This window comes from Pseudomonas sp. 2(2015) (assembly GCF_000955865.1).
Lineage (GTDB): Bacteria > Pseudomonadota > Gammaproteobacteria > Pseudomonadales > Pseudomonadaceae > Aquipseudomonas.
Genome location: NZ_JYOF01000011.1, coordinates 57,672 through 115,158 on the forward strand (window position 1 = coordinate 57,672; position 57,487 = coordinate 115,158).

47 protein-coding genes (2 of these 47 only partly in view) are annotated in these 57,487 nt (G+C 64.4%); 27 read left to right on the top strand and 20 right to left on the bottom strand.

Translation table 11 applies throughout. From position 1 onward, the window contains the following. Positions 1-123: the end of a DUF6543 domain-containing protein gene (locus UB48_RS15450; protein ID WP_045198570.1), read on the top strand. 5,076 nt of this gene lie to the left of the window's left edge; the window shows 123 of its 5,199 coding nt (coding positions 5,077-5,199); its start codon lies beyond the left edge, outside the window; it ends in the stop codon at positions 121-123. 74 nt (positions 124-197) lie between these two features. Here the strand turns inward: UB48_RS15450 and UB48_RS15455 are convergent, their stop codons facing one another. Then, positions 198-515 carry an SCP2 sterol-binding domain-containing protein gene (locus UB48_RS15455; protein ID WP_045198572.1) on the bottom strand — a complete coding sequence of 106 codons (318 nt, stop codon included), beginning with the start codon at positions 513-515 and terminating at the stop codon, positions 198-200. A gap of 56 nt (positions 516-571) precedes the next feature. Next, entirely contained in the window at positions 572-1,282 is a 711-nt protein-coding gene (locus UB48_RS15460; protein ID WP_045198574.1) for a histidine phosphatase family protein, read from the bottom strand. A gap of 196 nt (positions 1,283-1,478) precedes the next feature. Here UB48_RS15460 and sohB point away from each other — a divergent pair, with 196 nt between their 5' ends. The 3 genes from sohB (at position 1,479) to UB48_RS15475 (ending at position 8,673) form a co-directional block, all read left to right on the top strand. Next, positions 1,479-2,498 (top strand): protease SohB, encoded by a 1,020-nt coding sequence (gene sohB / locus UB48_RS15465; protein WP_045198575.1) that lies wholly within the window; start codon positions 1,479-1,481, stop codon positions 2,496-2,498. A gap of 92 nt (positions 2,499-2,590) precedes the next feature. After that, positions 2,591-7,486, top strand: coding sequence for an NEL-type E3 ubiquitin ligase domain-containing protein (locus UB48_RS15470; RefSeq protein ID WP_045198578.1), 4,896 nt, complete (start codon positions 2,591-2,593; stop codon positions 7,484-7,486). Between the two features lie 233 nt (positions 7,487-7,719). After that, a complete protein-coding gene (locus tag UB48_RS15475) occupies positions 7,720-8,673 on the top strand; it encodes a tRNA (adenine-N1)-methyltransferase (protein ID WP_275559899.1) in 954 nt (317 codons plus the stop codon). A gap of 39 nt (positions 8,674-8,712) precedes the next feature. Here the strand turns inward: UB48_RS15475 and UB48_RS15480 are convergent, their stop codons facing one another. Then, entirely contained in the window at positions 8,713-9,207 is a 495-nt protein-coding gene (locus tag UB48_RS15480) for a DUF934 domain-containing protein (protein ID WP_045198582.1), read from the bottom strand. After that, positions 9,191-10,843 (bottom strand): nitrite/sulfite reductase, encoded by a 1,653-nt coding sequence (locus tag UB48_RS15485; RefSeq protein ID WP_045198584.1) that lies wholly within the window; start codon positions 10,841-10,843, stop codon positions 9,191-9,193. Before UB48_RS15485 ends, UB48_RS15480 begins: the two co-directional genes overlap by 17 nt. A gap of 217 nt (positions 10,844-11,060) precedes the next feature. Between UB48_RS15485 and UB48_RS15490 the strand changes: the two genes are divergently transcribed. Then, on the top strand, positions 11,061-12,143 hold the full coding sequence (locus tag UB48_RS15490) for an ABC transporter substrate-binding protein (RefSeq protein WP_045198586.1): 1,083 nt from the start codon (positions 11,061-11,063) through the stop codon (positions 12,141-12,143). Positions 12,144-12,404: 261 nt separating this feature from the next. On the opposite strand, the gene UB48_RS15495 is transcribed toward UB48_RS15490, so the two are convergent. Both UB48_RS15495 and metH read right to left on the bottom strand, forming a co-directional pair. After that, entirely contained in the window at positions 12,405-12,623 is a 219-nt protein-coding gene (locus UB48_RS15495; protein WP_010223692.1) for a DUF2970 domain-containing protein, read from the bottom strand. Between the two features lie 119 nt (positions 12,624-12,742). After that, on the bottom strand, positions 12,743-16,450 hold the full coding sequence (metH, locus tag UB48_RS15500) for a methionine synthase (protein ID WP_045198589.1): 3,708 nt from the start codon (positions 16,448-16,450) through the stop codon (positions 12,743-12,745). Between the two features lie 156 nt (positions 16,451-16,606). On the opposite strand from metH, the gene UB48_RS15505 reads away from it, so the two are divergent. The 3 genes from UB48_RS15505 (at position 16,607) to nfuA (ending at position 20,696) form a co-directional block, all read left to right on the top strand. Next, a complete protein-coding gene (locus tag UB48_RS15505) occupies positions 16,607-18,907 on the top strand; it encodes a fatty acid cis/trans isomerase (protein ID WP_045198591.1) in 2,301 nt (766 codons plus the stop codon). Positions 18,908-19,019: 112 nt separating this feature from the next. Then, the gene (locus UB48_RS15510) at positions 19,020-20,042 is read left to right on the top strand and encodes an acyltransferase (protein ID WP_045198593.1); all 1,023 of its coding nucleotides are present in this window, start codon (positions 19,020-19,022) and stop codon (positions 20,040-20,042) included. 69 nt (positions 20,043-20,111) lie between these two features. Beyond that, on the top strand, positions 20,112-20,696 hold the full coding sequence (nfuA, locus tag UB48_RS15515) for a Fe-S biogenesis protein NfuA (protein WP_045198594.1): 585 nt from the start codon (positions 20,112-20,114) through the stop codon (positions 20,694-20,696). 65 nt (positions 20,697-20,761) lie between these two features. Here the strand turns inward: nfuA and UB48_RS15520 are convergent, their stop codons facing one another. From UB48_RS15520 to UB48_RS15555, 8 genes are all read right to left on the bottom strand, one after another. Further along, positions 20,762-23,221 carry a TonB-dependent siderophore receptor gene (locus UB48_RS15520; protein WP_045198595.1) on the bottom strand — a complete coding sequence of 820 codons (2,460 nt, stop codon included), beginning with the start codon at positions 23,219-23,221 and terminating at the stop codon, positions 20,762-20,764. Positions 23,222-23,258: 37 nt separating this feature from the next. After that, positions 23,259-25,502: a TonB-dependent receptor gene (locus tag UB48_RS15525; protein ID WP_045198596.1), complete on the bottom strand. Its 2,244-nt coding sequence runs from the start codon at positions 25,500-25,502 to the stop codon at positions 23,259-23,261. A 216-nt stretch (positions 25,503-25,718) separates the two neighbouring features. Then, positions 25,719-26,777, bottom strand: a complete 1,059-nt coding sequence (locus UB48_RS15530; protein ID WP_045198597.1) for an ABC transporter substrate-binding protein — start codon at positions 26,775-26,777, stop codon at positions 25,719-25,721. Positions 26,778-26,807: 30 nt separating this feature from the next. Continuing rightward, on the bottom strand, positions 26,808-27,848 hold the full coding sequence (locus tag UB48_RS15535) for an ABC transporter substrate-binding protein (protein ID WP_045198599.1): 1,041 nt from the start codon (positions 27,846-27,848) through the stop codon (positions 26,808-26,810). A 12-nt stretch (positions 27,849-27,860) separates the two neighbouring features. Then, a complete protein-coding gene (locus UB48_RS15540; RefSeq protein WP_045198601.1) occupies positions 27,861-29,015 on the bottom strand; it encodes an LLM class flavin-dependent oxidoreductase in 1,155 nt (384 codons plus the stop codon). Between the two features lie 237 nt (positions 29,016-29,252). Beyond that, positions 29,253-31,097 (bottom strand): ABC transporter ATP-binding protein, encoded by a 1,845-nt coding sequence (locus UB48_RS15545; RefSeq protein ID WP_045198603.1) that lies wholly within the window; start codon positions 31,095-31,097, stop codon positions 29,253-29,255. Continuing rightward, a complete protein-coding gene (locus tag UB48_RS15550; RefSeq protein WP_045198605.1) occupies positions 31,090-32,859 on the bottom strand; it encodes an ABC transporter ATP-binding protein in 1,770 nt (589 codons plus the stop codon). Before UB48_RS15550 ends, UB48_RS15545 begins: the two co-directional genes overlap by 8 nt. Positions 32,860-32,890: 31 nt before the next feature. Next, positions 32,891-34,108 carry an acyl-CoA dehydrogenase family protein gene (locus UB48_RS15555; RefSeq protein ID WP_156160214.1) on the bottom strand — a complete coding sequence of 406 codons (1,218 nt, stop codon included), beginning with the start codon at positions 34,106-34,108 and terminating at the stop codon, positions 32,891-32,893. A gap of 310 nt (positions 34,109-34,418) precedes the next feature. Between UB48_RS15555 and UB48_RS15560 the strand changes: the two genes are divergently transcribed. Genes UB48_RS15560 through UB48_RS15590 form a run of 7 tightly spaced genes read left to right on the top strand, consistent with a single transcriptional unit; the run spans position 34,419 to position 42,690 of the window. Next, the gene (locus UB48_RS15560; protein WP_045198606.1) at positions 34,419-35,477 is read left to right on the top strand and encodes an ABC transporter substrate-binding protein; all 1,059 of its coding nucleotides are present in this window, start codon (positions 34,419-34,421) and stop codon (positions 35,475-35,477) included. Positions 35,478-35,489: 12 nt separating this feature from the next. After that, entirely contained in the window at positions 35,490-36,224 is a 735-nt protein-coding gene (locus UB48_RS15565; protein WP_045198608.1) for a class II aldolase/adducin family protein, read from the top strand. Positions 36,225-36,233: 9 nt separating this feature from the next. After that, complete coding sequence (locus tag UB48_RS15570; RefSeq protein ID WP_045198610.1) at positions 36,234-37,409, top strand: LLM class flavin-dependent oxidoreductase; 1,176 nt, start codon at positions 36,234-36,236, stop codon at positions 37,407-37,409. 10 nt (positions 37,410-37,419) lie between these two features. Further along, on the top strand, positions 37,420-38,991 hold the full coding sequence (locus tag UB48_RS15575; protein WP_045198612.1) for an ABC transporter substrate-binding protein: 1,572 nt from the start codon (positions 37,420-37,422) through the stop codon (positions 38,989-38,991). Continuing rightward, positions 38,984-40,045, top strand: a complete 1,062-nt coding sequence (locus tag UB48_RS15580; RefSeq protein ID WP_045198614.1) for an ABC transporter permease — start codon at positions 38,984-38,986, stop codon at positions 40,043-40,045. Before UB48_RS15575 ends, UB48_RS15580 begins: the two co-directional genes overlap by 8 nt. A 12-nt stretch (positions 40,046-40,057) precedes the next feature. Beyond that, positions 40,058-40,876 (top strand): ABC transporter permease, encoded by an 819-nt coding sequence (locus tag UB48_RS15585; RefSeq protein WP_045198616.1) that lies wholly within the window; start codon positions 40,058-40,060, stop codon positions 40,874-40,876. Next, complete coding sequence (locus tag UB48_RS15590) at positions 40,873-42,690, top strand: ABC transporter ATP-binding protein (protein ID WP_045198618.1); 1,818 nt, start codon at positions 40,873-40,875, stop codon at positions 42,688-42,690. Before UB48_RS15585 ends, UB48_RS15590 begins: the two co-directional genes overlap by 4 nt. A 61-nt stretch (positions 42,691-42,751) precedes the next feature. Here UB48_RS15590 and UB48_RS15595 read toward each other — a convergent pair whose 3' ends face one another. The 4 genes from UB48_RS15595 to UB48_RS15610 form a co-directional block, all read right to left on the bottom strand. Next, on the bottom strand, positions 42,752-43,291 hold the full coding sequence (locus tag UB48_RS15595) for a hypothetical protein (RefSeq protein WP_045198620.1): 540 nt from the start codon (positions 43,289-43,291) through the stop codon (positions 42,752-42,754). A 143-nt stretch (positions 43,292-43,434) separates the two neighbouring features. Further along, complete coding sequence (locus UB48_RS15600) at positions 43,435-44,355, bottom strand: LysR family transcriptional regulator (protein WP_045198622.1); 921 nt, start codon at positions 44,353-44,355, stop codon at positions 43,435-43,437. Positions 44,356-44,373: 18 nt separating this feature from the next. Further along, positions 44,374-45,348: a quinone oxidoreductase gene (locus tag UB48_RS15605; protein ID WP_045198624.1), complete on the bottom strand. Its 975-nt coding sequence runs from the start codon at positions 45,346-45,348 to the stop codon at positions 44,374-44,376. A gap of 109 nt (positions 45,349-45,457) precedes the next feature. Continuing rightward, a complete protein-coding gene (locus tag UB48_RS15610) occupies positions 45,458-46,324 on the bottom strand; it encodes an alpha/beta fold hydrolase (RefSeq protein WP_045198626.1) in 867 nt (288 codons plus the stop codon). A gap of 187 nt (positions 46,325-46,511) precedes the next feature. Between UB48_RS15610 and UB48_RS15615 the strand changes: the two genes are divergently transcribed. The 9 genes from UB48_RS15615 to ureG all read left to right on the top strand — a co-directional run bounded on the left by UB48_RS15615 (position 46,512) and on the right by ureG (position 52,878). After that, the gene (locus UB48_RS15615) at positions 46,512-47,087 is read left to right on the top strand and encodes an ABATE domain-containing protein (protein ID WP_045198628.1); all 576 of its coding nucleotides are present in this window, start codon (positions 46,512-46,514) and stop codon (positions 47,085-47,087) included. A 253-nt stretch (positions 47,088-47,340) separates the two neighbouring features. Continuing rightward, the gene (locus UB48_RS15620) at positions 47,341-48,174 is read left to right on the top strand and encodes an urease accessory protein UreD (RefSeq protein WP_045198630.1); all 834 of its coding nucleotides are present in this window, start codon (positions 47,341-47,343) and stop codon (positions 48,172-48,174) included. Between the two features lie 9 nt (positions 48,175-48,183). Continuing rightward, on the top strand, positions 48,184-48,486 hold the full coding sequence (locus UB48_RS15625; RefSeq protein ID WP_045198632.1) for an urease subunit gamma: 303 nt from the start codon (positions 48,184-48,186) through the stop codon (positions 48,484-48,486). Between the two features lie 9 nt (positions 48,487-48,495). Beyond that, positions 48,496-48,813, top strand: coding sequence for an urease subunit beta (locus UB48_RS15630; RefSeq protein WP_045198635.1), 318 nt, complete (start codon positions 48,496-48,498; stop codon positions 48,811-48,813). Then, a complete protein-coding gene (ureC, locus tag UB48_RS15635) occupies positions 48,810-50,513 on the top strand; it encodes an urease subunit alpha (protein ID WP_045198637.1) in 1,704 nt (567 codons plus the stop codon). Before UB48_RS15630 ends, ureC begins: the two co-directional genes overlap by 4 nt. 9 nt (positions 50,514-50,522) lie before the next feature. Then, positions 50,523-51,002 (top strand): urease accessory protein UreE, encoded by a 480-nt coding sequence (gene ureE, locus UB48_RS15640; protein WP_045198639.1) that lies wholly within the window; start codon positions 50,523-50,525, stop codon positions 51,000-51,002. A gap of 22 nt (positions 51,003-51,024) precedes the next feature. Beyond that, positions 51,025-51,570: a HupE/UreJ family protein gene (locus UB48_RS15645; RefSeq protein ID WP_045198641.1), complete on the top strand. Its 546-nt coding sequence runs from the start codon at positions 51,025-51,027 to the stop codon at positions 51,568-51,570. Beyond that, the gene (locus tag UB48_RS15650) at positions 51,570-52,244 is read left to right on the top strand and encodes an urease accessory protein UreF (RefSeq protein ID WP_045198643.1); all 675 of its coding nucleotides are present in this window, start codon (positions 51,570-51,572) and stop codon (positions 52,242-52,244) included. The genes UB48_RS15645 and UB48_RS15650 overlap by 1 nt, the downstream gene beginning before the upstream one ends. A gap of 10 nt (positions 52,245-52,254) precedes the next feature. Then, on the top strand, positions 52,255-52,878 hold the full coding sequence (ureG, locus tag UB48_RS15655) for an urease accessory protein UreG (RefSeq protein WP_045198646.1): 624 nt from the start codon (positions 52,255-52,257) through the stop codon (positions 52,876-52,878). 72 nt (positions 52,879-52,950) lie between these two features. Here ureG and mddA read toward each other — a convergent pair whose 3' ends face one another. Further along, the gene (mddA, locus tag UB48_RS15660) at positions 52,951-53,700 is read right to left on the bottom strand and encodes a methanethiol S-methyltransferase (protein ID WP_045198648.1); all 750 of its coding nucleotides are present in this window, start codon (positions 53,698-53,700) and stop codon (positions 52,951-52,953) included. Positions 53,701-53,888: 188 nt separating this feature from the next. On the opposite strand from mddA, the gene UB48_RS15665 reads away from it, so the two are divergent. Beyond that, complete coding sequence (locus UB48_RS15665; RefSeq protein ID WP_045198650.1) at positions 53,889-54,374, top strand: DUF2199 domain-containing protein; 486 nt, start codon at positions 53,889-53,891, stop codon at positions 54,372-54,374. A gap of 5 nt (positions 54,375-54,379) precedes the next feature. Here UB48_RS15665 and UB48_RS15670 read toward each other — a convergent pair whose 3' ends face one another. Then, on the bottom strand, positions 54,380-55,432 hold the full coding sequence (locus UB48_RS15670; protein WP_045198652.1) for an NAD(P)-dependent alcohol dehydrogenase: 1,053 nt from the start codon (positions 55,430-55,432) through the stop codon (positions 54,380-54,382). A 176-nt stretch (positions 55,433-55,608) separates the two neighbouring features. Here UB48_RS15670 and UB48_RS15675 point away from each other — a divergent pair, with 176 nt between their 5' ends. Together UB48_RS15675 and UB48_RS15680 are read left to right on the top strand one after the other, a co-directional pair. Further along, positions 55,609-56,502: an AraC family transcriptional regulator gene (locus UB48_RS15675; RefSeq protein ID WP_045198654.1), complete on the top strand. Its 894-nt coding sequence runs from the start codon at positions 55,609-55,611 to the stop codon at positions 56,500-56,502. Between the two features lie 73 nt (positions 56,503-56,575). Beyond that, on the top strand, positions 56,576-57,487 hold the 5' end (the start) of the coding sequence (locus UB48_RS15680; RefSeq protein ID WP_045198655.1) for a M14 family metallopeptidase. The gene runs 993 nt beyond the window's last position; 912 of the gene's 1,905 nt are visible here — the first part of the coding sequence; it begins with the start codon at positions 56,576-56,578; its stop codon lies off the right edge, out of view.

A 57,487-nucleotide genomic window follows, 5' to 3' on the forward strand; every position in this document is an offset into this window, starting at 1 on the left:
TTGGCTTATGTCGAGGCCGAATGGAACCAGGCGTATGCAAACCTGCAGGATGCCCGGGAGGCAAGGGAAAATGAGCTTCCGGGGGTTCTGACAGAAGAGGAAATTGGTCGAAACGCCGGATAGCGACCTGCCGGTGATTGCAATCAAAAAAAACCGAAGCCTGGGCTTCGGTTTTTTTTGTTACCACTGCAAGCCGATCAGGCCGGGAACAGCTCGCTCAGTTTCATCGACAGCATCATGTCGCCTTCAACGCGCAGCTTGCCGCCCATGAAGGCCTGCATGCCGTCGGTTTCGCCGCTGACGATACCCTTGAGGGTGTCGCTGTCCAGCACCAGGGTGCAGTTGGCGTCGGCGTTTTCGCCTTCCTGGATTTCGCAGGTGCCATCCTTGACGATGAGGGCGTAGTGCTTGTCTTCGTCAGTGATGTTGAAACCGAATACCAGGTCCAGGCCAGCGGCGGCGGCTGGGTTGAACTTGGCTTTCATCGCTTCGACGGCTTTTGCTACATCGCTCATGGTGTGTTCCTTATTAAGTGATTTGCGTGACGGGTGAGGTCACAACGAGCCGGGGTTCATCGGTAGGTGATGAGCTCCGGCGCCTTCAACAGCTGCACATGGGCCTGGCTGTTGAAGGAAGCCAGGGCCACCTCGCGGCCGCGAAACTTCAGTTGGCTGAGCGAGGTGTTGATGATCTGCCAGTTCAGCTCGAAAGCCTGGCCGGCAGTGATACGGGTTACCAGGTGGAGCAGGGCGGCAATGGTGCCGCCCGAGGTGAAAATGGCAATGTTGTCGCCGTTGCCGGCCTGTTGCAGCACCCGCTGCAGGCCGCCATCGACCCGCTGGACAAAGCCCTGCCAGCTCTCGGCGCCTTCGCAGGCGTGTTCGCCGCCGTGCCAGCGCTGCACCAGCAAGGCGAACAGGCGCTGGAACTCGCTGCGGTTCTGAGTGCCGTTGCGCAGCACGTGCAAGGCTTCGGGCTCGTCCGGCAACAGGCCAGGCAGCAGGCCGCGGATCACGCCGTCGGCATCGAATTCGTTGAAGGCATTGTCGGTCTCCAGCGTGGGCACTTCGCAACCGGCGTTGTGCATCACAGCCATGGCCAGGCGCGCGGTGTCCTGCTGGCGGCGCAGGTCGCCAGCCAGGCAGCGGTCCAGGCGCAAGCCCAGTTGCGCCAGGTGCTCGCCCAGGGCCTCGCTCTGGCGCATGCCCACGGGCGAGAGGACGTCGTAGTCGTCTGCACCAAATGAAGCCTGGCCATGTCGAATCAGGTAGATACTGCCCACGTCGTCCGCCTGCGCTAAGGATGAGCCGAGGTTAGGTTGCCGCTGTCAGGCTGTCAACGAAAAAACATACAAGCGTTTGAAAAGAGCGTTTGAACTGCATTGCCGAAGATTTCCTGCGCTGGCAGGGGCAGGGCGGGCTCGGTATGCTTGACTATCGGTTCGCGCCGCACGGGCGCAGGCATGTTAAGGAGTTACTGTGGAGTTTCTTGCAGAGTACGCAAGCTTTCTCGCCAAGACCGCGACCCTGGTGATCGCGATTCTGATTGTCCTCTCGGCGATTGCCGGTTTGCGCGGCAAGGGCCGGCGTAAGGGCGGCGGCCAGTTGCAGGTCAACAAGCTCAATGAGTTCTACAAGGACTTGCGTGAGCGCCTGGAAAGCAGCTTGCTGGACAAGGCCCAGCTAAAAGCCCTGCGCAAGCAGCAGGCCAAGGCCGAAAAACAACTGAAGAAAAAGCCCGAGGAAAAAAGCCGGGTGTTCGTCCTCGACTTCGACGGCGACATCAAGGCCTCGGCCACCGAGAGCCTGCGCCATGAAATCAGCGCGGTGCTGAGCCTGGCCACGGCCCAGGACGAGGTGGTGCTGCGCCTTGAAAGCGGTGGTGGGATGGTCCATAGCTATGGCCTGGCGGCCTCGCAACTGGCGCGTATTCGCCAGGCTGGCGTGCCATTGACCGTGTGCATCGACAAGGTCGCCGCCAGCGGTGGCTACATGATGGCCTGCATCGGCGACAAGATCGTCAGCGCACCCTTTGCCATCCTTGGTTCGATCGGCGTGGTGGCGCAGTTGCCCAACGTCAACCGCCTGCTGAAAAAGCACGACGTCGACTTCGAGGTATTTACCGCCGGTGAATACAAACGCACCGTGACCGTGTTCGGCGAGAACACCGAAAAAGGCCGGGAGAAGTTCCAGGAAGACCTGGACATCACCCACCAGTTGTTCAAGGACTTCGTCTCGCGCTACCGCCCGCAGCTGCACATTGATGATGTTGCCACCGGTGAGGTCTGGCTCGGCGTTGCCGCGCTGAACAAGCAACTGGTCGACCAGTTGATGACCAGCGACGAGTACCTGAGCCAGCGCGCCCGCGAGGCCAACCTGTATCAGTTGCACTTTGCCGAGCGTAAAAGCCTGCAGGAGCGTGTGGGCCTGGCAGCCAGCGGTTCGCTCGAGCACCTGGCGGTCAAGCTCTGGAGCCGTCTCAGTGGCCGGCTGTGGTAACCGCCTAGCTTTGCAACGCCCAAGCATTAATTAGCACCCTGGCGGTGCTGCCGGCAGGTCTCCTAGGCATTCAAGCCAACAGGAGACTTGCCATGACCACCCCCTCTTCAGTATCCGTTCCCGGCCTGCATGGCCCGTTCGTTTCGCAACGCCTGCCCACCTGGGTCAGGCATGCCAGGCCCGACGACTTCGACCGGATGGGCGCCCACCTGCTAGCCGAGCAACACGGCCGTGAGCAGGAAGAATGGTTTGCCAGCGCCAGCACAGCGGAAAAGCAACAACTCGTCGATTATCAGTTGCGCAGTCGCCACTGCGGCCAGCGCCTGGCCCGTGAACTGAAAGACCTCAAAGGCATCGGCGCGTTTTGCGAACCCCTGCTCAAAGCCCGGCTCAAAGCCGACCTTGGGGCCGAGCCTGATATCGACTTCGATGAGTTCGTGCGCATCGAGCGTGAATCAGTGCTGCTGGGGTCAATGCTCAGGACTGTCCCGCGCCGCCAGAGCCTGATGCAGGCGGCATTGCAGAACTTTGCCGCCGACAGCGAGTTTGAAGCCGGCACTGCGCTGGCGCCCAAGGACGCTTTCTTTCTTGAACTGATACCGGGGACCGAGCAGGGCTACCCGCGTTTTCGCTATCGCTACACGCAAAAGCTCGAGATCGAACCCCAGGCGTTTGCCCGCGTATGCCATGACCTGGACCTGGGCGGGCAATACCAGCGGCACCTGAGCGAAGTGTTCGAGACACCGGCCAGCAGCGCCCTGCGTCGTAGCCTGGCAATCGAGCTGTACAAGGATCAGTTAAGGGTGAACCTGCAGGTCGCCTTCATGAAAAAACAGATCAGCGAGCGGGGACGTCAGGCCTTGCTCGATCTGTTGAGTGGCGTACGGGCGCCGCGCTGGAATGGTAAGCCCGTGCGTTGCAGCCAACTGAGCATGTTCGAAGCGCCGCTGTCCGATGTGTTGGTGATCGGGCCTGAGCGCAACGACAATCGCGTCGAGCCGGTGATCCTCTACCTGCCAGGGGCGCCGGGCGCGGTGCTCAAGGAGTACCCCTCGGTCAAGGCCGCCACCGATGACCTGAAGGTCCTGCTGCGCAAACCCGCGTACCAGTCGCTGTTGCGCGGCTATGTTGCCCACCAATCGCAGCAACATGTATTGAAGCGGCTGGAGGAGGCGCTGTATCACCTGGTCAATGATGGCGACGGCCTGCACTGGCGGCGGCCGAACCCGGACGCCAACCTGCATGTGCGCGAGACCTTCATCGACCAGGAACTGTTTGGCTACCTGCAGGACCGTCACCTGCAGAAGATCAAGGATGAGGCGCGGGCCCTGGCCGTGCCCAGCGCCGACGCCGATGACCAGGCCTGGCGCGAGCGCCTGGCTTATTGGGAGTCGATCGGTTTCAACCTGCTCAATGCCGCAGCGTTTTTTGTCCCCTCGCTCGGGGCGGTGATGGCCGCCGTGGCGGCGGCGCAACTGATCGGCGAGGTGGTCGAAGGTGCCCACGCCTGGGAGGCTGGCGAGCTGGCCGAGGCCTGGACGCACCTTGAATCGGTCGGCCTCAATGTTGCCTTCATCGCCGGGCTGGGCCTTGCCGGCAGGGCCCTCGAGCCGGTTGCGGCCAGCGAGGCGATCAATCGCCTGGTCAAGGTCAGGCTGCCCGATGGTCAATTGCGCTTGTGGCAGCCTGCGCTGGGTGACTACACCCAGGACATCGACCTGCAAGGGATCGAACCCGACAGTAACGGTCACTACCTGGTCGAGGGCAAGCGCTACATCCGCCTGGGTAACGATACTTTCGCCGTGGCGACAACCGAAACCGGGCAGTGGAGCATCCTCCACCCGGCAGACCCATCGGCTTACCGGCCTGTGCTTGAACACAATGGCCAGGGCAACTGGCGGGTGATCGGCGAGCAGCCACTGGGCTGGAGCCGCCTGCAGTTGTTGCAGCGACTGGGGCATGCCGCTGAGGGGCTCAGCGACGCCGAGCGGCTGCAGGCGGCCGATATCAGCGGGGTTAGCGATGATGTCTTGCGCGCCATTTACGCCACGCAGCAACCACTGCCGCCGTTGCTGGCCGATACCCTGCAGCGTTTGCGCCTGGACCGCCAGCTCGAAACCTGGGTCGGCAACCTGCGCAGCGGCTCGCCGGGCGGCGTGGGCCGGGACTTTGCCGTGGTACTGGCCACCGAACTGCCCAACTGGCTGAACCTGCCGATCGAAGTGTTTCGCGGCCCCGAGTTATGGGGCGACTCGACGGTGTACGGCCTGGCCCGCTGGCCTGATAGGCCAACGTTCAAGGTGCTGATGAGTGAGCTCTACGCCAACCAGTTGCCCGAAGCCATACTGCAGCGCTTCGATGAACAGTCCATTAAGCGTCTGCTAGGTGCCCATGTGCAACCTGCTGATCGCCTTCAGGCACTGCGTAACGCATTGGCAGCGCAGGCGCAGCTCAGGCGCTCGGCGATATTCGAAAGCATCTATGCGACGCCTGCCCAGCAGGCGCAGGCAGAGGTGCGTCTGCTGCAACGGGACTTTCCCTTGCTGCCCCTGCAGGCCGCTGAAGAACTGCTCAACCATGCCACCCCGGGCGAACTGGGCACGCTACAGCAAGCCGCTGCCCGGGTGCCCCTGCGCCTGGCCGAGGAGGCCCGGCTGTACCAGCGCCAGGTGCGCTTGAACCGTGCGCTCGAGGGTATCTACCAACCGCGTTTGGCCAGCCTGGACGGTGACCTGCTGATGCTGCGCCTGCTCGATCAACTGCCCGGCTGGAGCGCCCGGGTTCACCTGCAAGTGCGTGCCGAAACGTTCGATGGCGAGCTGCTGGCGTCGGTTGGCGAGCCGAGCGGCGAACTCAAGACCCTGCTGCGCAAAGACCAGCGTTACAGCGCCTTCGATGCGCACGGCAACGAACTGACCGTCAACGACGATATGGCCGGGGCGCTGCTGCGGGCACTGCCGGACAGTGAACGCCAGTCACTGGGGCTGCAGATTGGCGAGCGGGATCGCTTGCAGGCGACGCTGGCGGCGTTGGCCTCGGCAGACCGGCTTCGCGCTTCACGCTTGCTCGGCCAGCAGCCAGTACGCCCCTGGCTACGCACGCCGATGCGCCTGGCCGACGGGCGCCTGGGCTATCCGCTCAGCGGCCGTGGGGCGGTGGGCAACCGATTCGACGCTAGCCTGTTGAGCCAGGTCCGCAGCCTTTATCCGATCCTGGAGCCGCAAGAGGCAGAACGTTTGCTTCAGGAACTGGGCGCGACAGAGGTTGAGCGGGCCCAGGCGCTGGAGCGGCGTCGGGAGGAATACCAGCAGTTGACGCAAACCCTTAATCAATGGGTCGAGCAGATACACGACGTCGGGGATGATGGTTGGGTGCTCCCACCGAATGCCCGGCCGCTGCGCATGGTGGCTGAACAAATCAAAAAGGCCTGGCGCCGGGAAACGGCCCGTGCCCACGCCGGTGACGGACGCTTTATCGGCTACCGTCTGGACTTGAGCAACTGGCGTCTGGGCACCCTGCCAGCGTTGACGGCGGACTTCAGTCACATTGGCGACCTGGTTCTCTCGGCAATGGGCCTGCGATCAGTGCCGGCAAGCTTTCTGCAGGTTTTCACCAGGCTGCGCTGGCTCGATCTCAACGGCAACCGCCTGGCTGGGCTGGACGAGGCAATCGGCGAACTGCAGGGCCTGACCCGGCTAAAAGTACGCAACAACAACCTGGAGATGACCGAGGCGACCCAGGCGGTGCTTGGGCGGCTCACGCAACTGAAACTGCTGTTTCTGGATGACAACCCGCTGCGCGAGCCACCTGTTGTCGGAACAATGCCGGGGCTGCTCAACCTGTCATTGAGGAGTACCGGAATCAGCACCTGGCCTGAGGGCGTGTTCGGGCTTGAGCACCTGACCATGCTGGACCTGCGCAACAACGAGATTCGCCATATACCCGATGCGGTATTGCAGAGCTCGCCGCAGGTTGTGAGAATCAATCGCATCACCCACCTGCATGGCAATTTGCTGGATCAATTCAGCCTTGAGCGGCTGGAAACTTACCACCAGCGCACTGGCGTGAGTTTCCAGGTAGTGCAGAACCTGCGCGGGCCGCACCTTGTAACACCTGAATCACCTGTAGCGCGCTGGTTGATCGGCGTCGACGCGGCCAGAGCGGAGCAAATCAAAGGCCATTGGAGCGATCTGGCTGACATGGCGGGAAGTGGCGAGTTTTTCCGTGTGCTCAACGATTTACCCGAAACCGCTGATTATCGCGACGACTTCACCGGGTTGCGCGAGCGTGTGCTGAACGTGCTCGCTGCTGCCAAAAGCGATGAAAAGGTCCGCGCTTCGTTGTTCAACTTTGCCAATGGCCCGGATACCTGCGGCGACGGTGTCATTCTGGTGTTCAGCCAGTTTGAGGTGCTGGTGCTGGTGGGACAAGCGAAGCAAGCCGGGACAGTGGTCGGCGCCGAATACGCGCTGGTCGATCTGGCTCGTCGCTTGAGTCGACTTGACGCGGTGGAACGGATTGCCTTGCGTGATATTGATGCAAGACGGGCGCAAGGGCTTGAAGTTGACGATGTGGAGGTGCGTTTGGCGTATCGCATCGGTCTGGCCGAACACCTGGACCTGCCGGGGCAGCCGCAAAGCATGCTGTTCGGGCGCCTAGCCAATGTGACGCAGGCGCAGCTAGTCGCCGCCGAAAACGAGGTGCTTGAGAGGGAAACGCCAGAGTTCCTGAAGGCTGAGCTCTCGAGTCGGGACTTCTGGGTCGAGTTTCTCAATGAAAATTATAAATCCCGTTTCGATGAGGCCAAAAAACCGATTCATGAGCTGCAGGATCAGTTGGACCTAGACTCAGTCACGATTTCATCCCAGGAATATAATGAAAGAAGCAAAGCCTACCTTGAAAGGATAAAAGAGGTTGAGCGCAATCTGATCGAGACACTGACCACGGATATCTGGAACAGCGTGCCGGATCAGGTTACCCATCTCTAACTGCCGGCTCCCGTGCCTGGCCGGGTGCGGGAGCCGCTCTTACACATGCTATTACACAAGCGCTGGCGTGATACATGCCGGCTGCGTAACACTCTGCCCTGGTTCGACTCCAGTCCCGACACACGGATTTGTTCCAAGAGCCTGGAGGAGTACGCCTTTTGAATAGTATTTGCTCGCCATCGGCCCAAGCCGCACCTCAGGTAGCGGTAGGGTCGTCCCAGCGACGTGGCCCGTTGCGTGCAGGGGAGCGTGTCCAGCTCAGTGATGAGCGTGGGCGTCTGAATGTCATCTGCCTGGCGCCGGGTGGTCAATTTCACACCCATAAAGGCTATCTTGATCATGACCAGATCATCGGGTGTCCGGATGGCTTGCGGGTCACCGGCAGCCAAGGCCAGCAGTATCACGTCTTCAGGCCGCTGCTGAGCAACTTTGTCCAATCCATGCCCCGCGGTGCGGCGGTGGTCTACCCCAAGGACGCCGGCCAGATCGTGACCATGGCCGATATTTTTCCCGGTGCGCGGGTGGTTGAGGCTGGCGTGGGTTCGGGGGCGCTGTCTATTTCCTTGCTGCGTGCGGTGGGCGATCACGGCTACCTGCACTCGATCGAGCGTCGCGAGGAATTCGCCGATATCGCTCGCGGCAATGTCCAGAGCCTTTTCGGGCAGGCACACCCCGCCTGTCGGATTACCTTGGGTGATTTGCAGGAACAGGTGCTCAAGCACGAAGCACCGGGCAGTATCGATCGTGTGGTACTCGATATGCTGGCGCCCTGGGAGTGTCTTGATGCGGTCGCCCAGGTGCTGGTACCCGGTGGTGTATGGATCAGCTATGTCGCCACCGTGACCCAGCTGTCACGTACGGCTGAAGCGATTCGCGCAGACGGGCGCTTCACTGAGCCCCAAGCCTGGGAGTCGATGGTTCGTGAATGGCATCTTGAAGGGCTGGCGGTGCGTCCCGAGCACCGGATGATCGCCCACACCGGCTTTTTACTCATGACCCGGCGCTTTGCCGACGCGGCAGGGCCGTTGTCACCCCGGGTTCAGAAAAAAACCTTTGCCGATGAAGACCTGGATGCCTGGCTCGCCCTTGAGTCGACGAAGCGCCCCACGTCAGGCCGCAAGCTACGTCGGGCCGCGAGAAGTGCGGCAGAGGGCACGGCTTTGGCGCAGGATGATCCAGGTACTTGAGATTGACCGCGGGGCAAACCGGCTTGCCCCGCGATGCATTCAGCGACGACGGAACAGCGGTTGCGGTTCGTCAGTGGCGGCCTGGTAGGTCACCGAGAAGTCCTGCAGGCTCTTCAGCGCTTCGACCGGGTCCTTGTCGGCACGCAGGGCAAAAGCATCGAAGCCGCAACGCTTCATGTAGAACAACTGGTCGCGCAGCACGTCGCCAATGGCGCGCAGCTCGCCGGTGAACTTGTAGCGGTCACGCAGCAGGCGCGCGTTGGAGTAGTTGCGCCCGTCGGTGAAGGCCGGGAAGTTCAGGGCAATGACCTGGAACTGGTTGGCCACTTCGCCGATTTCTTCGGCTTCTTCGTCGGCGTCGAGCCAGACGCCCAGGCCGCCGTCGCGGGCCTTGAGCATATGGCCGTGTTCACGCCACAGCTGCAGCGGCACGATGTAGTCGTCGCAGTTGGTCACCTCGTCGATGTTGAAGTCCTTGGGCAGCAGGTGCCAGGTTTCGTCGACGATCTGGTTGTTCTTAATGATTCGCTGCATAGACGCGTTCCTTGAATGGGTCGATGCCAATACGTTGGTAGGTGTCGATGAAGCGCTCGTCTTCGGTGCGTTTTTCAACGTAGACGTCGATCAGCTTCTCGATCACATCCGGCATGTCGTCCTGGGCAAAGGAAGGGCCGAGGATCTTGCCCAGGCTGGCGTCGCGGCTGGCGCTGCCCCCCAGGGAGACCTGGTAGAACTCTTCGCCTTTCTTGTCCACCCCGAGGATGCCGATATGGCCGACGTGGTGGTGACCGCAGGCGTTCATGCAACCGGAGATGTTCAGGTCCAGCTCACCGATGTCGAACAGGTAGTCGAGGTCGTCGAAACGGCGCTGGATGGACTCGGCGATCGGGATCGACTTGGCGTTGGCCAGCGAGCAGAAGTCACCGCCCGGGCAGCAGATGATGTCGGTCAGCAGGCCGATGTTCGGCGTGGCCAAGCCGTTTTCGCGCAGCTCCAGCCACAGGGCATGCAACTGGCTCTGCTCGACGTCGGCAAGAATGATGTTCTGCTCGTGGGAGGTGCGCAGCTGGCCGAAGCTGTAGCGCTCGGCCAGGTCGGCCACGCTATCCAGTTGCTTGTCGGTGAGGTCGCCGGGGGCGACGCCGGTAGGCTTGAGCGACAGGGTCACGGCGACGTAGCCAGGGCGCTTGTGCGCCAGCACGTTGCGCGCGCGCCAGCGGGCAAAGCCTGGGTGCTGCTGTTCGAGCTCGCTGAAGTCGAGGTTGTCCAGCGCCTTGTAGTCCGGGTCGACAAAGTGCTTGGCCACGCGGTGCACTTCGGCTTCGGTCAGGGTGGTGCTGCCGCCGCGCAGGTGGGCCATTTCGGCCTCGACCTTTTCGGCGAACACTTCAGGGGTGAGCGCCTTGACCAGGATCTTGATCCGCGCCTTGTACTTGTTGTCGCGACGGCCGTAGCGGTTGTACACCCGCAGGATCGCGTCCAGGTAACTGAGCAGGTCCTGCCAGGGCAGGAACTCGTTGATGAAGGCGCCGACCACCGGGGTACGGCCCAGGCCGCCACCGACCAGTACGCGAAAGCCCAGCTCGCCGGCTGCGTTGTACACAGGCTCCAGGCCGATATCGTGCACTTCGATGGCCGCGCGGTCGCTGCTCGAGCCGTTGATGGCGATCTTGAACTTGCGCGGCAGGTAGGCGAATTCTGGGTGGAAGGTGGTCCACTGGCGGACGATCTCGCACCAGGGGCGCGGGTCGATCACTTCATCGGCAGCGACACCGGCGAACTGGTCGGTGGTGACGTTGCGCAGGCAGTTGCCGCTGGTCTGGATCGCGTGCATCTGCACGGTGGCAAGCTCGGCCAGAATCTCGGGGATGTCTTCCAGGGCTGGCCAGTTGTACTGCACGTTCTGCCGGGTGCTGATGTGGGCGTAGCCCTTGTCGTAGTCGCGCGCGATCTTCGCCAGCATCCGTGTCTGGCGCGAGGTCAGCTGGCCATAAGGCACGGCGACCCGCAACATCGGGGCAAAACGTTGGATATAGAGGCCATTTTGCAGGCGCAGGGGGCGGAACTCTTCTTCGCTCAGTTCACCGGCCAGGTAGCGGCGGGTCTGATCCCGGAACTGCTTGACGCGGTCCTCGATGATCCGCTGATCGTACTCGTCGTATACGTACATAGGGGTCCTGTTCTCAAGCTGCTTGCAGCTAATCGCGCGCACGGCCGCGCACTCCGATGCGGAGCCGAGGAAAGATAGCAGTTTGCGTTTATGCGCAAAAGTGAAGTTTTTGCATATGAAAAGAACCATTTGGACTAAGTGAGACTGACTGGCATTTGTCCAATGTGCCACTACGGACGGTTATAATTGGCGGTTTGAATAGCGGGAGCGTCAACGCATGCTCAAGGCCTTGTGCCAAAGCCTTTGCCTGAGCCTGCCACTGGTGGCCGGCGCGCAGGCGGCTTCAGTGGTGTTTCTCAATCCGGGCTATTCCAACGAGACTTTCTGGGTCAGTTATTCGCGTTTCATGCAGGCTGCCGCCGACGATCTTGGCCTGCAGTTGCGTATCCAGTACAGCGAGCGCCGGCCGGAGCTGGCGCTGACCCAGGCCCGTGAAGTGCTCGAAGGCCGCCAGCGTCCCGATTACCTGGTGCTGGTGAACGAGCAGTACATTGCTCCGGAGATCATCCGCCTGTCCCGCGACAGCGGGGTAAAGCTGTTCCTGGTCAATAACGGCCTGACACCGAATCAGGTCGAGCTGATTGCCAGCCACCCGGACAAATACCCGCCCTTGCTCGCCACCCTGGTCGGCAATGACGAGCAGGCCGGCTACCAGATGCTCAAAACCCTGATTGCCCTGCGTGCCCGCCCGGGGGTGACCCGGCCGCTGGAGCTGCTGGCGTTTTCCGGGCTCAAGACCACCCCGGCCTCGCAGTTGCGCGAGCAGGGCATGCGCCGCGCCCTGGCCGAGCACCCCGAGGTACGCCTGCGCCAGGTGGTGTATGGCGGCTGGGGCCGCGAGCGTGCCTACGAACAGGCCCGGCAGCTGTTGCAGCGCTACCCGAAGGTCGAGCTGGTGTGGTCGGCCAACGACGAAATGGCCTTTGGCGCCATGCAGGCGCTGGAGGAAGCCGGGCGCGTGCCGGGCAAGGATGTGCTGCTGAGCGCCGTCAACAGCTCGCCGGCGGCGTTGCAGGCGCGCATCGACGGGCGCCTGAGCGTGCTCATGGGCGGACACTTTTCCCTCGGCGGCTGGGCCATGGTGTTACTGCACGATGATGCGCTGAAACTGCCAATCGACCGAGATGGCCGGCGCGATTACCAGGTGCCGGTGCTGCAGATGATCGACCCGCAACGGGCCCGGCGCTGGCTGAACCTGCAGGATCAAGCCGACTACGGCCTGGATTTCAACCGTTTCAGCGCTCAGGGCCATGCGCCGGATTACCGCTACCCGTTTCTCAACGCCCCGGTCGAATATTGAAATACCCCTGCTTGAGCAATGGCCATTGCTGAACTTAACTGCTACGGGTGACATGCATTCCCATAAACACTACAAGAGGCGATGCAATGGGAAATTCGACCAAAGCGGGTAAGCCTGACAGCAGTGTCGATGCCTGGGCGATACTCTGTCTGATCATCCTCGTGGTAGTGACCGCCGTGTACTGGGTCAGCCACCAGTGACATCACCCGATGGGTAACAGTGAACCGCCCGCAGAATGGACATCTGCGGGCGGACTGCATTTCAGCGGGCGGTCAGGTGCATGGCCAGTTGCACCAGCCCGATCAATACCAGAATGAACAGCAAGGTGAACACGGTGCCCAGCGCGATGAAGTGGCTGGCCTTGCCGTGGTTGAAGTCGCGGGCGCGGTTCTTGCCGCTTTGCACCCCGAAGGCCGCTGCCAGGATGCTTTGCAGCATCTGCCAGAAGGTCGGGGGTTTGCCTTGGGCGGGTTCGTCCATGAGGGGCTCCTGGTTAAAAGGCATCCCCTCTCAGTGTAGACGGAAGCTGCAAGCTATGAGCCTCAAGCTACAAGAGGCTGATGCGCCTTCTTGCAGCTTGTAGCTTGAAGCTTGCAGCTTCAGTTGTCATAACCAAGGTTAGGCGCCAGCCAGCGCTCGCTCACGCTCAGTTCCTGGCCTTTGCGCGCGGTGTAGCTCTGCACCTGGTCCTTGTCGACCTTGCCGACGGCAAAGTACTGCGCCTGCGGGTGGGCGAAATACCAGCCGCTGACCGCCGCCGCCGGGAACATGGCGAAGTGCTCGGTGAGGAACACGCCGCTGGGCCCGGTTTCGCCGATGGCGGTGCCGTCGAGCAGGCGGAACAGGGTTTCCTTCTCGGTGTGGTCCGGGCAGGCCGGGTAGCCCGGGGCAGGGCGGATACCCGAGTACTGCTCCTTGATCAGCGCCTCGTTGTCCAGGTGCTCGTCCTTGGCGTAACCCCAGTAGTCCTTGCGCACCTGTTCGTGCAGCCATTCGGCGCAGGCCTCGGCCAGGCGGTCGGCGAGGGCTTTGACCATGATCGAGTTGTAGTCGTCGCCCTTGTCCTGGTACGCCTTGGCCACTTCCTCGGCGCCGATGCCAGCGGTGGTGATGAAACCGCCGACGTAATCGGTGATGCCGGTGTCTTTAGGTGCGACGAAGTCGGCCAGGGAGAAGTTCGGCTTGTTGTCCGGCTTGATGGTCTGCTGGCGCAGGTGGTGCAGCTGCGCCAGTGGCTGACCATCGGCGCCATAGACTTCGATGTCGTCATGGTTGACCTGGTTGGCCGGCCAGAAACCGAACACCGCGCGGGCGCTGATCAGCTTTTCGTCGATCAGCTTGGCGAGCATTTCCTGGGCATCCTTGAACAGCGCGGTCGCGGCTTCGCCGACCACTTCGTCAGTGAGGATGCGCGGGTACTTGCCGGCCAGGTCCCAGGAGATGAAGAACGGCGTCCAGTCGATGTACTCGGCCAGTACCTTGAGGTCGATGTTCTCCAGTACCTTGACGCCGGTGAAGCTCGGCACCACCGGCTGGTAACCGGCCCAGTCATACTTGGGCTTGGCGGCGATCGACTGCTCGTAGCTCAGGCGCTCGGTGCGGGCGCTGCGGTTGGCGGTGCGCTCGCGCACCTCGATGTAGTCCAGGCGGGTCTTCTCGACGAAGCCTGGCTTGAGTTCCTTGGACAGCAACTGGGTGGCGACGCCCACCGCGCGTGAGGCGTCGGTGACGTAGATCACCGCGTCGTTGCTGTACTTGGGCTCGATCTTCACCGCCGTGTGGGCCTTCGAGGTGGTCGCGCCGCCGATCATCAGCGGCAGGTGGAAGTCCTGGCGCTGCATTTCGCGGGCAACATGGACCATCTCGTCCAGCGACGGGGTGATCAAGCCCGACAGACCGATGATGTCGCACTTCTGCTCGCGGGCGGTCTGCAGGATCTTCTCGGCCGGGACCATGACGCCGAGGTCGACGATGTCATAGCCGTTGCAACCGAGCACCACGCCGACGATGTTCTTGCCGATGTCGTGCACGTCGCCCTTGACCGTGGCCATGAGGATCTTGCCCTTGGCTTCGGGCTTGTCGCCTTTTTCCAGTTCAATGAAGGGAATCAGGTGCGCTACCGCCTGCTTCATTACCCGCGCCGACTTGACCACCTGGGGCAGGAACATCTTGCCGGCGCCGAACAGGTCGCCGACCACGTTCATGCCGCTCATCAGCGGGCCTTCGATCACCTCGATCGGGCGCGCGCACTGCTGGCGGCACTCTTCGGTGTCTTCCACGATAAAGGCGGTGATGCCCTTGACCAGCGCATGTTCCAGGCGCTTGCCAACCGGCAGCGAGCGCCATTCCTCGTTCTCGACTTCCTTGACCGCGCCGCCGCCCTTGTAGTCGTCGGCGATCGCCAGCAGGGCGTCGGTGCCTTCCGGGGTGCGGTTGAGCACCACGTCCTCGACCCGCTCGCGCAGCGCCGGCGGGATCTCATCGTAGATCTCCAGCTGGCCGGCGTTGACGATACCCATGGTCAGGCCGTTCTGGATCGCGTGGTAGAGGAACACCGAGTGGATCGCCTCGCGCACCGGGTTGTTGCCACGGAACGAGAACGACACGTTGGAAACACCGCCCGAGCTCAGGGCGTAGGGCAGGTGGTCGCGGATATAGGCGCAGGCTTCGATGAAGTCGACGGCGTAGTTGTTGTGCTCCTCGATGCCGGTGGCAACGGCGAAGATGTTCGGGTCGAAGATGATGTCTTCGGCCGGAAAGCCCACTTCATTGACCAGGATGTCGTAGCTGCGCTGGCAGATCTCGCGCTTGCGCGCGGCGGTGTCGGCCTGGCCGACCTCGTCGAAGGCCATCACCACCACGGCGGCGCCGTAGCGCTTGCACAGCTTGGCGTGATGCTTGAAGGCCTCGACGCCTTCCTTCATCGAGATCGAGTTGACGATGCCCTTGCCCTGGATGCACTTGAGGCCGGCTTCGATCACTTCCCACTTGGAGGAGTCGATCATGATCGGTACGCGGGAAATGTCCGGCTCACCGGCGATCAGGTTGAGGAACTTGACCATGGCCGCCTGGGAGTCGAGCATCCCTTCGTCCATGTTGATGTCGATCACCTGGGCGCCGGCCTCGACCTGCTGCAGGGCGACTTCCAGCGCTTCGGTGTAGTTCTCTTCGCGGATCAGGCGGGCGAACTTGGCGGAACCGGTGATGTTGGTGCGCTCACCGACGTTGACGAACAACGAGTTGCGGTCGATGGTGAACGGCTCAAGGCCCGACAGCCGGCAGGCCTTGGGGATGTCGGGAATGGCCCGTGGCGGGTACTTGGCGACCGCCTCGGCAATCGCCTGGATATGCCCCGGGGTGGTACCGCAGCAGCCGCCGATGATGTTCAAGAAGCCGCTGGCGGCGAACTCTTCGACCACCACGGCCATTTCGGCCGGGGTTTCGTCGTACTCACCGAAGGCGTTCGGCAGGCCGGCGTTGGGGTGCGCCGAGACATGGGTGCCGGCTTTGCTCGACAGCTCTTCGAGGTAGGGGCGCAGGTCCTTGGCACCGAGGGCGCAGTTCAGGCCCACCGAGATCGGGTTGGCATGGCGCACCGAGTTCCAGAACGCTTCGGTGGTCTGCCCCGACAGGGTACGGCCGGAAGCATCGGTGATGGTCCCGGAGATCATGATCGGCAATTGGACGCCGTCTTCCTCGAACACCTGCTGCACGGCGAAGATCGCCGCCTTGGCGTTGAGGGTGTCGAAGATGGTCTCGATCAGGATCAGGTCGGCGCCGCCAGCGATCAGGCCGCGGGTCGCCTCAAGGTAGTTTTCTACCAGCAGGTCAAAGGTGACGTTGCGATAGCCCGGGTCGTTGACGTCGGGGGAAATCGAGCAGGTGCGGCTGGTGGGGCCGAGCACGCCGGCAACGAAGCGCGGTTTGTCCGGGGTCTCGAGGGTCTTGGCATCGGCGACCTGACGGGCGATGCGTGCGCCTTCGAGGTTAAGCTCATAGGCCAGCGACTCCATGCCGTAGTCGGCCTGGGAAATCTGCGTGGCGTTGAAGGTGTTGGTTTCGAGAATGTCGGCGCCGGCGTCCAGGTAGGCCTTCTCGATGGCGGCGATGACGTCGGGGCGCGACAGCAGCAACAGGTCGTTGTTGCCTTTGACATCGCTTGGCCAATCGGCGAAGCGCGTGCCACGATAGTCGTGTTCCTCGAGGCGGTAGCTTTGGATCATAGTACCCATGCCGCCATCGAGAATCAGGATGCGCTCTTTGAGTGCTTGCTGAAGTGCTTGGAAACGAGCGCTGCGGTCAGACATAGGACTACCTGGTCGGGCAAAAACAAAAGTTGCGGAATAATAACAAAGCTGCGCGGTTTTTAGACGTGTTGAAGATTTACATGAATTTCATTCATGTTGGCACGCCGCCAGCACCGGTAGAATCGTGAAGCTATCAATACCCAGGACATTCGGCACATGGTGCATCGCTTTCTTGCCGGCGCTTTCGCTCTGTTCATCAGCGGCGTGGCGTTGGGGCAAGCCCCTCAATCAAGCTCGGCTATTTCGTATACCCGGGACATCCAACCGATCTTCACCGAGAAATGCGTGGCCTGCCACGCCTGCAACGACGCGGCCTGCCAGCTCAACCTGGGCAGTGCCGAGGGCGCCTCGCGCGGTGCCTCCAAGGTGCCGGTGTACCAGGGCGAGCGCAGCAAGGCGGTCGCGCCGACGCGCTTGTTCTACGATGCCACCAGCACCGAAGGCTGGCAGCGCAAGGGCTTTTACTCGGTGCTCGACAACCAGGGCAGCCAGGCCGCGCTGATGGCGCGCATGCTCGAGCTTGGGCACAAGACCCCGCTGATGCCCAACGCCAAGTTGCCCGAGGAGATTGTCCTGGGCCTGAACCGCAACAACATGTGCCCATTGCCCGGTGAGTTCGACGCCTATGCCGGCGCGCACCCGAAAGAGGGCATGCCGCTGGCAGTTACCGGCCTCACCGATGCCCAGTACCAGACCTTGCAGCGCTGGCTGGCGGCCGGTGCGCCGGTGGAGCACGAGCCGATCCAGCCGAGCGCCAGGGAGGCCGCGCAAATTGCCGACTGGGAAGCGTTGCTCAACCGCCCCGGTTCGACCGAAGCGCTGGTCGGGCGCTGGCTGTACGAGCACCTGTTCCTTGCCCACATCCACTTTGTTGGCGGCGAGCAGGGGCATTTCTTCCAGTGGGTACGTTCGCGCACCCCAAGCGGCCAGCCGATCGACCTGATTGCCACGCGCCGGCCCAACGACCCGCCGGGCACCGACTTCTATTACCGGCTGATGCCGGTGCAGGGCGTGATCGTGCATAAAACCCACATCACCTACCCGATGGGCCCGCAGAAGCTCAAGCGCGTCAAGCAGCTGTTCTACAGCGGCGACTGGCACGCCAATGCGCTGCCTGGCTACGGCCCGCGTCACCGCGCCAACCCGTTCGAGACCTTCGAAGCGATCCCGGCGGTGGCGCGTTACCAGTTCATGCTGGATAACGCCGAGTACTTCGTGCGCACCTTCATCCGCGGCCCGGTGTGCCGAGGCCAGATTGCCACCGACGTGATCCGCGACAACTTCTGGACGCTGTTCCAGGAGCCGGCCCACGACCGTTACCTGACCGATGCCGAGTACCGCGGCCAGGCCACGCCGCTGCTGGCGATGCCCGGGCAGATCGACGACGTCGGCAGCATCCTGACCCTCTGGCATGCCTACCGCGACAAGCGCAACGAGTACGAAAAGCTGCGCCGCGAGGCTTATGCCGAAGTGCCGCCGCCGAGCTGGTCGACCCTCTGGGCCGGCAACGACAACGCGCTGCTTACCATCTTCCGTCACTTTGACAGCGCCTCGGTGAGCAAGGGCCTGATCGGCGACGTGCCGAAAACCATCTGGCTGTTCGACTACCCGCTGTTCGAACGCACCTACTACCAGCTGGCGGTCAACTTCGATGTCTATGGCAACGTCTCGCACCAGGCGCAGACGCGGCTGTACTTCGACCTGATCCGCAATGGCGCTGAGGTCAACTTCCTGCGCCTGATGCCGGCCGATGCCCGTGGCGCGATCCTCAGCGACTGGTACCAGAACGGCGGCAAGGTGAAGATGTGGATGGACTATGAGGACATCGACACCGACACCCCGAGCGCACTGAAACTCGACAAGCGCGACCCCAAGCGTGACTTCGGTCTCAAGCTGATCCAGCGCACCGGCAGCCTCAACGCCGCGCCCGACCCGATCAACCGCTGCCAGGGCGCCTATTGCTCGCGGCCGCAAATGAGCGAGGAGTTCCGTGATGTCGAGCAGTCGCTGAGCCGCCTGGTCTCGCGCCCGGCGGCGGGCCTTAAGGTGATCAATCAGTTGCCTGAAGCGACCATGCTGCGCATCGAAGGGCAGGGCGGCCAGCGCCAGGTCTACAGCCTGTTGCGCAACCGCGCGCACAGCAACGTCGCCTTCATGCTCGGCGAGGCCTACCGCTACCAGCCGGGCCTGGACACCCTGACCCTGGTGCCGGGCGTGCTCAGCAGCTACCCCAACTTCATGTTCAACGTTCCGGCCAGCGATGTGCCGGAGTTCGTCGAAGACCTGGAAGCGGCTCGCGACGACACCGCCAGGTTCGAGCGCATCGTCATGCGCTGGGGTGTGCGCCGCAGCCATCCGCAGTTCTGGCAGTACTTCCATGACCTCGACAGCTACATCAAGGAGACCGACGCGGTGGAGTCGGGGGTGCTCGACATGAACCGCTACGAGAACCTGTAGACATGACCGCCGGGAAGGTCGCCTGACCTTTCCCGGCAACCTGTGGTCCGAGCTCTCATGCGGCCCCGGTTCCGGCCGGGGCTTGAGTGGGACTTGAGACGCAGGTAACCGGATGCTGTATTCGCTTCAGGCTTTAAGGGCGCTTGCCGCCTGGGTGGTGGTTTGCCATCACTTCATGCAGATTTTCTTCGACTTCCATGCCAGTGGCCCGATTGGACAGTTCTTGACTGACCGCGGCGCCGTGGGCGTGGATGTGTTCTTCGTCATCAGCGGTCTGGTGATCTACCTCTCGACCCGCGACAAGGCCATGCCGGCCCGTCGCTTTCTGCTCAACCGGGCGCTGCGCATCGTGCCGGCCTACTGGTTCTACACCGCGCTGATGGCCTTGCTGCTGGTCGCCGCCAGCCAGTGGATGCCGCACCAGGCCATCGACCTTGGGCATTTTCTGCTGTCGTTGCTGTTCATTCCGGCCGAGAACCCCGGCGGTTATGGCCAGTACCCGACCCTCAATGTCGGCTGGACCCTGAACTACGAGATGTTCTTCTACCTGCTGTTCTCGCTGGTGTTCGTGGTCCGCCAGCAACACCGGCTATTGCTGGTGGCGTTAGCATTGCTGCTGGTCAGCGAGGTGCTAACCCGGGCCGGGCTGCTCAATCACTTCTACCGTAACAATATCGTCTATGAATTTTTGCTCGGTATCGGCATCGGCGTGCTCTACCGGCGCGGCTGGATCGCCCAGGGCCTGTGGCTGCCGCTGGCGATCCTGGCGGCGGCGGGGCTGGCGATCTATCACCTGGATGCCTCGATGCGCTTGCTGCACTGGGGCGTGCCGAGCGCGTTGATTGTTTTCGCCTGCATTGCCCTGGAGCCGTACTTCAAGGGCAACCGCCTGCTCAAGGCGCTGGGCGATTGCTCGTACTCGGTGTACCTGATCCACGTGCTGGTGCTGTATGCCGGCTGGTTTGCCAGCGAGCGCCTGAACCTCAGCCCCTATGCCGTGTTTGCCCTGTGCGTACCGTTGATCGCCGGGCTGTCGTGGGCCAGTTATCTGCTGCTGGAAAAGCGTTTGTACCGGCGCATGAGCGCCTGGTTCGAGGCCCGGCGCGGCACGCCGGTGGCGGTAACCCTTTCCTGACAGAATTACTAGGACTTTGTTCGGCGGCCAGGTTGGCGTAAACTGCCGGCAAGTCTGTGAGGAACTTCCATGAGCGCCATAACTATTACCGACGCCGCGCATGATTACCTGGCCGATCTGCTGGAAAAGCAGAACACCCCGGGTATTGGCATTCGCATTTTCATTACCCAACCGGGCACCACCTACGCTGAAACCTGCATTGCCTACTGCAAGCCGGGCGAGGAGAAGCCGGAAGACGAGGCGGTAGGTCTGAAGACCTTCACTGCCTACCTTGACGCGGTCAGCATTCCGTTTCTTGAGGATGCCGTGGTCGACTACGCTACCGACCGCATGGGCGGCCAGCTGACCATCAAGGCGCCGAACGCCAAGGTGCCGATGGTCAACGAAGACAGCCCGGTCAACGAGCGCATCAACTACTACCTGCAAACCGAGATCAACCCGGGGCTGGCCAGCCACGGCGGCCAGGTCAGCCTGATCGAAGTGGTCGAGGACGGCATCGCCGTGCTGCAGTTCGGTGGTGGTTGCCAGGGCTGCGGCCAGGCCGACGTGACCTTGAAGGAAGGCATCGAGCGGACCTTGCTCGAGCGCATTCCCGAGCTCAAGGGTGTGCGTGATGTGACTGACCACAGTCAGAAAGAAAACGCTTACTACTAAAGTCTGATCACGGGTCAAGCACGCTTCTTGTGGGAGCGGGCTTGACCCGCGATGGTTTTCAAGCCTCAAAAGTCATAACTGACACTCGCATAGTAAAACGCCCCCTGCGCCCCCTCCGGCGAGGTAATCGAATACTTCGGCACCCCATACAACTGTGGCCCATCGAGCTTGTCCGGATGGCTGTCGAACAGGTTGATCGCGCCCACCGATAATTTCAGCCCCTGGTCGAAGCTGTAGCTCAGGTCCAGGTCGGTGATCCACTGCGCGCTGAAGGTCTGGTCCAGGTCCGGGTTGCTGCTGTTCAGGCTCTGCCACTTGCCATAGCGGCGCTGGGTCAGGGTCACGCCCCAGTTCTCGTACAGCCAGTTGGCGCTCAAGGTCAGTTTGTCTTCCGGCGTGCCGTGTTCGATCAGGCCCTGGGTGGCGCGGCCGACGATCTGCTCACCGCTGATGCCGCCGACATCGCGCAGCTCGGTGATCCGCGTGCGGGTCTTGGCAAAGCCTGCGTTGAGGTTGAGCCGGCCAAACGGCTGCAAGTCCCACTGGTACTGTCCGGCCAGCTCGACGCCGTCGGTGCGGGTGTCGGCGATGTTGGTGTAGAACGCCGCGCTCTGGATGTTGGCGTAAGGCGTGCCGGCAAAGATCGGCCCGACCACGTTGCCCGGCAGCTGGTCGGAGAGGGTGATGCGGTTGTCGATATCGATGCGGTAAGCGTCGAGGGTCACTGAGGCATTGCTCAGTGGCCGCCAGACCAGCCCCAGCGACAGGTTGGTGGACTCTTCCGGCTTCAACGCCCGGCCACCCAGCAAGGCCGCTTCCGGGCTGTCGGCGCGCAGGGTGCGCTGCTGCACCTCGACCCAGTTGCCGCTGCCCGAAGGCTGCTCGACCACCTGCACACTGAACGACGAAAGGCCGCTCTGCACCAGCGACGGCGCGCGGTAGCCGGAGCTGATGCTGCCGCGCGCGGCAATCTGCGGGGTGAAGTCGTAGCGCAGCGACAGCTTGCCGTTGGTGGTGTCGCCAAAGTCCGAATAGTGCTCGGAACGCACCGCCACCCCGGCCTGGAACGTGTCGGTGATCTGCCCTTCGACATCGACATAGGCACCGAGCACCTTGCGCTCAAGCGAGGCGGCATCGACCTGGGTGATGCCGGCGTAGTAACCGGGAATGCGCCGGCCAGTGAGCGGGTCGAGGGTGTTGAACAGCGGCCCGTTCTGCCAGCCGGCCGCTTCGCCGGCACTCAGGCTGTAGTGCTCCTTGCGCCAGGCCAGGCCCGCCGACAGGGTCAGCGGCCTGGCCAGCAGGTCGGTGGGGAAGTCGCGGACCCAGTCCAGGGTCAGGTTGGTCTGCTCGTTCTCGCGCTCGCCGGTGTAGATTTTATCCGGGCTGGCGTTGCCCCAGCTGGGGTTGATGGCATTGCGATCGGTGGACTTGAGCGTGTCGTTGCCGTAGTTGGCGGCCAGGTCGAACTTGCCCAGGTGTTCGTCTTCGTAACGCAGGCCACCCGTCACGGCGTAGTCTTCGAGGTTGTAGCGGGTGATCGGCAGGCGCCCGTCCGGGTAGCGCTGCAGGGCCACGCTGGCGTAGTTGTTGCGCAGGGTGGTCGGCGGGTCGAAGAAGCCTTCGGCGTCGGTGTTCTTGTGCGCGTAGGTGGCAAAGCCGTAGGCGCTCAGGCCGTCGCCGATGCCCAGCTCGCTGTTGGCCACCAGGTTGTACTGGTCCGAGACATTGCCCGAGCCCCAGTTCCAGGTGCGGTAGCGGTTGTTCTGTTCGCGCTCGCTGTTGATGTTGGTCGAGCCTGGGTAAAAGATCCGGTTGTCCGCGCGGGTGTCGCTGGCCGGGTCCTGGCTGCCGGCATCGAAACTCAGGTTGAGAAAGCCATCGTTGGGCAGCGCCAGGCCTTTCCAGCCGCTGAGCTTGCGCTGCAGGCCGTCGCCCTTGGCGTAGCCGCCGAAGCGATAGCCGAGGTTGCCACCGGCGTCGTTCTCTTTGAGCACGATGTTGATCACCCCGGCGATGGCATCCGAGCCGTACTGGGCGGCGGCGCCGTCACGCAGGATCTCCACCCGTGAGATGGCGCTCAACGGGATCAGGCTCAAGTCCACCGCCGCCGCGCCGCGACCGTTGGCCAGGCCCTGGCGGGTGACGTTGGCGCTGCTGTGGCGGCGCTTGCCGTTGACCAGCACCAAGACCTGGTCGGAGGCCAGGCCGCGCAACGAGGCACCCTGGGCGATGGAGCCGGCAAAGGCGCCTTGCGGCGACTGCGGGAAGCTGAACGAAGGCGACAGCGCGGTGAGCGCCCCGGACAAATCCTGGGCGCCGGTTTCCTGCAACTGCTCGGCGCTGAGCACATCCACCGGGGCGGCGCTCTGCAGGGCGGTGACATCACTGCGGCGGGTGCCGACCACCACCACGGTGTCGAGCTTGCTGTCGCTGGCGCCCGGCGCCTGGGCGTAAACGCCGGGCGCGCCGAAGCCGCCGATGACCAGCGCGATGGCGCCAGCCAAGGGGGTAGGTCGGAACATGGGAACAGACTCCTGTAAGGCAGAAAGGATGCAGCGATCAGAACCGGCTGGTGACACTCAGGCCCACGGTGCGCGGGTCGCCATAGGTGATCACGTACTGGCCGGCGGTGCCGTTGGGGCGGCCGTGAACCTGGTAACGGCGGTCGGTGAGGTTATTGACGAAACCGGTGACGCTGAGCTTTTCATCCGGGCTGAACCAGGTCAGGCGGCTGTTGGCCAGGGTGTAGTGCGCCTGGTTGAGCGGCTGGTCGGCGCTGCTCTGGCGGTCGGCCAGAAAGTACTCGCGGTCACGGAAGCTGACATCGGCACCGGCCACCAGCTTGCCGCCGACTTCCAGCGGGATGGTGTAGTCGCCGCCCAGCGACACCACGTAGCGCGGCGAGCGCACGAAGCTGTTGCCGCTGTAGTCGGCGGTCACCGCGCCGGTGGTGGGGTTGGTGTTCTTGAAGTCGGTGTACTCGGTGTCGAGGAACGACAGCGCCGCGCGCAGGTGCAGGTAGTCGGTCGGCTGGCCTTCGAGCTCAAGCTCGGCGCCCTTGACCTTGCCCTTGGCGCCGTTGGTCAGCGCGGTGGTGAGGATGCCGTTGTTGACCGTCAGCAGGTTGACCTGGATGTCCTGGTAGTCGTAGTAGAACAGGTTGGCGTTGACTGTCAGGCGGTGGTCGAGCCATTCAGACTTCAGGCCCAGCTCGTAGGCGTCCAGCTCTTCCGGATCGACCGTGGTCAACTGCGCAAGGCTGGTGGATAGACCGGTGTTGAAACCGCCGGAACGAAAACCATGGGCATAGCGAAAAAACACCCGCAGGTTGTCGTTGATGCGGTACTCGGGGGTCAAGTCGTAAGTCCAGGCGTCCCAGCGCTTGGCCTCTTCCTGAGAGCCGTTGCTGCCGCTGGCGGTCAGCGGGATCAGCGGGCCGTTGGCGCTGGCGCGGGTCAGTTGCACCAGGTCCAGGTCGATGTCCTTTTTCTCGGTGGTCCAGCGCAGGCCACCGGTAACGGTCAGGTTGTCGCTCAGGTCGTAGGCGAGGTTGCCGAACAGCGCGTAGCTGTCGGTTTTGTGGGTGTAGCTCAGGTCACGAAAATCCACCGTGCCGCCGGTCTGGTTGGAGCCGGTGCCGTTGGGCGTAGGCCCCGGGGTGACGGTGCGCAAGGCGCTGCTGTCGAGGGTTTCGTGGAAGTAGTGGGCGCCGAGCATCCAGCGCAGGGTTTCCTGTTGCGGCGAGGCCAGGCGAAATTCCTGGGAGTACTGGTCGTAACGGTTGTCGCTGTCGGCGGCGCCGTTGACTTCATAGGGGGTGTAGTCGGCGTCGCTGAGTTGCTGGTTGCGGATGTAGTCGTAGGCGGTAATCGAGGTCAGCTTGTAGTCGCCGATGTCCCAGTTCAGGGTCAGCGAGGTGCCGTTGTGGTCGAGCTTGGCATCTTCATCGACGTTGAGCTCGGTGCGCCGGCCTTCCGGGCGCTGGTAGCCGACGTTGTAGTAGCGCCCCAGCGCCAGCGAACCGCTGCTGCCATCGCCCTTGAACTGGCGCCCGTGGATTTTCCACAGCGCTTCCAGGTCGGGGTTGAGCCTGGCCAGGAACTGCACGCGCACGGCCTTCTTGTTGACGTCGCCGTAGGTCTGGTCGTTGGTCAGGTTATGGGTGAAGCCATCGCGCTCTTCGGAGTACAGCGACACCCTTGCTGCCAGGCGCTCATCGACCAGGGCGCCGCCGATGGCGCCACTCAAGATGCGCTCGTTCTTGCTGCCAAAGCCGAGGGTGCCAAAGCCGTCGGTATCGAAGCCCGGCTTCTTGGAGATGATGTTCACCGCGCCTGCGGTGGTGTTCTTGCCGTACAGGGTGCCTTGCGGGCCGCGCAGGATCTCGATGCGCTCAAGGTCGAACAGCGGGCCGCCGCCGGCCACCGGCGCATTGAGGTAGACGTCGTCGGCGTAGATACCCACCGGGTAGACGGTGGCGGCGCCGGTGTCGCCGGTGCCCAGGCCGCGAATGTACCAGCGCGGGCGGCCATCGCCGTCGGGGTTCTTCGCCGAGGCGTTGGGGATGAAGGTGGTGATATCGCCCATGGCGCGCACGCCGTCGGCGGTGATGCTGCTGCCTTGCACTGCGGTGACTGCCACCGGCACTTCCTGCAGGGTTTCTTCGCGGTGCTGGGCGGTGACCGTAACGGTTTTCAGCGCCGGTGTAGTGCTGGTGTTGTCTTCGGCCCTGAGCAGTTCCGACTGGCTGGCCAGCAGGATGCTCAGGCCGATGCCTTTGGCGATTGGGTTAAGTGTGTGCATGCTGCTGGTCTCCCCGGATGTGCAGTTGCAGGGGATAGAGCAGGGTTTGTGCCATGTTTGTATCGTGTTGTATTTAAAGGGTTTTGTTGGGTTTTTTAGCGGTGACTGCTAGTTATTCAGCAGGGGGCTGTGGAATGCCTGCTGCTCCAGCAGCAATCACCAACCCTGTGGGAGCTGGCTTGCCAGCGATGGGCTGCAAAGCAGCCCCAAAAACCCTCAGGTCGCCACCCGCGATGTCGAGCCGATCACCGCCTCCAGCACACTGAAATCAATCCACTCACGCACATCGAAACGCCGCGGTATAAAGTCCCAGCGATGGAGAAAATCGGTGAAGTCCTGCAACGCCTCGATCGAGCGGCCATCGAGGGTGGTGCGCAAGCGCCGGTGGGCGTCCTCGCCATAGGCCGCTGCCACCCAGTACTCGCTGGTGTTCAGCTCGCGGGCAAGATAGCGCCGGGTTTCATCGGCATTGGCCCAGGCCCACTGCTCGGTACGCAGCAGCACATCAACGATGCGCTTGCAGGCACCGAAGTGCTGCTCCAGCAGGTTGATGTCCACGGTCAGGGTCCGCGGCGTGCCGTTGTTGGCGCGAATCAGCGGGTCGGGGTGGGAGCCGGTGTCGATCACTACCCGCAGGCCGAATTCGTGGGCCAGTTGCAGGGCCGTGGCGCCCTTTAAAAAGATCGCGTCGATATCGCCGCGCAGCAGGCCGATCAGCTCGTTGTTGCGGCGGCTGACGCGGTTGACGCCGAGGGTCACCGCCGCGCCATGCACATGGGTGACCTGTTCATCGCTGTGAGTGCCGCCGTAGGGGTAGTCGACCAGCTCGACATCGGCGACGTTCAGGCCTTCGAGCTTCAGCGCGTTCTCCAGCCCGCGCAGGGCCTGGGCGCGGGTGAAGTCGATCTGCACGTTGGCCCATTTCGGCAGGCCGAAGCGGCGGTTCTTGAGGTCGCGCACAGTGCGTACGCCGCTGTCTTCGGTGGTCAGGATCAACTGCACCTCATCGGCCCAGCTCAGGCCCAGCACACGGGTCTGCACGCCGCTGGCGTAGGCCCAGATCGCCGGGATGTTGCCGCCGTGGCGCACCGAGTTGCGCAGGTGGTGGTCGTAATGGGCTTCGCGCACTTCGCGCTCGCTCGATTCGCGCAGCGACTGGATCGAGGTGCCCAGCGGCTGGAAGGCTTCGGCCAGGCGCCCGCTTTGCACGGCGATGCCAAGGCCGGTGGGCACCGGGCTGTGGGTGTACCAGAGGGTATCGAGGGGTGTGCTCATTGTCGGTTCTAGTCCTTGTCAGGTGGCCGGTTAGCCGGCCAGTGCGGTATGCAGCCCGTCCATGGGGCGGCGGTCGATCCATTGGCGTACATCGAACGCCGTGCGGATAAAGCGCCAGCGCTGCAGGAAGGTCACGAAGTCTTGCAGGGCGGCGATGGCCTGTTCGTCGAGGGCGGTGCGCAAGCGCAGGTGCGCGTCTTCGCCGTAGGCGCGGCTGACCCAGTACTCGCTGCTGTTGGTTTCCAGCGCCAGGTAGCGGCGGGTCTGCTCTGGGTGCTGATGGGCCCAGGCTTCGGCGCGCAGGACGCTGTCGAGCACCTGGGTGGCCACCGGCAGGTGCTGGTCGAGCAGTGCCTGGTCGACCGTCAGGGTGCGCGGCGTGCCGTTGTTGCTGCGCATCAGCGGGTCGGGGTGGGCGCCGATGTCCAGTAATGTGCGCAGACCGAAATCATGGGCCTGCTGCACGGCGCTGGCGCCCTTGAGAAAGATCGCATCGACTTCGCCGCGCAGCAGGCCGATCAGCTCCAGGTTGCGCGCCTCGTCACTGCTGGCCACGCTGCTGCCGGCAACAACGCGCAGCGGGCTGTCACTGAAACCGCTGTCGTAGCGGTAGTTGACCAGCTGCAAGTCGCCGACCTGCAAGCCCTCGAGTTTCAGCGCGTTCTCCAGCCCGCGCAGGGCCTGGGCGCGGGTGAAGTCGATTTGCGCGCGGGCGCGGTCGGGCAGGCCGAAGCGCTTGCCGGCCAGTTGCCTGATGCTGTGAATGCCACTGTCGGCGCGGGTCAGGATCAACTGCGCCTCATCGGCCCAGGACAGCCCGATCAGGCGCGTCTCGCGGCCCTGGGCGCGAGCCCAGATTGCTGGAATGCTGCCGCCATGACGCACCGAATGGCGCAGGCTGTGATCGAAGTGCGACTCGCGCACCGCAGCATCGTCGGCCTCGCGAATCGACTGCACCTGGGTGCCAAGCGTGTGCAGGCTGTCCCGCAGCCAGCCTTGCTGAACGGCAATGCCCAGGCCCGTGGGGACCGGGCAGCGGGTGTACCAGAGGGTATCGAGGGGTGTGCTCATGTCGGGCTCCGGTCAGGCGCTGGCAGTCAGTGGCAGGCTGGCCAGCGGCGCCTGGCGCACCAGCGGCAGCACCTCCTGGCCGATGCGCAAGGCTTCTTCCAGGTGCGGATTGCCGGCCAGGATAAAGGTCGAGAAACCGGCGTCGCGGTATTCGGCCAGGCGTTCGGCGATGTTCTCGTGGCTGCCCACCAGGCCCACGGTCGGCCCAGGCTTGGCCTTGGCAAAACCGGCCCAGAGGTTGGCGCCGATGATCAGGTCGTCGAAGCGCTGGATGTTCTGGTGATAGGCGGTTTGCCGCGCGCCACCCACCGAGTCGCTGGCGCTGGTGAAGGCCGTGGAGACGGCGCTGGGCTTGCCTTCGAGCTTGTCGAACTGGCGGCGCAGGTCGCGCCAGGCGGCGTCTTCGGTTTCACGCGCGAACAGGTCGACGCGCAGGCCGAAGCGCACCGTGCGCCCTTGCTTGTCGGCAAGCTCGCGTACCCGCTCGATGTGCGGCTTGAGCTGCTCAACCGGCTCGGCCCAGTTCAGGTACACGTCGGCGTGGCGGGCGGCGACTTCCAGCGCCGGCTCGGAGAAGCCGGAGAAGTACACCCCCGGCTTGCGTTCGTTACCCAGGTGCGGCGGCAGCGCGCCGTTTTCCAGGCGATAGATGTCGCCGTCGTAAGAGAAGCGCTCGTTGCTCCACAAACCCTGGATGATGTCGAGGAACTCGCCGGTACGCTTGTAGCGCTGGTCGTGGTCGAGAAAGTCGCCCTGGGCGCGCTGGCTGGCCGGGTTGCCGCCGGTGATGATGTTCCAGTCCAGGCGCCCGTGGCTCAGGTGCTGGAGGATTGCCGCCTGCTGCGCGGCGTAGGCGGGCAGGGTCCAGGTGGCCTGGAAGGCGATCAGAAAGCGCAAGCGGCGGGTTTCCCGGGCCAGGGCCGCGGCGGCGATCCACGGCTCGGGGCCGGTGGGCAGCAGCGCGCCTTCAAAGCCTGCAAGTTCTGCGGCCTTGGCCACCTGGGCGATGTAGTCGATGTAGGTAAAACCATCGGCGCTGCCGTCCTGCAACAGGCCGGGAGCGATATGCCCGGGGCTGCGGCTGAAACTGCCGCGGTTGTGCTTGTCGGTGCTCAGTTGCGGGCCGTCGGTGCCCAGGGGCAGACGCCAGAAGAATTCGGTGCTCATGGCTGTTCCTCGATGAAGGTAGAGACAGCGGTGCAACGCCCATGCCACGCCGCGCGGGCCCGTAATCATTGGGGGTTGGCGGCAGGGGTGTTGCCAGGGCAGCAACCGGTCAGCAGCGGCTGCGGCGGTTGCAGCACCACAGCATCGCTGGCAAGCCAGCTCCCACAGGTTTGGTGTACACAGATCCACTGTGGGAGCCGGTCTTGCCGGCGATGGAAGGCAAAGCCTTCCTGCTTGTCAGCAAGCTTCCCCCTGTAACTCGGCACCGTGCTGATAGCGCCGATACAACGCCGCATAATCGCCACCCTTGGCCAGCAACTGCTGATGCGGCCCTTGCTCGACCAGCTTGCCCTCGCGAATCAGCACGATGCGGTCGGCATCGCGAATGGTCGCCAGGCGGTGGGCGATGATGATCGCCGTGCGCCCCTCGCACAGGCGCCGAAGCGCCCGCTGGATGCGCCGCTCGGTGTGCACATCGACCGCCGAGGTGGCCTCGTCGAGCACCAGCACCGCCGGGTCCGCCAGGTAGGCGCGCACCAGGCACACCAGCTGGCGCTGGCCCTGGCTGAGGTGGCTGCCCAGCGGCCCGACCTGGGTGTCATAGCGATGCGCCAGGCGCTCCAGCACCTCGTCGGCGCCCAGCTCGCGCACCGCGTCAATCAGCGTGTCGTCATCGGCATGCGGCGCGGCCAGGCGCAGGTTGTCGAGGATGCTGCCGTTGAACAGCACGTTGTCCTGCAGTACCACGCCAACGTGGCGGCGCAGCTGTTGCTGGCTGAGCTGGCGAATATCGACGCCATCGAGGGTCACCGCGCCGTGATCAACTTCGTAGAAGCGTGTGAGCAACTGCACCAGGGTGCTCTTGCCATGCCCGGACGGGCCGACAATCGCCAGCACCTCGCCGGCATTGATGCGCAGGTCGAGGCCGTCGATCACCGGCCGGGTGGGTTGCGGCAAATAGGCAAAGCGCACCTGCTGAAAATGCACCTCGCCGCGCGCCGTGGGCAAGTCCACCGGCGCCACCGGGTCGACAATCTGCGGCGCGGTGTCGAGCAACAGGAAGATCCGCTGGGCCGAGGCGGAGCCGGTGGCATAGCGTTCGAACAGGTCGGTCAGCTCTTGCAATGGCCCAAGGAACAGCATCACGTAGAACAGGCTTTCGCCGACCTGGCCGACCGTGACCGTGCCCTTGGCCAGGCTGTAGCCGCCGACCAGCACCAGCACCGCCATGCCGGCGGCGCTGAGCAGCGCGGTAAAGGGCGCGAACCAGCCCGAGCGCAGGCTGCCGATGATCAGCGCTTCGTTGAAGTCGTGCAGCAGTTGTTTGTAACGCTTAAGGTTCGGCGCCTGCTGGCCGGTCTGCTGTAGCAGGCGCACGCCGCTGACGCTCTCGACCAGGTGCGCGGTGAAGCGGCTGCGCTGTTCGGCGACCTTGGCCCAGTTGCGCTGGGCGATGCGCTTGAACGCCCAGGTCGCCGCCAGCAGCAGCGGCACGCTGCCGATCAGGCTGAAGAAGAACAGCGGCTCGATCAGCCACAGCATCACCGCCGCCAGGCTGCAGCGCAGCAGGGCGCCGAGCAGTTCCGGCGGGCCCTGGATCAGCAGCGGCTCCAGGGCATCGACATCGCGGTCGGCGCGGGAAATGATACGCCCGGCGCGGGTGCGGTCGAAGTAACCGACGCTCAAGGCCTGGACATGGGCAAACACCCGCACCCGCAACTGGTTGAGCACCTGGATCGCCGCGCTGCCGGCGATGTACTGCGATACCCCGGCCAGCACAAAGCGCCCCAGCCAACTGGCCGCCAGGCCCAGCCCCAGCCACAGCACCAGCGGCTGGTCGAGCAGCCAGCGATTGCCGTCGTGGATCAGCCCGCGGTCGAGCAGTTCACGAACGAACCAGGGTCGCAGGAACACGGTAAACACCAGCAGCAGCTCCAGGCCGATGACCCAGGCGATCTGTTTGCGCACCGGCCGCAACAACGGCAGCAGGCGCTGGAACATGCTGCGGTCGAGGGCTTTTTTTGCCAGCAGCTCTTCGATTTCGATATCGCTCAGGGCGTTGCCCGGCAGTGGCTTAGCCATGGTCGATCCCCAGCAGGTCACGGTAGGTCGGGTTGCGCTGCAGCAGTTGCGCGTGGGTGCCGCTGTCGGCGATGGCGCCGTGGTCGAGCAGCAGCACGCGGTCGGCGCGTTGCACGGTGGAAACTTTGCTGGCGATCAGCAGCAGGGTGGTGGCGCTTGCCTGCTGGCGCAGGTTGTCCAGCACCCGGCCTTCGCTCAGCGCATCCAGGGCGCTGGTGGCATCGTCCAGGCAGAGAATGGCCGGCGCCGCGAGCAGGGCCCGGGCCAGGCACAAGCGCTGGCGCTGGCCGCCCGAGAGGTTTACGCCGCGATCGCCGAGCGGGCTGTCGAGGCCTGCGGGCAGGCGTTCGAGGATATCGTCGGCAGCAGCCTGGTGCAGGGCCTGGAGCAGTTGCGGGTCGCTGGCGTCGGGCGCACTCAGGCGCAGGTTGGCGGCCAGGCTGTCGGCAAACAGAAAACTCTCCTGGGGCAGCACATGCACGCGCCGGCGCAGGTCACTCAGGTCCAGGTCGCGAATGTCCTGCCAACCGGACTGCGCGTTGCCGAGCAGCACACGGCCCTGGGCAACATCGCTCAGGCGTGGCAACAGGCTGGCCAGCAGGCTCTTGCCGGTGCCGGTGGCGCCGACCAGGGCGACGGTTTCACCGGGGGCCAGCTCGAACGAGCAGTGACGCAGGATCGCCTGGCCACCGCCAGGGGCGGCAACGCTGACGTCTTCAAGCCTCAGCCCCAGCGGCCCCTCGGGCAGGCGCTGACTGCCGCCGACAATCGCCGCCGGCGCATCCAGCAACTGCCAGATCCGCCCGGCCGAGGCGCGGGCGTCGGCGAAGGTCTGCATCACCCGGCCGATGCCTTCGATGCGAAACACCAGGGTGGTGGCGATCAGCAGCGACGTCACCAGTTCGCCAATGCCGATCTGGCCGGCGGCGACCAATTGCGCGCCCACCACCAGTATCCACACATGCCCCAGCGCCACCACCGCCTGCGGCAGTGGAATCCGCGAACTGGCGTAGGCCAGGGCCTGGCGTGCCAGGCTGCTGAACTGCAGGACCTGACGCTCGAAGCCGTCGATGCGCTGGGCCTGCAGGCCGAACGACTTGATCACCCGCACCGCGCCAATGCCCTCGGCGAGGTCCTGATTGACCCGGTCGTAGGCGGCGCCGACCGCGCGGTCGAGGCTGACCAGGCGCTCGGTCTGCACTACGAATATCCACACGCCGATCACCGTCAGCAGCAGCGGCCCGAACGCAAGCCACGGGTGGTACCAGGCCAGCAGGCCGACGGTGGCGAGTATCACCAGCGGCGTTTCGACCAGCTGGCGCCAGAAGCTCACCAGTGCATCGCGGACCTTGTCGGCATCGCGGGTGGTGCGGGTGACCATCTCGCCCATGCCGTGCTGCCAGTGATAACCCAGGTGCAGGCGCAGCACCTGCTCCAGCAGGCGCTCGCGCAGGCGCGTGAGCAGCGCCTGGCCAAGGATCAGCGAGCCGATGGCGGCGGCGTACTGCAGCAGCGCGCGGCCCAGGGCCACGCCGAGGATCAGCCAGAACCAGCCCCAGGCGCGCTGACCGTCGAGGCTGCCATCGGCCAGGCGCTGCACCGCCGTGCCGGCGCTGACCTCGTTGAGGGCGTGGCCGATCAGCCATTGCTGCCAGACCAGGCCAAGGTTGATGGAAACGAACAGCCCGGCGACCAGGGCGAAACGCCAGGGCATTTCACCGTAGATCGCCAGGCTGCGCAGCAGCGGGTGTCGAGGGCTCATGAAGGACTCGCGGCAGGAGGAAAGTGTGTGCTCAGCGGCTGGCGCCGGCCTTTTGCTTGGCATTGAGGATGGCGGTGTATTCGCCGGGGTCGATGCCGTTGAGGTAGTAGTTGCCGACGTGGTGCAGGCGCCAGCGGATCGGGTCGTGGGTGGTGTGCACCCGGGCGTTGCGCCAGAAACGGTCGAGGTTCCACTTGCTCAAGGATGAGCTGGCGCCGAGCAGCGAGAAGATGTCGCTGGAGATCTTCAGCGCAGCGCCATCGGAATGGGCGCGGGCGCTGGCCACCGAAAGGATCAGCTCGTCTTGCAGGGCCTTGTTGTCCGGGTCCTGCTCGTGGGCGTCGAAGGTTCGCGCGGCGTCGCGCAGCAGTGATTCGGCGGCGCGCAGGGCCACCGCGTACTCGCCGATCTGGCGAATGATGTGCGGCTCGTCGCTGGCCCGTTCCACCTCGCTCTCGACCCACGGCCGGGCGTGCTGGTTGAGGTAGTCGATGCCGGCCTGCAGGGCGCCGGCGGCGATACCGGTGTCGATGGCGGCGTGAAGGATCTGCGGGAAGGTCAGGCCGGTGCGCTTCATCGGGCCCTGGCGGCGCAGCACGTAGCGCTCGTCCAGCTCGATGTTGTCGAAGATTACCGTGCCGCTGACCGAGTTGTTCTGGCCGAAGGCGTCCCAGTCATCGACCAGGGTCAGGCCGGGCGTGTCGCGCTGCAGCAGCACGCCGGCGCCGCCGTCATCGCTGGCGGCGGTCAGCGAGATCCACTCGGCCAGGTAGGCGCCGGTGGAGTAGAACTTGCTGCCGTTGAGGATCAGCTTGCCATCGGCGCGGCGCTCGACCCGGGTCTTGAGGGCGAACTTGTTCTTGCCGCCGACCTCGGCCAGGGCATTGCCCAGGCGCTTGCCGGCCAGTACATCGGCCATCAGCCGGTCGCGCACGGCATCCGGGTAACCGCTGAGCACGCCGCGCAGCATCACGTTGTGAATCTGCAGCAACTGGCCGACGCCGCCGTCGGCGCGGGAGATGATCCGCACGGTCTCGACGATGGTCTCGACCGACGCGCCCAGGCCGCCGAGCGCTGTCGGTACGCCGATGGCGGTGATGCCGCTGTCGGACAGCAACTGCGCCTGGCGCCGGGGCAGTTCGCGGTTGAGCAACGGGTCGGCGGCGAGGGCGGCGATTTGCTCGGCAATTTCATGGGCCGCGGCGATGGCCTGGGCGGGGCTGTGCAGACGACGGGGCAGGGTACTCACGATAGGGCTTCCTTGAATGAACAGGTACCCAGGGCCTTGAGCAGGTTCTGTGCCAGTGGCGGCAAAGCCCCGTGGGGCAGGGCTTGCGGCGTTTTTGCCGGTGCCGGGTGTTGCTGGGGCAGCAGTAAGCCGGTGATTGTTGCTCTGGCAGCAGCAGGCTTGCGGCCCGACTGCTGGCAGATCAGCAGTCGCGCCTTGCGGCAAGGGGCAAAGCCCAATGAAATCAGGGCTTTGCCGAGTTGGCACGGGCGCTGCAATAGCTCAGGCACAGGCCACCTGGCCGATTCGATCCGCTTGATGGAGCATGCCCATGACAATCGCCGCCACCTTGCCACTGCCCAGCGCAACCACGCTTGAGCAACTCTGGTTCACCCGCTGCCCGGTGCCAACCGCTTCCGGCATCGCCTACACCCTGGGCTGGCTCGCCGAAGAATTCGCCGCCGACGGCCTGCCGGTAGAAACCCTGCAGGAAGCCCGGCAACTGGGTCATCACCACTACGATCACCAACTGCCCGGGCTGTTTCGCGAGGGCGGTAACGTGCCGGCGTTGGCCGCCCGCGCCGCCGGTGCACCGAGCCGGCTGATCGGCCTGACCTGGATCGAGGAATGGCAGACCATCCTGGTGCGCCCGGATTCGGGCATTCGCAGCGCCGCCGACCTCAAGGGCAAGCGCCTGGCGCTACCGGCCTGGGGCGCCAACCGACCCGGCAGCATCGCCCGGGCCATGAGCCTGCACGGCTACAAGGGCGCGCTGAGCCTGGCCGGGCTGAGCTTCGATGATGTCCATCTGGTGGAGGTGGCGCTGCAGTCCCAGGACGATGCACCGACCCCGCAGCAGGGCCTGCAACGCCTGTGGTCGGGCCTGGATTACCTGGTACGCGGCGAGGTCGATGCGGTCTACGTCAAGGGCGCTGCCGCCGCCGATGCCGCCCGGCGCCTGGGCCTGGTGGTGGGCATTGACCTGGACCAGATCACAGACCCACGCTATCGCATCAACAACGGCACGCCACGGCCGATCACCGTGCACCAGAGCCTGCTCGACGATCACTTCGAGCTGGTGGTGCGCTTTCTTGCCCAGACCCTGCGCGCCGCCGACTGGGCCCGCGACAACCGCGACGGCCTGCTGCGCATCCTTCAGGACGAAACCCGCGCCGGTGCCGAAGGCGTCGATCAAGCCTACCGCGGCGACTTTCATACCACCCTGGCCCCGGACCTTTCGGCCGAACGCCTGGCGTACCTCGACATCCAGAAAACCTTCCTCAACCTGCACGGCTTTCTCGAAGCCGATTTTGCCCTGGCCGACTGGGTCGACCCGCGTCCACTGCAAGCCGCCCAGCAACTGCTGGCTGAACGCCGCGCCCGCGCTTAAAGGAGCATTGCCATGACCGTACTGACCACCGAGCACCTGATCGACGCCGAGCTGCAAACCTTCATCGAGCAGGTGCTCGACGAGGCCGGGCAGGCCTTCACCGTGTTCCGCGAAACCAACACCATCACCGCCAACGGCACCGTCGGCTTTATCGAACGGGTGCCGGGGCGCGAGCTGCTGGTGTCGGTCAACTACCCGGGGCCGTGGGAGTACCGCAAACCGCTGCAGGCCACGGTCAGCGACCTGGCCGGCAACCTGGTGCATGGCCAGGGCAAGGGTGGCCTGGGCCGTTACGCCAAACTGTTCCGCGAGCAGGCGCAGATCACCACGGTGTCGCATGTGCACTCGCCGTACCTCGGCGCCTGGGCCCAGACCCAGCGCACCTTGCCGTTCAACTACGTGCCGGTGCAGCGCTTCCAGCTGGCCCGCGAGCTGCCGACCTACATCGACCGGCGCCAGGACGAGGTCGATTTCATCCTCGAACGCCTGGCCGAGAACCCTTTCACCCCGGCCATCCTTGAAGCCAACGGTGGCGCCACGGTGTGGGGCCAGCAGGGCCTGCGCGCCACTGCCGAGTTCATCGTGCTGCTGGAGGAGGGCGCGCAACTGCAACTGCTGGCCGAAGCCATCGGCGGCTCGCGGCCCTTCGGCCCGGGCGTGCTCACCCAGCAATGGAAGATGAGCAGGCTGATCGACAAGGCCAGCGAGCTGGGCCTGATTCCCGCCACCGACCGCATTCGCGCCTGAGGAAAGACCATGGCAGTGAAAATTCTCTGGTACCTGACCAGCCCCGATGGCCCCTATCCGTGGGAAGCCCAGGGGCGCTGGAAAACCGATTTCGCCCACCTCAAGCAACTGGCGGTGGCCAGCGATCGCCTGGGTTACTACGGCTCGCTGCTGGGTTCAAGCCCCAACGAAAGCCTGGCAGTGGCCGCCGCGCTGATCGACGCCACCGAGCGCCTGCGTTTTCTGGTGGCCCAGCATCCGGGCGAGCTGTCGCCGGCGGTGCTGGCCAAGTGGGCGCTGACTTTTGACGAGTTCTCCAACGGCCGCCTGTTGTTCAACGTGGTCAACGGCAGCGACGCCGGCCTGGCCACCCTCGGCGTGCATTACCCGCACGACGAGCGCTACCAGTTCAGCCTGGAATACTGGCGCGCGTTCCAGAGTATTTATGCCGGCGAAACCGCAGGCTTTGACGGTCAGTACGTCAAGCTGGCGCCGCGCCCGGCTGCGGCGGCACGTCACCCGCTGGGCGGCTGGCACCCGCCAAAACGCGCCAGCGTACCGCTGTGGGGCGCCGGCACCTCGGGCCCGGGCGTGGCTCATTCGGTGCAACTGCTGGACGTTTACTTGAGTTTTGCCGACACCCCGCCAAAGCTTGGCGACAAGTTCCGCCGGGTAGCGGCAGAGGCGGCGAAGATCGGCCGCGAACTGACCTTTGGCACGCGCCTGCAGATCATCGTGCGCGAAACCGAGGAAGAGGCCTGGGCCCACGCCGAAAAACTGCTGCAGCAGACTTCGCTGGCCACCGCCCGCGCCGCCATCGAACGCCAGTTGCCGCCCGATCAGAGCCTGGAGACCTTCAGCAGTGACAACCCGCAGATCCAGCGCAATGTGCAGAGCATTCGCGACGGCCGCCTGCCCACCGCGCGGGAGCTTGAGATCTATCCCAACGTCTGGACCGGCCCGAGCCTGTTCGGTTTCAACATTCTCGGCCCGGCGGCCGGTACCTACCTGGTCGGCAGCGCCGAGCAGGTGGCCGAACGGATTCGCGAGTACGAGGCCCAGGGCACCTCGGCGTTCATCCTCTCGGGCTTCCCGCTGATTGATGAAGCCCACCGGGTCGCCGACCTGCTGTTCCCCTTGCTCGACCTGGACCACGGTTTCGACATTGCGCACCTGAGTGTGCGCACGGTTGCCGAACCGGCTTAAGGAGTTGCCCATGCCAAACGAATTTTCCCGCCGGGTGTTTCTCGGCAACAGCCTGGCCGTCGGTGGCGGCCTGTTGCTCGGCTCCAGTTTGCTCACAGGTTGCGGCGCCGGTGAGCCGGCGGTGGTCGGCGCCATCAGCCGGCCCACCCAGCCGGTGCGTGGCGGGCGCTTGCGGGTTGGCATCATCGACGGCGACCAGGCCGGCAATCTTGATGCCCACAAGCCGTCTGGCGGCGGGATCATTCGCGGCTGGGCGTTGTACAGCAAGTTCTGGGAGTGGAACGACGACGTCAGCACGCGCCTGGGCCTGGCCGAGTTCGCCGAGCCCAACGCCGATGCCAGCGCCTGGACCATCCGCATCAAGCCGGGCCTGGAGTTCCACCATGGCAAGAGCATCACTGCCGACGACATGCTGTTTTCGATCCTGCGCCTGACCGACCCGAAACTGGCCTCGCCGTTTGCCGGGCTGGTCGGTGCCATCGACCGCCAGGCCTTGCGCAAGCTCGATGAGCGTACCATCGAGATCCGCTTCAAGCAGGGCCGCAGCTTCTTCCCGCTGGACGAAACCCTGATTGCCTTCGGCGCTATCGTGCCGACCGATTACGATCCGCTAAGCAACCCGGTGGGGGCGGGGCCGTACCGGCTGAAAAGCTTCGTGCCAGGCCAGCGCGCGCTGTTCACCCGCTTCGAGAATTACTACAAACCCAACCAGCCCTACGCCGACGAGCTGGAGATCATCGAATTCAAGGACCAGGTGTCGCGGGTCGCCGCCCTGCGCGCCGGGCAGATCGACGTCGCCAGCGGTGTGCAGGCCGAGCACAGCGCCCTGATCAAGGCCGACCCACGCTTGCAACTGGTGGTCTCGCCCACCACCTCGTTCAGCGGCTTCAACCTCAACACCGCCAAGGCGCCGTTCCAGGACGAGCGGGTGCGTCAGGCCTTTCGCCTGCTGGCCGATCGGCAGGAGCTGATCGGCCGTGGCCTGAATGGTTTCGGGCGCATCGCCAACGACCTGTATTCGCCGCAAGACCCGACCTACAACCACGCCATCGCCCAGCGCGGCTATGACCTCGACCAGGCCCGCTCGTTGCTGCGCCAGGCTGGCGCAACCGACCTGCGGGTCGAGCTGACCACCACCGCCAACGAAGTCAACGCCGCACTGGTGTTCGCTCAACAGGCGAAGAAGGCCGGGGTCCAGGTCAAGGTCACACCCGTGGACAGCTCGGTGTTCAACGGCCCGCAGAAAGAGCAGTGGCTGATGTCGCCAGGCTCCACGCCTGCCCGTGGCTTCCTGGCCACCGGCCTGCACAACGATGCGCCGCTGGCGATCTACAACCGCAGCAATTTTCGCGATGGGCGTTTCTCCGAGCTGTTCACCCAGGCCCTCGGCCAGCCCGACCTTGAGCGGCGCAAGCAACTGGTGCACGAGGCCCAGAGCATCCAGCACCAACGCGGCGGCTTGCTGATCTGGGGCTTTACCGACGTGCTCGATGCCGCCTCCAGCAAGGTCGGCGGCTTGCACGGCGAACAGACCACCTTCGCCTCCTGGCGCTTTGACAGCCTGTGGTTGAACCATGCCTGAACCGTGCGCACGAACTTCCCGACTGCCTGCCTGGCTGCCCTGGTTCATCGGCCGCCTGGGCTACGGCCTGCTTACCGCCTGGGTTATCAGCCTGGTGGTGTTCATCGCCACCCAGGCATTGCCGTCGGACCCGGCGCGGGTCATCCTCGGCCCCGAGGCGCCGCTGCAAAGCGTGCTGACCCTGCGCGAGCAACTGGGCCTGAACCGGCCGATCCTGGTGCAGTATTACAGCTGGCTTGGCCAGGTGCTGCGCGGTGACCTGGGCATCTCGCTGGACTCCAGCCAGCCGGTGGCCTCGATCATTTTCAGCCGCTTCGGCAATACCCTGGCGCTGCTGGCCGGCGTGCTGGTACTGGTGGTGCCGCTGGCCCTGGGCATCGGCGTCTGCCTGGCTTTGCGCCGCGACAGCCGCCTGGACCGTTTTGGCCTGTCGGCGCTGATCTTCCTTAAAGCCACGCCGGGGTTCTTGCTGGCCATCGGCCTGGTGCTGCTGTTCTCCATGCCCCAGGTCAACCTGCTGCCGGCGGTGTCGATCCTTGATCCGGACAAGGCCCTGTGGCAGCAGCTTGAGTACCTGCTGCTGCCGATCTTCGCGTTGAGCCTGTCGTCGCTGCCGTACCTGGCGCGCATGGTCCGCGCCTCGATGATCGAAGCGCTGGAGTCGGACTACGTCAGCGCGGCGCGCCTGCGCGGCATCGCCGAATGGCGCATCGTCTGGCGCCACACCTTGCCCAATGCCCTGGTGCCGGCGATCCAGGGCGTGGCCCTGACCCTGCGCACCTTGATCGGCGGCGCCTTGCTTGCCGAGGTGATCTTCAGCTACCCGGGCATCGGCACCCAGCTCAACAGCGCGATCCAGATGCGCGACTTGCCGCTGGTGCAGGGCGTGGTGCTGGTGATCACCCTCGGGGTGGTGCTGATCAACCTGGTGGCCGACCTGCTCACCGTGCTGCTGACCCCAAAACTGCGCACCGCCCGCCGTGCCACCCTGATCCAGCGCAACCGCCGCGGTATCCAGAGCTGGTGGCGGCGCCCGGCAGCCAAAGCCCCTTGAGAGGAATCGCCCATGTTCAATTCACGCTGGTGGCGTGAGCCGCAGATTCGCCGCGGCGCCCTGGTGACCCTGGCCATTGTCCTCCTGGCCCTGCTCGGGCCGTGGCTGGCGCCCCATGCGCCCACCGACATGGTCGGCGGGGTGTACGGCGCGCCGGCAACGGATGCGCCGCTGGGCCATGATTTTCTTGGCCATGACGTGCTGTCGCGGTTGCTCAATGGCGGCCTGTCGATTTTGTGGATGTCGCTGGCGGCAGCTGCGATTGCTTTGGTCGTCGGCACCGTACTGGGTCTGCTGGCCGGTCTGTCGCGCCAGCGCCTGGACCAGGCGATCACCTGGCTTGCGGATGTCTGGCTGGCGTTCCCCGACCTGATCCTGGTGCTGTTGATCGTCTCGATGCTCGGCCGCGCGCCGTGGCTGATCGTGCTTACCGTGGCCATTGCCTTCACCCCCGGGGTGATCCGACTGGCCCGGGGTAGCGCGGTAGCGGTGGCCAGCCAGGAGTTCGTCGAGGCGGCGCAGATGATGGGCTTTTCGCGCACGCGCATCCTTGTGCGCGAGATCCTGCCCAACGTGCTCACGCCGTTGCTGGTGCACTTTGGCAACATGCTCACCTGGGGCATCGGCATGCTCTCGGGCCTCAGTTACCTGGGGTACGGCGTGGCGCCGCCGGCTGCCGACTGGGGCCTGATGATCAATGAAAACCAGGCTGGCCTGCTGGTTCAGCCCTGGGCGGTATTGGCCCCGGCGCTGCTGATCGGGGTGTTCGCCTACGGCACCAACATATTCGCCGAAGGCATTGCCCGGCACAGCGCGGGAGAGCGCCGATGAATTCCTATGCGCCATCGCGGGTCAAGCCCGCTCCCACAGTGGCACGAGCGAGCTTGACCCGCGAAAAGCCGGCCCTGCGGGTGCAAAACCTGCGGGTTGAACTCAACACAAGCGCCGACATCATCGACCACATCAACTTCAGCCTGGCCCCCGGTGAAATCCTCGGCCTGGTCGGTGAGTCCGGCTCGGGCAAGACCACCCTGGCCACCGCCTTGCTGGCCCACGCCCGGCGCGGTGCACGGATTGCCACCGGGCAGATCGCGGTCGCCGACGTCAGCCTCCTTGAGCTGCGCGGCGAAGCCCTGCGCCAGGCCCGTGGCGGGCTGATCGGCTACGTCGCCCAGGACCCGGCGCAAGCCCTCAACCCGGCGCTGCGCATCGGCCGCTTGTTGCTGGAAACCCTGCACGCCCACGAACCGCAACTGGCAAAGCCGGCGCAGCAACAGCGCCTGCAGCAGACCCTGATAGACGTCGGCCTGCCGGGCGACGCCGAGTTCCTGCGGCGCTTCCCTCATCAGTTGTCTGGCGGCCAGCAACAGCGGGTGATGCTCGCCCTGGCCTTCGTGTTGCGTCCACGGCTGATCGTCCTCGACGAGCCGACCACGGCGCTGGACGTCAGCACCCAGGCGCACATCCTGCAAACCCTGCGCCGGCTGTGCAAGGAGCAGGGTGTGGCGGCGGTGTACGTGTCCCACGACCTGGCGGTGATCAAGGACCTGGTCGACCGGGTGATGGTCATGTACGCCGGGCGCATCGTCGAAGTCGCCAGCCGCCAACGGCTGTTCGCCCGCCCCAGCCACCCTTACACCCTGGGCTTGCTGGCGGCGATTCCAGACGTTGCCCGCCAGCACCCGCTGCAAGCAATTCCCGGCCATGCCCCGGCGCCGGGCCAGCGTGCCCATGGCTGCGCGTTTGCGCCGCGCTGCCCACGGCGAACGGCTGCCTGTGAACAGGCCGAGCCGGGCTTGCAAGCCCTCGAGGCGCAGCAACAGGTCGCTTGCCTGCATCCGCAGCTTGAGGCACCAGCACCGATCGCGGCGCTACAGGTTCGGGCGATTCGCGCCGATCAGGCACCGCTGCTGGCGATCAGCAATCTGAACCTCAGCTACGACCGCCAGGTGCTGTTCGACCTGGCCCTCGACGTGCAGGCAGGCGAATGCCTGGCGGTGGTCGGCGAGTCTGGCTCGGGCAAGACCAGCCTGGCCCGCACCCTGGCAGGCCTTGGCGACAACGCCAGCGGTGAGCTGCGTTTCGACGGCCAGCCGTTGAGCCTGCTGGCCCGGCAGCGGCCCAGCGCCAGCCGACATCGCATCCAGTATGTTTTTCAGAACCCGTACCGCGCCCTGAATCCCCGGCAGACCGTGGCCCAGTGCCTGCAGGCGCCGCTGGAGCACTTCTTCAAACTCAAGGGCCAGGCCTGCCGGGCGCGTATCGAGGCGGCGCTGCAGCGGGTGGCCTTACCCGCCTCGGTGGCTGACAAGTACCCCCATCACCTCTCCGGTGGCGAGCGCCAGCGGGTGGCGATTGCCCGCGCGCTAGTGTGCGAACCCAGCGTGCTGATCTGCGATGAAGTGACCTCGGCGCTGGACGTTTCGGTGCAGGCGGCGATCCTGGCGTTGCTCAAGCAATTGCAAGGTGAGGGCATGACCCTGGTGTTCGTCACCCACGACCTGGGGGTGGTGCGGGCGATTGCCGATCGGGTGGTGGTGATCAAGGAAGGGCAGATTGTCGAGCAGGGTGATGTAGAAGAAGTGCTGGAGCGCCCCGCGAACAGCTACACCAAAAATTTAGTGTTTCATACTCCGAGGCTGTAAGAGGTCATGGGCTGCTACGGGTGAGCCAATGAGCAGCCCATGCTGTAAGTTTTGCACGTATCTAAATCCGCTTGGTTATAGTGAGGTAGAATTCAATCTGCGCCCAGCCATCGCAATCTGTAATGTAATTCCATTGGTTTGGGTACTCATAATGATGGCCTTTGAACATCTGCAATGCGCCGCCGTTGTTGTTCAGAATTTTGATGCGCTCGGTTGTCGTGCCAAGCGACTCACCAAGGACGCGTTGGCCATTGAGCTGTAGTTCAAAAAAAACGTAATCGCCGCCCGGGTTATTGTACGCACCTACGTAACCCGATTTACTGATGCTCATCGTTCTGTCTTTGTAAGTGCCGGTGTTTACTTTAATTTTATATTTATTGTTACTGGTCTGGTATTCAAAAATGAGCTCGACGGGTTGCGGATCTCTGGGGTTAAGCGTGAGCCAGTCTTGATCAATCAGGCTGTACCCCGCTTGCATTGCAAAGTTTTTGCCCGGGGTGGAGGTTTCAACCTCGTCGAATCGGTTCAACGTTACGGGAACACGACTCAGTTTGTTGTCGTCAATTTTTCCGTAGAGTGTTGCAATAAATGAATTGGACATGTGTGTTGCTCCCTGGGTGACGTCCCAGAAGCATGCAGCGCTCGCCGGTCTGAGGGAACTGACAAAAATGATAGGTATTGATATCGTTTTAGAATTTGTTGCTTATTTTTTTGTTATAAGTCAATGAAAGTTAGTCTGGTTACTTACGCTCTCCACGGCGCTCCATCATTGAAGCGCGCCTCGATCCACTGCTTGAAGGCGAGGGTCGCGGCGCTGTTGTAGCGGGCGCCGGGGCGCACCAGGTAAATGCCGGCGTCGGCATCCAGCTGCCAGTCGGGCAGCACCCGCAGCAGGCGGCCGCTGTCGAGGTCGTGCTGCATCAGCCAGTCACCGCCGGCAAGGATGCCAACCCCGGCCCGGGCGGCGGTCAGCAGCGCTTCGTTGTCGTTGCTGACCAGCGAGCCGCGCACTTTTACCGTCTGCTGCTGACCAAAGCCTGTCAGTCGCCACTCCGGGTACGAACGCAGGCCGGTAAAACCCAGGCAGTTATGCCCGGCGAGGTCGGCCGGGGTTTGCGGCTGGCCGTGCTGTTGCAGGTAGGCTGGCGCTGCGCAGAGGATACGCCGGTGCTCACAGAGCTTGCGCGCCACCAGGCGGCTGTCGGCCAGCTCGCCAATGCGGATCGCCGCATCGAAGCCTTCGGCGACGATATCGACAAAACGTTCGGCGTATTCGGTCTCAAGCTGCACCTGGGGAAACGCCAGGGCAAACTCGGCAAGCATCGGGCTCAGCCACAGCCGGCCCATGGACGAGGGCAGGGCGATACGCAGGCGCCCGCGCACCAGGGTCGCACCTTCGGCGGCTTCGCGCTCGGCCTCGCTGATCAGGCTGGCGGCCTGGCGCAGGCGCTCGACCAGGCGTGCGCCTTCGTCGGTGAAGCGCAACTGGCGGGTGGTGCGCTCGACCAGGCGAATGCCTAAGCGCTGTTCCAGGGCCCCCAGGCGTTTGGACAGCACCGACGGGTGGCGCTGCAGCGTGCGCCCGGCAGCGGCAAACGAGCCGTGCTCGAACAGCGCCAGGAGGGTGGCAAGCTCATCGGCCTGGCGACTGTCGAACGGGTCCATCGCGGTTACCTCGGTAGGTCAGGGCGTGAGGATGATTGCGCCCTGTGAGCGTCCTTGTTGCAGGTCGTCATGGGCCAGTGCGGCGTCGGCCAGGGCATAACGCTGCCAGATCTGCGCGCGAATGATACCTGCCGCCAGCGCTGCCAGCACCTCCCCGGCGCGCTGCTGGTACTCGCCAGCGCTTGCCGTGTGCGCCGCCAGCGACGGCCGGGTGATGAACAACGAGCCCTTGGCGTTGAGTGTGCTCAGCTCGATGGCTGGCGGCGCTCCCGAGGCCATGCCGCAGGACACCAGCAAGCCGCGCGGGCGCAGGCTGTCCAGTGAGGCCTCGAACGACAGCCGGCCAATCGGGTCGTAGACCACGTCGAGTTTGCGCCCTTGAGTGATATCCAGCACCTGCGCAGCGAGGGTCGCGGCGTCGAACACCAGCACCTGATCACAGCCGGCGGCACGGGCGCGGGCGACACTTTCCGGCTTGGAGACCACGCCAATCACAAATGCGCCCAGGTGCTTGGCCCAGGGCACCAGCAATTGCCCCAGGGCCCCGGCGGCGCCGTAGATCATCAGCCGCGTGCCGGGCCCGACCGGGTACGTGCTGTGAAGCAGGTAATGGGCGGTGATGCCCTTGAACAGCACGGCGGCGGCCTGTTCCAGGCCAAGATCATCGGGCAGTTTCACCAGCCGCTCGGCGGGGTACAGTCGGGCGCTGGCATAGGCGCCCAGGGGGCCGGTGGCGTAGCCGACGCGCTCGCCGACAGCCAAGCCGCTGACGCCGGCGCCGATTGCCGCTACCGTTCCGGCGCCCTCAAGGCCCAGCCCGCAGGGCAGGGCGATGGGCACATCGCCTTTGCGCTGGCTGACGTCCAGCGGGTTGACGCCGATCGCCGCCTGTTCAAGCCAGACCTCGCCGGGGCCGGGTGCTTGCGCGGTGCTTTGTACGAGCTGCAGGACGGCGGGGGCGCCGGTTTGCGTAAGGCGGATTTGCATGACCATGATCGGGTTCCTGGAGCACAGTGGGTGTGCTCAAGGGTATTGATCGGGTCATGACGCAGCAATCGGACTGATTGCAGATCATTGCTGCACAAGAGGCACGGGTTGATGCTCAGCCCAACACCTCGATAATCCGCCGGGCTATGTGCGGCGCATGGGTCTCCAGGGCAAAGTGGCCGGTGTCCAGCAACTCCACCACGGCATTGGGGTTGTCACGTTTATAGGCTTCGGCCCCCGGTGGAATGAAGAACGGGTCGTGCTTGCCCCAGATGATCAGCGACGGTACCTGGTACTCGCGCAAAAACGCCTGGAACTGCGGGTAGCGCTCAAGGTTGTTGGCGTAGTCGAGGAACAGGTCGAGCTGTAGCTCCTTGTTGCCCGCACGCTCCAGCAACAGCGCATCGAGGCTGAAGGACTCGGGTGCGACCAGGCTCGGATCCGCCACGCCATGCAGGTACTGCCAGCGAGTGCCTTCCAGATGCAGAACCGCATCGCCAACGGTCTTGCGGTTGGCCGCCGACGGGTCAGCCCAGTACTGGCGAATCGGCGCCCAGGCATCGCCCAGCCCTTCCAGATAGGCATTGCCATTTTGCGAGACGAAGCCGGTAACCCGTTCAGGGTGCGCCACGGCCAGGCGCAGGCCGGTGGGCGCGCCATAGTCGAACACATACATTGCATAGCGCTTGAGGTTCAGCACATCGACAAAGGCGCCCAGGGTCTGCGCCAGGGCATCGAAGCTGTAACGGTACTCGCGCTCGGCCGGTACTTCAGTGAAGCCGAAACCCGGTAGGTCCGGGGCGATCAGATGAAAGTGCGCGGCCAGCAGCGGGATCAGGTCGCGAAACTGATGGGATGAACTGGGGAAGCCATGCAGCAGGAGCAACACCGGGGCACCGGGCTCGCCGGCTTCACGGTAGAACACGCGAACGCCGTCGGCGTCGACGAACTGGTAGCGCACGGTTGGGGCAGGAGTGCTCATCGGACTGATCCTCTGTAACCGGGTAAATTGATTTATTAGGTTACTGCGCAAACAAATCTTGCATGGAGTTTGTAACCTGTCAAATACAATTTAAGAGGTTGCCAAGGTGCAGTGATGATCGGCCGTGTAACTTGAAATGCTGAGAATAAGGGTTACCATGGAGCAACGCCCGCTGCCGAGAACGGCCATGACCGACGCCATCACCGAACCCTATGTCCTTGCCGACCACCCGGTGCTGGACATGCTCAACACCGTCGCCATCGTCGACGGCCAGCGCACCGATTTCTGGCGCAGCGATGCCGACGTGCTGGCGTGGCTGCAGCGCCTGGGCTTGCACCCGCAGGCGATGCCGCGCCTGGTAAAGGGCGCTTTGCTGGCGGCGGCAGTCACCTTGCGTGAAGCGCTGCGCGACCTGGTCGAGCAGCGCAAGGCGGGCGAGCGCGGCGATCCGGCGATCCTCAACCGCTTCCTGGCCCAGGGCGCCAGCCACGGGCAACTCGTGTGGGACCAGGACGCCAACCCGAAACTGCTGCGGGTGGCCGAGCGGCGTTCGCCCGAGCAACTGCTGGCGCCGCTTGCCGAGCAAGCGGCCGAGCTGCTGGCCGGTGGCGACTTCAGCCTGGTCAGGACCTGCGAACACCCGGACTGCATCCTCTGGTTCTACGACCGCACCAAGTCGCACCGACGGCGCTGGTGCAGCATGGCGGTGTGCGGCAACCGGCATAAAGTTGCCGAGCACCGCAAGCGGCTGCGTCAGGAATAGCCGCCGTTGTAGGCATGGTCTGATGCCCGGGTTTAAACACGCGGCAAGCACACAGCGCTAAACCGGTGCATGCCGGCTGTTTAATCAAACCCCTCCAGCGCGCCATCTTGGCCCGCTATGTGCTTTGCCTCAGCTATCGATTACTGATCGATTGGTCAAACCTGCAAGTCGCTGGATTCGCTTGAGCGCGTAGGTTGTTTCTTGCAAATGCGTCTGTCGCCGAGTTGGTGCAGCGTTTACTGGAACCTGAGGCATGTCGCTCCCCGCAACCCCCGACCTGGACACCGCAGATGCCGGCTGGCGCGCCGAGCTGCGGCTGCGTTTCGTTCGGGGCGAGAGCAGGACCTGTATTGGTGCGCGGCGCCATTTCGGTCCTCTTTTGGTGCAGCGGCCGTTCTATCCCGAAGGCGCGCCGTGCCACGTCTACGTGCTGCATCCGCCGGGTGGCGTGGTCGGCGGCGACAAACTGCTGCTCGATGTGCACCTGGAGCCCGGCAGCCATGCGCTGCTGACCATGCCCGGAGCGACCAAGTTCTACCGCAGCGGCGGCCCGACCTCGATCCTCCAGCAGCATTTTTACCTGGCCGAAAACAGCACGCTCGAATGGCTGCCCCAGGGCAACATCTGTTTTGCCGGCGCCCGCGTGCGCCTGGAAAACCGCTTTACCCTGGCGCCTGGCGCGCGCCTGCTGGCCTGGGAAACCCTGTGCCTGGGCCGCCCGGTGATGGCCGAAACCTTCAGTCACGGCGCCGTCGACAGTCGTCTGCACATCGAAGTGGCCGACGACCCGGGCCTGCACGAACGCCTGCGCATCGACGGTGGTCAGCTCGACAAAGTCGCCGGCTTGCCGCTGCAAGCAACCTTTTGCGCCTATCCGGCCAGCAGCGAACTGCTTGAACAGAGCCGCGCCTTGCTTGAAGACCTGGGCGCCCCGGCCGGCGCGACCCTGCTTGGCCAGTTGCTGGTGGTACGCCTGCTCGATCACGACAACCAACGCCTGCAACTTACCCTGCAGCGGCTCTGGCACGCCTTGCGACCCGCCGTGGTCGGCCTGGCGCCATGCCCGCCGCGGATCTGGGCCACTTGAGAGAACGCCATGGAGCTGACCCCGCGAGAGAAAGACAAACTGCTGCTGTTCACCGCCGCATTGCTGGCCGAACGGCGCCTGGCCCGTGGCCTGCAGCTCAACTACCCGGAGGCGGTGGCCTTGATCAGCGCCACGGTGATGGAAGGCGCCCGCGACGGGCGCACCGTTGCCGAGCTGATGAGCCTCGGCCGCGAGGTGCTGCGCCGTGACCAGGTGATGGCCGGGGTCAGCGAGATGATCGCCGATGTGCAGGTGGAAGCGACCTTTCCCGACGGCACCAAGCTGGTCACCGTCCATGACCCGATCGTCTAGGAGCGCAGGATGATTCCCGGAGAAATACAGGTTGCCGACGGCGACATCGAACTCAACGCCGGCCTTGAGGTGATCAGCGTCACCGTCGCCAACCACGGCGACCGGCCGGTGCAGGTCGGCTCGCACTATCACTTTTTCGAGGTCAACAACGCCCTGGTGTTCGAGCGCGAGCCGACCCGAGGTTACCGCCTGGACATCGCCGCTGGCACCGCCGTGCGTTTCGAACCGGGCCAGGCGCGGACCGTCCCGCTGGTGCCGTACCGCGGCAAGCGCGAGGTCTACGGCTTTCAGGGCAAGGTCATGGGCAAGCTGGAGAATCAGGCATGAGCCGCATATCGCGCAGGGCCTATGCCGACATGTTCGGCCCGACGGTGGGCGATCGCGTACGCCTGGCCGACACCGAGCTGTGGGTCGAGGTCGAGAAGGACTTCACGATCTATGGCGAGGAGGTCAAGTTCGGCGGCGGCAAGGTCATCCGCGACGGCATGGGCCAGGGCCAGATGCTCGCCGCGCAGGCCCTGGACCTGGTGCTGACCAACGCGCTGATCATCGACCACTGGGGCATCGTCAAGGCCGACATCGGCATCAAGGACGGGCGCATCGTCGGTGTCGGCAAGGCTGGCAACCCCGATGTGCAACCGGGAGTGACCTTGCCCGTCGGGCCGGGCACCGAAGTGATCGCCGCCGAAGGCAAGATCGTCACCGCTGGCGGCATCGACTCGCACATCCACTTCATCTGCCCGCAGCAGGTCGAAGAGGCGCTGACCTCGGGCATTACCACCTTCATTGGCGGCGGCACCGGGCCTGCTACCGGCACCAATGCCACCACCTGCACCTCCGGGCCCTGGTACCTGGCGCGCATGCTCCAGGCCGCCGACCAGCTGCCGATCAATATCGGCCTGCTGGGCAAAGGCAACGCCTCGCGGCCCGAAGCCTTGCGCGAGCAGATCGAAGCCGGCGCCGTGGGCCTGAAGCTGCACGAAGACTGGGGTTCGACCCCGGCAGCCATCGACTGCTGCCTGGGCGTGGCGCAAGAGCACGACGTGCAGGTGGCGATCCATACCGACACCCTCAACGAGTCGGGCTGTATCGAGGACACCCTGGCGGCGATTGGCGATCGCACCATCCATACCTTCCACACCGAAGGCGCCGGCGGTGGCCATGCGCCGGACATCATCCGCGCCGCGGCCTTTGCCAATGTGCTGCCGTCCTCGACCAACCCGACCTTGCCCTACACCCAGAACACCGTCGACGAGCACCTGGACATGCTCATGGTCTGCCATCACCTGGACCCGAGCATTGCCGAGGACGTGGCGTTTGCCGAGTCGCGTATCCGCCGCGAGACGATTGCCGCCGAAGACATCCTCCATGACCTGGGCGCGTTCTCGATGACTTCGTCCGACTCCCAGGCCATGGGCCGGGTCGGCGAAGTGGTGCTGCGCACCTGGCAGGTGGCGCACCAGATGAAACTACGCCGTGGCCCCTTGGCGCCGGATACCGCGCGCAGCGACAACTTCCGGGTCAAGCGCTACATCGCCAAGTACACCATCAACCCGGCGCTGACCCATGGCATCGCCCATGAAGTGGGCTCGGTGGAGGCCGGCAAGCTCGCCGACCTGGTGCTCTGGGCCCCGGCGTTCTTCGGCGTCAAGCCTGCGCTGGTGATCAAGGGCGGGATGATCGCCATGGCGCCGATGGGCGATATCAACGGCTCGATCCCGACCCCGCAACCGGTGCACTACCGGCCGATGTTCGGCGCCCTTGGCGCGGCACGCCACGCCACGCGCATGACCTTCCTGTCGCAGGCGGCGATCGCGCGTGGCGTGCACCGGCAACTGGGGCTGCAGAGCCTGATCGGCGAGGCCCGGGGCTGTCGCACAGTGCGCAAGGGCGACATGGTCCATAACGGCCTGTTGCCGATGATCGAGGTCGACTCGCAAACCTACGAGGTGCGCGCCGACGGTGAACTGCTGGTGTGCGAACCGGCCACGGTGTTGCCGATGGCCCAGCGTTATTTTCTGTTTTAAGGAGCGAAGATGATCCTGTTGACCCGTCGCCTGAGCGACGCCGCTACGGTAAGCGGCACCGTCACCCTCACTGTCGATACGCGGATCAAGAGCCGCGTGCGCGTCACCCTCGACGATGGCCGCGAGGCCGGCCTGATGCTCGAACGCGGGCAGTTGCTGCGCGGTGGCGAGCTGCTTGGCCAAGCGCAGGGCGGCGAGGTGATTCGCGTGCTGGCGGCGGCCGAGCAGGTGTCCAGCGTGCGCTGTGCCGATCCACTGTTGCTGACCCGCGCCGCCTATCACCTGGGCAACCGCCATGTGCCGCTGCAGATCGAGGCCGGCCTGCTGCGCTATCAGCACGACCATGTGCTGGATGAAATGGTCCGTGGCCTGGGCCTTGACGTAACGGTCGAGCAAGCACCGTTCGAGCCTGAAGCCGGGGCCTACCAGAGTGCCCCGCACAGCCATGCCCACAGTAACCACTTGTTCGTTCGCGTCGCTCACCACTGATTGTCGATAAGGAGATTGTCCCATGAAAAAACTCGTCACCCTCGCGTTGCTGCTGGTTGCGCTTCCGGCCTTTGCCCACCCCGGCCATGATGCCAATCCGCTGCAGGATGGTTTGCTGCACCCGCTGACCGGCCTCGATCACTTGCTCATGCTGCTTGGCACCGGGGTGCTCGCGGCGCTGACCGGGCGTACCCTGGCGCTGCCGTTGCTGACCCTCGGGGCGATGTTCGGCGGGGCGCTGATGGGCCATGTGTTCGGCGGTGTGATCGGCATGGAGCAGATGATCATCGGCTCGCTGCTGGTGGCCGCTGCCGCGTTGCTGCTGCCCAGCCGCCAGGTGCTGCTGGCCCTGGCCATGCCGCTGTTTGCCCTGTTCCACGGCTGGGCCCACGGCGTTGAAGCCAGCCCGGGTGCGTTCTGGGTGTTCAGCGCAGGCTTCGTCACGGTCAGTGGCCTGCTGTTGCTGGCAGGCTTTGCCGGGGGTTGCCTGCTGCGTCGGCACACCGGCCTGCAGAAAGCCTTCGGTGGCGGCCTGCTGGCCGGTGCCGCGCTGGTGCTGGCCGGCTGATGAGCAGCAACCTGAAGCTGCTGCGCCTGATGCAGCTGGCCAGCCCCAGCCTGCCGGTAGGCGGCTTTACCTACTCGCAAGGCCTGGAGTGGGCGGTGGAGGCCGGCTGGGTGCAGGGCGCCGAAGGCTTTCGCGCCTGGCAACGCCAGCAGATCGAAGACACCCTGTGCCACCTCGACTGGCCGCTGCTGGCGCGCTTGTACCAGGCTTGCCTGGCGGATGACGCCGAAGCCTTCGCGCGCTGGAGCCGGTTTTTACTGGCCAACCGCGAAACCGCCGAACTGCGCCTGGAAGAACGCCAGCGCGGCAAGGCCCTGACCCGTTTGCTCGACGGCTGGCAACTGGGCCAGGCACCCCAATGGCGCAGTTCGCTTGAGCTCAGCCAACTCGGCGGTATGGCCTGGCTGGGCGTGCACTGGGATATCCCCTTGGCTGACCTGGCCCTCGCGCACGGCTATGCCTGGCTCGAAGGCGCGGTGATGGCCGGGGTCAAGCTGGTGCCGTTCGGCCAGCAAGCAGCGCAGACCCTGTTGCGTGACCTGAGCGAAACCTTGCCCGCTGTGCTGGTAACTGCTCTGGCCCTGGACGATGACCAGCTTGGCGGCGGCCTGCCGCTGCTGGCGATTGCCTCGGCGCGCCACGAAACCCAATACACCCGATTGTTCCGCTCCTGAGGAAAGCCCCATGCAAAGTTATCAGCAACCCCTGCGCGTTGGTGTCGGCGGCCCGGTCGGTTCCGGCAAGACCGCGCTGCTTGAAGCGCTGTGCAAGGCCATGCGCGACCACTATGAAATCGCCGTGGTGACCAACGACATCTACACCAAGGAAGACCAGCGCATCCTCACCGAGGCCGGCGCCCTGGCCCCCGAGCGCATCGTCGGGGTGGAGACCGGCGGCTGCCCGCACACCGCGATCCGCGAAGATGCCTCGATGAACCTGGCGGCGGTGGAAGAGCTGGCGCGCAAATTCGGCAACCTCGAAGTGATCTTCGTCGAGAGCGGCGGCGACAACCTCAGCGCCACCTTCAGCCCGGAGCTGGCCGACCTCACCGTGTACGTGATCGACGTCGCCGAAGGCGAGAAGATCCCGCGCAAGGGCGGGCCGGGGATCACCAAGTCGGATTTCCTGGTGATCAACAAGATCGACCTGGCGCCTTATGTCGGCGCTTCGCTGGAGGTGATGGAAAAGGACACCTGGCGCATGCGCCCGGAACGGCCCTGGGCCTTCACCAACCTCAAGACCGGGCAGGGCTTGCAGCGGGTGATTGATTTCATCGTCGAGCGGGGGATGTTGAAAGTGTCGGTGTAGCCAAAAGCATCGCGGGGCCGCGCAATCCTGTGGGAGCGGCGGTGCGACGCCTCGACTTGCCCCGCGATCAATCTATCTGCGCCCCACAAAAGGCAACAACATCCCGACCTTGCGCTGATACTGCCGATACTGCTCGCCAAACAACTGCACTAGGTCCTTCTCCTCCAGCAGCGTGCCCATCAGGATGTACAAGGTACTCACCCCGGCAAACAGCAAGTGGCCAACCGTCATGTGCGGCGTCGCCCAGAAGCTCATGACAAAGCCCAGGTACAACGGGTGGCGCACCAGCCGGTACAGCCAGGGGGTCTTGAAGGCGCTGGCTTCGCCGGGGTGTGGGCGAAAGGCGTCGAACGCCTGCTTGAGGCCGAACAGTTCGAAGTGGCTGAGCAGGAAGGTGGCCAGCACCAGGATGATCCAGCCCAGCCAGTAGAGCGCCTCGATCAGCCCGCGGGCCGGTTGCGCCTGGACATCCCACAGGGTCAGGGGAATCGGTTGCCAGAGCACGAACAGCAGGCTCAGCGCCAGGCTGCTGAACAGCACATAGGTGGCCCGCTCGATGGGCGCCGCGACCCACTGCAGCCAGAACTGCTTGAAGCCCTTGCGCGCCATGCCGCTGTGCTGCAGGGCGAACAGGCTGATCAGCAGCACATTGATCGGCACCGCGAAGTACCAGGCGGTCGGCGGGCCGGAGTTGATGTCCTTGGGCACTTCCGGGGGGCCAATAAAGCCCACGAAGTACGCCAGCACCAGCATGGAGAACAGGTAACAGACCAGGCTATAGAGCAAGCCGAGGCATTTGCGCAGCAGGGGGATCTCGTCCATGAGGGGTTCCTTTGAGTCAGCACCTGAACGTCCTGCTCAGGTGGGGTGCAACGGCTGAACCCTTAACCCTAGACCAGTACAACGGCTGCCAGACCCGGTGGGGCAATCAGCCGCAGCTCAACTTTGCCCGGCGAGCCTGCTAGAGTCGCGCCCCTTAACCAATCAATCCGGTGCAGGAGGCAGCTTTGATGATGTGCAGTCAGTGCGGTAACGACCACGGCGATGAACTGGGGGAACTTGCGTTTCGGCGCCCGGATGCGCTGTTCGCGCTAGCCGCCGAGGAACGCCAGAGCAAGGTCAGGGAAAGCAACGACTGGTGCGTGATCGCCGGCGAGCGGTTTTTTTTGCGGGCACTGTTGCCGCTGGCCGTGGCGCAAATCAACGATAGTTACTGCATCGGTATCTGGGTCGAACTGCAGCCGGCGGATTTCGAGCGCGTCTGCGAGCTCTGGCGCGATGAGCACCAGGCCGCCGAGCCGCCTTTTCCCGTGCGCCTGGCCAACAGTATTCCGACCCTGGCAGAAACCCTGGGGCTTGAAGGCCGGTTGCAGTTGAGCGGCCCGACCTCGCGCCCCAGCGTGACCCTGGCCGCCAGCAGCCACCCATTGGCGGTGGAGCAGGCCAAGGGCATTTCCCTGCACCGCGCCCACGAGTACAGCCAGGTGTTTGCCTGACAGACTCAGGCCTTTAGCGTGGCCATGTCGATGACGAAGCGGTACTTCACATCGCCGGCGATCATGCGGCTGAAGGCTTCGTTGATGTTACCGATATCGAGCATCTCGATGTCGCAACTGATGCCGTGCTCGGCGCAGAACTCCAGCACTTCCTGGGTTTCGGCGATGCCGCCGATCAGCGAGCCGGCCAGCACCCGGCGCTTCATTACCAGGTTGGCGGCGTGCAGCGCCGGGTCGACCGGCTCGATCAGGCCGACGAGAATGTGTACGCCGTCGAACTTCAAGGTCTGCAGGTAGGGGTTGAGGTCGTGCTGGACCGGAATGGTGTCGAGAAGAAAATCGAAACGCTCGGCCGCGGCGCGCATCTGCGCCTCATCGGTGGACACGATCACGTGGTCAGCCCCCTGGCGCCGGGCTTCTTCGGCCTTGGCCGGCGAGCGGGTGAAGAGGGTGACTTCGGCGCCCATGGCCTTGGCGAATTTGATGCCCATATGGCCCAGGCCGCCCATGCCGAGAATGCCCACGCGGTCACCGGGCTTGACCCCGTAATGCTTGAGCGGTGAGTAGGTGGTGATGCCGGCGCAGAGGATCGGCGCCGCGCTGGGCAAGTCCAGGCCTTGTGGAATGCGCACGACAAAGTGCTCGCTGACGACGATGCTGCTGGAGTAACCGCCCATGGTGTTGCTGCCGTCGACCCGGTCGGGGGTGGCGTAGGTCATGGTCGGGCCTTGCAGGCAGTATTGCTCCAGGTCCGCCTGGCAGGCTTCGCAGTGGCGGCAGGAGTCGACCATGCAGCCCACGCCCACCAGGTCACCGACCTGATAGCGGCTGACCTTGGCGCCGACGGCGGTGACCTTGCCGACGATCTCGTGGCCGGGCATCAGCGGATACACGGCGATGCCCCACTCGTTGCGGGCCTGGTGGATGTCGGAGTGGCACACGCCACAGTAGAGGATCTCGATCGCCACATCGTCGGCGCGCGGGCTGCGGCGCTGGAAGGTCATGGGCGCCAGGGGCGTGGTGGCGGACTGGGCGGCGTAACCGATGGCTGTGTACATAGGGCCTCAATAAACGGTGATCGGTGAAGGCTGCGCATTCTGCGCATCCAGCGTCGGCTCGCCTATCGTCATTCCTCCGCCAGTCATGCCTAAAACTCCGTACTTGGTCGCCGGACTCTGGCGCCTGGCCGCGAAGCTGCGATGATGTCAGTGTCCAATCCTCCGTGCGGTTTTTCATGCAGCTCACTCGCCACTCCGATGCCAACGCCACCCTCTGTACCCTGATCCGCTCCCTGGCGCTGCGCCCGGGTTTTGTCGACACGCCACTTGCCCAGGTGCAGGTGCTGTCGGCCAGTCACTACGTGGCCAGCAGCCCGCAGATTTACGAACCGAGCCTGATGATCCTCGCCCAGGGCAGCAAGCTGGCGCGCCTTGGGCCGCGTACCCTGGAATACGGCGCCGGGCATTACCTGGTGCAGGCGCTGTCGGTGCCGTTCATGTGTGAGACCTTTGCCACCGAACAGGAGCCGCTGCTGGGGGTGTCGGTGGCCATCGACCGCGGCGTGCTCGGGGAGCTGGTGCAGAGCATGGGCCTGGCGCCAGACCGGGCGATCACGGCGCAAACCCCGGAGTCGATGACCTCGGCGGCGCTGGATGAGGCCATGCGCGACAGCGTCGAGCGTTTGCTGCGCTGCCTGCTCGACCCGCTGGACTGCCAGGTAATGGGCCAGGCGCGGGTGCGGGAGGTGCTGTATGTGGCCTTGCGCGGGCCGCAGGCCGGGGTGTTGCGGGCACTGGTCGAGCAGCAGGGCCACTTTGCCCGCATCGCGGCGGCGCTCAGCTACTTGCGCGAGCACTATGCCGAACCGCTGAGCGTCGAAGCGCTGGCGGCGTGCGCGAACATGAGCGCCTCGACCTTTCACGAGCACTTCAAGCGCAGCACCTTGCTGTCGCCGATGCAGTACCTCAAGCGCCTGCGCTTGCTCAAGGCCCAGCAGATGCTGATCGGTGAGGGCATGGGCGTGGCCCAGGCGGCGCACCGGGTGGGATACCAGAGCACCTCGCAGTTCAGCCGCGAGTACAAGCGCCATTTCCAGCGCAGCCCGGGGGAAGAACAGCCGTATCTGTGACCCGGCCTGGCTCTCGTCTGCTTACACATTGTGGTTTAAGGTGGGCACCTGCCTCTCATGACAGGGATCGATCATGAAACACCCGCTTTTGCAGCCCCTCGTTGTCGCGCTGTTGCTGGGCGCTGCCGTGCAAGCCCCGGCGGCGTTGCCCAGCGCGCCGTCGTATATCGACGATAGCCTGTATTCCCCGGCTGCCAAGCAGCGCATCCTGCCACCGATGTTCGCCCAGACCCTGGCCAGCACCCGTTACCTGGCCAGGCCGGACAACCCGCTGATCACCCAGGCCGAGGCGAGCGAATTTCGCCAGACCAGCAACTACGACGAAACTCGTGCCTACATGACCCGCCTGGCCGCCGCCTCCGGGGGCAGCATCGTGCTCAACGACCTGCCGGAGAAAAGCGCCGAAGGCCACCCGATGCTGATGGCCATCGCTTCCCTTGAGGTCGACAAGTCGCCGGCCGGGCTCAACGAGTCGGGCAAGCCGACGATTTTCGTCGAAGCCCAGATTCACCCCGGCGAAGCCAATGGCAAGGACGCGATGTTCATGCTCCTGCGCGACATGACCACTGGCGATAAACCGCTGGCTGCGTTACTGGAGAAGGTCAACATCCTTTTCATCCCTACCGTCAATGTCGACGGCGACCTGCGCCGCAGCGCCTACGGGCGCATCAACCAGAACGGCCCGGATGAAACCGGCTGGCGGGTCAACGGCCTGAACTACAACCTCAACCGCGATTTCACCAAGCTCGACAGCGCCGAGATCCGCAACGTCGCCTGGGTGTTCAACACCTACCAGCTGAGCTTTTTTGCCGACACCCATTCCACCGACGGCGCCATGTACCCCTACGACAGCTCCTATTGCCACAATGGCAACGGCTGGTCGCCGGCCAGCAGCGCCTGGATCGACAAGGTCATGCGCGCACCGGTGTACCAGGCGCTGGAGGCCGACGGCCATGTGGTGCATGAATGCATCAGCCTCAACAGC

Bases quoted from the DNA above. Each gene is read 5' to 3' on its own strand.
- UB48_RS15455 (WP_045198572.1), bottom strand. From the start codon at position 515: ATGAGCGATGTAGCAAAAGCCGTCGAAGCGATGAAAGCCAAGTTCAAC.
- UB48_RS15470 (WP_045198578.1), top strand. From the start codon at position 2,591: ATGACCACCCCCTCTTCAGTATCCGTTCCCGGCCTGCATGGCCCGTTC.
- UB48_RS15480 (WP_045198582.1), bottom strand. From the start codon at position 9,207: ATGCAGCGAATCATTAAGAACAACCAGATCGTCGACGAAACCTGGCAC.
- UB48_RS15485 (WP_045198584.1), bottom strand. From the start codon at position 10,843: ATGTACGTATACGACGAGTACGATCAGCGGATCATCGAGGACCGCGTC.
- UB48_RS15490 (WP_045198586.1), top strand. From the start codon at position 11,061: ATGCTCAAGGCCTTGTGCCAAAGCCTTTGCCTGAGCCTGCCACTGGTG.
- UB48_RS15495 (WP_010223692.1), bottom strand. From the start codon at position 12,623: ATGGACGAACCCGCCCAAGGCAAACCCCCGACCTTCTGGCAGATGCTG.
- metH (WP_045198589.1), bottom strand. From the start codon at position 16,450: ATGTCTGACCGCAGCGCTCGTTTCCAAGCACTTCAGCAAGCACTCAAA.
- UB48_RS15505 (WP_045198591.1), top strand. From the start codon at position 16,607: ATGGTGCATCGCTTTCTTGCCGGCGCTTTCGCTCTGTTCATCAGCGGC.
- UB48_RS15510 (WP_045198593.1), top strand. From the start codon at position 19,020: ATGCTGTATTCGCTTCAGGCTTTAAGGGCGCTTGCCGCCTGGGTGGTG.
- nfuA (WP_045198594.1), top strand. From the start codon at position 20,112: ATGAGCGCCATAACTATTACCGACGCCGCGCATGATTACCTGGCCGAT.
- UB48_RS15520 (WP_045198595.1), bottom strand. From the start codon at position 23,221: ATGTTCCGACCTACCCCCTTGGCTGGCGCCATCGCGCTGGTCATCGGC.
- UB48_RS15525 (WP_045198596.1), bottom strand. From the start codon at position 25,502: ATGCACACACTTAACCCAATCGCCAAAGGCATCGGCCTGAGCATCCTG.
- UB48_RS15530 (WP_045198597.1), bottom strand. From the start codon at position 26,777: ATGAGCACACCCCTCGATACCCTCTGGTACACCCACAGCCCGGTGCCC.
- UB48_RS15535 (WP_045198599.1), bottom strand. From the start codon at position 27,848: ATGAGCACACCCCTCGATACCCTCTGGTACACCCGCTGCCCGGTCCCC.
- UB48_RS15540 (WP_045198601.1), bottom strand. From the start codon at position 29,015: ATGAGCACCGAATTCTTCTGGCGTCTGCCCCTGGGCACCGACGGCCCG.
- UB48_RS15545 (WP_045198603.1), bottom strand. From the start codon at position 31,097: ATGGCTAAGCCACTGCCGGGCAACGCCCTGAGCGATATCGAAATCGAA.
- UB48_RS15550 (WP_045198605.1), bottom strand. From the start codon at position 32,859: ATGAGCCCTCGACACCCGCTGCTGCGCAGCCTGGCGATCTACGGTGAA.
- UB48_RS15560 (WP_045198606.1), top strand. From the start codon at position 34,419: ATGACAATCGCCGCCACCTTGCCACTGCCCAGCGCAACCACGCTTGAG.
- UB48_RS15565 (WP_045198608.1), top strand. From the start codon at position 35,490: ATGACCGTACTGACCACCGAGCACCTGATCGACGCCGAGCTGCAAACC.
- UB48_RS15570 (WP_045198610.1), top strand. From the start codon at position 36,234: ATGGCAGTGAAAATTCTCTGGTACCTGACCAGCCCCGATGGCCCCTAT.
- UB48_RS15575 (WP_045198612.1), top strand. From the start codon at position 37,420: ATGCCAAACGAATTTTCCCGCCGGGTGTTTCTCGGCAACAGCCTGGCC.
- UB48_RS15580 (WP_045198614.1), top strand. From the start codon at position 38,984: ATGCCTGAACCGTGCGCACGAACTTCCCGACTGCCTGCCTGGCTGCCC.
- UB48_RS15585 (WP_045198616.1), top strand. From the start codon at position 40,058: ATGTTCAATTCACGCTGGTGGCGTGAGCCGCAGATTCGCCGCGGCGCC.
- UB48_RS15590 (WP_045198618.1), top strand. From the start codon at position 40,873: ATGAATTCCTATGCGCCATCGCGGGTCAAGCCCGCTCCCACAGTGGCA.
- UB48_RS15595 (WP_045198620.1), bottom strand. From the start codon at position 43,291: ATGTCCAATTCATTTATTGCAACACTCTACGGAAAAATTGACGACAAC.
- UB48_RS15600 (WP_045198622.1), bottom strand. From the start codon at position 44,355: ATGGACCCGTTCGACAGTCGCCAGGCCGATGAGCTTGCCACCCTCCTG.
- UB48_RS15605 (WP_045198624.1), bottom strand. From the start codon at position 45,348: ATGGTCATGCAAATCCGCCTTACGCAAACCGGCGCCCCCGCCGTCCTG.
- UB48_RS15610 (WP_045198626.1), bottom strand. From the start codon at position 46,324: ATGAGCACTCCTGCCCCAACCGTGCGCTACCAGTTCGTCGACGCCGAC.
- UB48_RS15615 (WP_045198628.1), top strand. From the start codon at position 46,512: ATGACCGACGCCATCACCGAACCCTATGTCCTTGCCGACCACCCGGTG.
- UB48_RS15620 (WP_045198630.1), top strand. From the start codon at position 47,341: ATGTCGCTCCCCGCAACCCCCGACCTGGACACCGCAGATGCCGGCTGG.
- UB48_RS15625 (WP_045198632.1), top strand. From the start codon at position 48,184: ATGGAGCTGACCCCGCGAGAGAAAGACAAACTGCTGCTGTTCACCGCC.
- UB48_RS15630 (WP_045198635.1), top strand. From the start codon at position 48,496: ATGATTCCCGGAGAAATACAGGTTGCCGACGGCGACATCGAACTCAAC.
- ureC (WP_045198637.1), top strand. From the start codon at position 48,810: ATGAGCCGCATATCGCGCAGGGCCTATGCCGACATGTTCGGCCCGACG.
- ureE (WP_045198639.1), top strand. From the start codon at position 50,523: ATGATCCTGTTGACCCGTCGCCTGAGCGACGCCGCTACGGTAAGCGGC.
- UB48_RS15645 (WP_045198641.1), top strand. From the start codon at position 51,025: ATGAAAAAACTCGTCACCCTCGCGTTGCTGCTGGTTGCGCTTCCGGCC.
- UB48_RS15650 (WP_045198643.1), top strand. From the start codon at position 51,570: ATGAGCAGCAACCTGAAGCTGCTGCGCCTGATGCAGCTGGCCAGCCCC.
- ureG (WP_045198646.1), top strand. From the start codon at position 52,255: ATGCAAAGTTATCAGCAACCCCTGCGCGTTGGTGTCGGCGGCCCGGTC.
- mddA (WP_045198648.1), bottom strand. From the start codon at position 53,700: ATGGACGAGATCCCCCTGCTGCGCAAATGCCTCGGCTTGCTCTATAGC.
- UB48_RS15665 (WP_045198650.1), top strand. From the start codon at position 53,889: ATGATGTGCAGTCAGTGCGGTAACGACCACGGCGATGAACTGGGGGAA.
- UB48_RS15670 (WP_045198652.1), bottom strand. From the start codon at position 55,432: ATGTACACAGCCATCGGTTACGCCGCCCAGTCCGCCACCACGCCCCTG.
- UB48_RS15675 (WP_045198654.1), top strand. From the start codon at position 55,609: ATGCAGCTCACTCGCCACTCCGATGCCAACGCCACCCTCTGTACCCTG.